49 protein-coding genes and 1 pseudogene (2 of these 50 only partly in view) are annotated in these 57,252 nt (G+C 65.4%); 30 read left to right on the plus strand and 20 right to left on the minus strand.

Translation table 11 applies throughout. The annotated features are described in order from the left end of the window. Positions 1-77, plus strand: partial view of a hypothetical protein gene (locus M1D93_RS05300; RefSeq protein ID WP_461174109.1) — the final stretch only. It extends 514 nt beyond the left edge of the window; the window shows 77 of its 591 coding nt (coding positions 515-591); the start codon falls outside the window, past its left edge; the stop codon is at positions 75-77. A 159-nt stretch (positions 78-236) separates the two neighbouring features. Here M1D93_RS05300 and M1D93_RS05305 read toward each other — a convergent pair whose 3' ends face one another. Further along, a complete protein-coding gene (locus M1D93_RS05305; protein WP_461174110.1) occupies positions 237-908 on the minus strand; it encodes a transglycosylase family protein in 672 nt (223 codons plus the stop codon). A 216-nt stretch (positions 909-1,124) separates the two neighbouring features. Beyond that, complete coding sequence (locus M1D93_RS05310) at positions 1,125-3,671, minus strand: excinuclease ABC subunit UvrA (RefSeq protein WP_461174111.1); 2,547 nt, start codon at positions 3,669-3,671, stop codon at positions 1,125-1,127. A gap of 48 nt (positions 3,672-3,719) precedes the next feature. Here M1D93_RS05310 and M1D93_RS05315 point away from each other — a divergent pair, with 48 nt between their 5' ends. The 3 genes from M1D93_RS05315 (at position 3,720) to M1D93_RS05325 (ending at position 6,446) form a co-directional block, all read left to right on the plus strand. Then, complete coding sequence (locus tag M1D93_RS05315; protein WP_461174112.1) at positions 3,720-4,781, plus strand: adenosine deaminase; 1,062 nt, start codon at positions 3,720-3,722, stop codon at positions 4,779-4,781. A 263-nt stretch (positions 4,782-5,044) separates the two neighbouring features. Then, a complete protein-coding gene (locus tag M1D93_RS05320; RefSeq protein ID WP_461174113.1) occupies positions 5,045-5,977 on the plus strand; it encodes a pullulanase X25 domain-containing protein in 933 nt (310 codons plus the stop codon). Positions 5,978-6,131: 154 nt separating this feature from the next. Beyond that, complete coding sequence (locus M1D93_RS05325; RefSeq protein ID WP_461174114.1) at positions 6,132-6,446, plus strand: acylphosphatase; 315 nt, start codon at positions 6,132-6,134, stop codon at positions 6,444-6,446. 51 nt (positions 6,447-6,497) lie between these two features. Here M1D93_RS05325 and M1D93_RS05330 read toward each other — a convergent pair whose 3' ends face one another. The 3 genes from M1D93_RS05330 to M1D93_RS05340 all read right to left on the minus strand — a co-directional run bounded on the left by M1D93_RS05330 (position 6,498) and on the right by M1D93_RS05340 (position 13,166). Then, on the minus strand, positions 6,498-10,112 hold the full coding sequence (locus M1D93_RS05330) for a TM0106 family RecB-like putative nuclease (protein ID WP_461174115.1): 3,615 nt from the start codon (positions 10,110-10,112) through the stop codon (positions 6,498-6,500). A 100-nt stretch (positions 10,113-10,212) separates the two neighbouring features. Further along, positions 10,213-11,412, minus strand: a complete 1,200-nt coding sequence (locus tag M1D93_RS05335; RefSeq protein ID WP_461174116.1) for a TerC family protein — start codon at positions 11,410-11,412, stop codon at positions 10,213-10,215. A 53-nt stretch (positions 11,413-11,465) separates the two neighbouring features. Continuing rightward, positions 11,466-13,166, minus strand: a complete 1,701-nt coding sequence (locus M1D93_RS05340) for a RecQ family ATP-dependent DNA helicase (RefSeq protein WP_461174117.1) — start codon at positions 13,164-13,166, stop codon at positions 11,466-11,468. A gap of 256 nt (positions 13,167-13,422) precedes the next feature. Here M1D93_RS05340 and M1D93_RS05345 point away from each other — a divergent pair, with 256 nt between their 5' ends. After that, entirely contained in the window at positions 13,423-15,750 is a 2,328-nt protein-coding gene (locus tag M1D93_RS05345) for an FdhF/YdeP family oxidoreductase (RefSeq protein WP_461174118.1), read from the plus strand. Positions 15,751-15,767: 17 nt separating this feature from the next. Here the strand turns inward: M1D93_RS05345 and M1D93_RS05350 are convergent, their stop codons facing one another. Then, the gene (locus tag M1D93_RS05350) at positions 15,768-16,097 is read right to left on the minus strand and encodes a DUF6457 domain-containing protein (protein WP_461174119.1); all 330 of its coding nucleotides are present in this window, start codon (positions 16,095-16,097) and stop codon (positions 15,768-15,770) included. A 318-nt stretch (positions 16,098-16,415) separates the two neighbouring features. Here M1D93_RS05350 and fdhA point away from each other — a divergent pair, with 318 nt between their 5' ends. From fdhA to M1D93_RS05375, 5 genes are all read left to right on the plus strand, one after another. Then, the gene (fdhA, locus tag M1D93_RS05355) at positions 16,416-17,633 is read left to right on the plus strand and encodes a formaldehyde dehydrogenase, glutathione-independent (protein ID WP_461174120.1); all 1,218 of its coding nucleotides are present in this window, start codon (positions 16,416-16,418) and stop codon (positions 17,631-17,633) included. A 112-nt stretch (positions 17,634-17,745) separates the two neighbouring features. Then, positions 17,746-18,096, plus strand: a complete 351-nt coding sequence (locus tag M1D93_RS05360; RefSeq protein ID WP_461174121.1) for a GNAT family N-acetyltransferase — start codon at positions 17,746-17,748, stop codon at positions 18,094-18,096. A gap of 115 nt (positions 18,097-18,211) precedes the next feature. Beyond that, on the plus strand, positions 18,212-19,135 hold the full coding sequence (locus M1D93_RS05365; RefSeq protein ID WP_461174122.1) for a serine hydrolase: 924 nt from the start codon (positions 18,212-18,214) through the stop codon (positions 19,133-19,135). 46 nt (positions 19,136-19,181) lie between these two features. Continuing rightward, complete coding sequence (locus tag M1D93_RS05370; protein ID WP_461174123.1) at positions 19,182-20,543, plus strand: MFS transporter; 1,362 nt, start codon at positions 19,182-19,184, stop codon at positions 20,541-20,543. 55 nt (positions 20,544-20,598) lie between these two features. Next, positions 20,599-20,814, plus strand: a complete 216-nt coding sequence (locus tag M1D93_RS05375) for a hypothetical protein (protein ID WP_461174124.1) — start codon at positions 20,599-20,601, stop codon at positions 20,812-20,814. 127 nt (positions 20,815-20,941) lie between these two features. Here the strand turns inward: M1D93_RS05375 and M1D93_RS05380 are convergent, their stop codons facing one another. Continuing rightward, a complete protein-coding gene (locus M1D93_RS05380; protein ID WP_461174125.1) occupies positions 20,942-21,694 on the minus strand; it encodes an ArsR/SmtB family transcription factor in 753 nt (250 codons plus the stop codon). 44 nt (positions 21,695-21,738) lie between these two features. Beyond that, positions 21,739-22,311 (minus strand): annotated as a pseudogene (locus M1D93_RS05385) (mechanosensitive ion channel family protein); the annotation flags it as partial. A gap of 56 nt (positions 22,312-22,367) precedes the next feature. Here M1D93_RS05385 and M1D93_RS05390 point away from each other — a divergent pair. Together M1D93_RS05390 and M1D93_RS05395 are read left to right on the plus strand one after the other, a co-directional pair. Further along, the gene (locus M1D93_RS05390; RefSeq protein WP_461174126.1) at positions 22,368-23,369 is read left to right on the plus strand and encodes a phosphotransferase; all 1,002 of its coding nucleotides are present in this window, start codon (positions 22,368-22,370) and stop codon (positions 23,367-23,369) included. Positions 23,370-23,464: 95 nt separating this feature from the next. After that, a complete protein-coding gene (locus tag M1D93_RS05395; RefSeq protein WP_461174127.1) occupies positions 23,465-24,397 on the plus strand; it encodes a 2-hydroxyacid dehydrogenase in 933 nt (310 codons plus the stop codon). A gap of 84 nt (positions 24,398-24,481) precedes the next feature. Here the strand turns inward: M1D93_RS05395 and M1D93_RS05400 are convergent, their stop codons facing one another. The 3 genes from M1D93_RS05400 to M1D93_RS05410 all read right to left on the minus strand — a co-directional run bounded on the left by M1D93_RS05400 (position 24,482) and on the right by M1D93_RS05410 (position 26,780). Next, positions 24,482-25,741, minus strand: a complete 1,260-nt coding sequence (locus M1D93_RS05400; protein WP_461174128.1) for an MFS transporter — start codon at positions 25,739-25,741, stop codon at positions 24,482-24,484. Continuing rightward, positions 25,738-26,199 carry a MarR family winged helix-turn-helix transcriptional regulator gene (locus tag M1D93_RS05405; protein ID WP_461174129.1) on the minus strand — a complete coding sequence of 154 codons (462 nt, stop codon included), beginning with the start codon at positions 26,197-26,199 and terminating at the stop codon, positions 25,738-25,740. The genes M1D93_RS05400 and M1D93_RS05405 overlap by 4 nt, the downstream gene beginning before the upstream one ends. A gap of 185 nt (positions 26,200-26,384) precedes the next feature. Then, entirely contained in the window at positions 26,385-26,780 is a 396-nt protein-coding gene (locus tag M1D93_RS05410) for a DUF1801 domain-containing protein (RefSeq protein ID WP_461174130.1), read from the minus strand. Between the two features lie 120 nt (positions 26,781-26,900). Here M1D93_RS05410 and M1D93_RS05415 point away from each other — a divergent pair, with 120 nt between their 5' ends. From M1D93_RS05415 to M1D93_RS05430, 4 genes are all read left to right on the plus strand, one after another. Continuing rightward, the gene (locus M1D93_RS05415) at positions 26,901-27,107 is read left to right on the plus strand and encodes a hypothetical protein (RefSeq protein ID WP_461174131.1); all 207 of its coding nucleotides are present in this window, start codon (positions 26,901-26,903) and stop codon (positions 27,105-27,107) included. 96 nt (positions 27,108-27,203) lie between these two features. Next, positions 27,204-27,575, plus strand: a complete 372-nt coding sequence (locus M1D93_RS05420; protein ID WP_461174132.1) for a VOC family protein — start codon at positions 27,204-27,206, stop codon at positions 27,573-27,575. A gap of 60 nt (positions 27,576-27,635) precedes the next feature. Continuing rightward, positions 27,636-28,139, plus strand: coding sequence for a mycothiol transferase (locus M1D93_RS05425; RefSeq protein ID WP_461174133.1), 504 nt, complete (start codon positions 27,636-27,638; stop codon positions 28,137-28,139). Positions 28,140-28,367: 228 nt separating this feature from the next. Further along, a complete protein-coding gene (locus M1D93_RS05430; protein WP_461174134.1) occupies positions 28,368-28,748 on the plus strand; it encodes a VOC family protein in 381 nt (126 codons plus the stop codon). Between the two features lie 552 nt (positions 28,749-29,300). On the opposite strand, the gene M1D93_RS05435 is transcribed toward M1D93_RS05430, so the two are convergent. Beyond that, complete coding sequence (locus M1D93_RS05435; RefSeq protein ID WP_461174135.1) at positions 29,301-30,914, minus strand: CBM96 family carbohydrate-binding protein; 1,614 nt, start codon at positions 30,912-30,914, stop codon at positions 29,301-29,303. A gap of 692 nt (positions 30,915-31,606) precedes the next feature. Here M1D93_RS05435 and M1D93_RS05440 point away from each other — a divergent pair. Further along, a complete protein-coding gene (locus M1D93_RS05440) occupies positions 31,607-32,806 on the plus strand; it encodes a serine hydrolase domain-containing protein (protein WP_461174136.1) in 1,200 nt (399 codons plus the stop codon). A 33-nt stretch (positions 32,807-32,839) separates the two neighbouring features. On the opposite strand, the gene M1D93_RS05445 is transcribed toward M1D93_RS05440, so the two are convergent. Next, positions 32,840-34,078 (minus strand): MFS transporter, encoded by a 1,239-nt coding sequence (locus tag M1D93_RS05445; RefSeq protein ID WP_461174137.1) that lies wholly within the window; start codon positions 34,076-34,078, stop codon positions 32,840-32,842. A 227-nt stretch (positions 34,079-34,305) separates the two neighbouring features. Between M1D93_RS05445 and M1D93_RS05450 the strand changes: the two genes are divergently transcribed. Then, complete coding sequence (locus tag M1D93_RS05450) at positions 34,306-34,932, plus strand: SOUL family heme-binding protein (protein ID WP_461174138.1); 627 nt, start codon at positions 34,306-34,308, stop codon at positions 34,930-34,932. A gap of 60 nt (positions 34,933-34,992) precedes the next feature. Further along, positions 34,993-35,259 carry a hypothetical protein gene (locus M1D93_RS05455; RefSeq protein WP_461174139.1) on the plus strand — a complete coding sequence of 89 codons (267 nt, stop codon included), beginning with the start codon at positions 34,993-34,995 and terminating at the stop codon, positions 35,257-35,259. An 18-nt stretch (positions 35,260-35,277) separates the two neighbouring features. Here M1D93_RS05455 and M1D93_RS05460 read toward each other — a convergent pair whose 3' ends face one another. Together M1D93_RS05460 and M1D93_RS05465 are read right to left on the minus strand one after the other, a co-directional pair. Further along, entirely contained in the window at positions 35,278-36,840 is a 1,563-nt protein-coding gene (locus M1D93_RS05460; protein WP_461174140.1) for a serine hydrolase domain-containing protein, read from the minus strand. 8 nt (positions 36,841-36,848) lie between these two features. Continuing rightward, positions 36,849-39,539 (minus strand): PEP/pyruvate-binding domain-containing protein, encoded by a 2,691-nt coding sequence (locus M1D93_RS05465; RefSeq protein ID WP_461174141.1) that lies wholly within the window; start codon positions 39,537-39,539, stop codon positions 36,849-36,851. A gap of 798 nt (positions 39,540-40,337) precedes the next feature. Here M1D93_RS05465 and M1D93_RS05470 point away from each other — a divergent pair. From M1D93_RS05470 to M1D93_RS05490, 5 genes are all read left to right on the plus strand, one after another. Next, a complete protein-coding gene (locus tag M1D93_RS05470; RefSeq protein ID WP_461174142.1) occupies positions 40,338-41,711 on the plus strand; it encodes a BTAD domain-containing putative transcriptional regulator in 1,374 nt (457 codons plus the stop codon). Between the two features lie 76 nt (positions 41,712-41,787). Next, on the plus strand, positions 41,788-42,558 hold the full coding sequence (locus M1D93_RS05475; protein ID WP_461174143.1) for a type 1 glutamine amidotransferase domain-containing protein: 771 nt from the start codon (positions 41,788-41,790) through the stop codon (positions 42,556-42,558). Between the two features lie 99 nt (positions 42,559-42,657). After that, on the plus strand, positions 42,658-42,783 hold the full coding sequence (locus tag M1D93_RS05480; protein ID WP_461174144.1) for a hypothetical protein: 126 nt from the start codon (positions 42,658-42,660) through the stop codon (positions 42,781-42,783). Positions 42,784-43,105: 322 nt separating this feature from the next. Continuing rightward, positions 43,106-43,426: a GYD domain-containing protein gene (locus M1D93_RS05485; RefSeq protein WP_256246148.1), complete on the plus strand. Its 321-nt coding sequence runs from the start codon at positions 43,106-43,108 to the stop codon at positions 43,424-43,426. A gap of 369 nt (positions 43,427-43,795) precedes the next feature. Continuing rightward, positions 43,796-45,172, plus strand: coding sequence for an FAD-binding oxidoreductase (locus M1D93_RS05490; RefSeq protein WP_461174145.1), 1,377 nt, complete (start codon positions 43,796-43,798; stop codon positions 45,170-45,172). Between the two features lie 100 nt (positions 45,173-45,272). Here the strand turns inward: M1D93_RS05490 and M1D93_RS05495 are convergent, their stop codons facing one another. Continuing rightward, the gene (locus M1D93_RS05495) at positions 45,273-46,169 is read right to left on the minus strand and encodes a ketopantoate reductase family protein (protein ID WP_461174146.1); all 897 of its coding nucleotides are present in this window, start codon (positions 46,167-46,169) and stop codon (positions 45,273-45,275) included. Between the two features lie 248 nt (positions 46,170-46,417). On the opposite strand from M1D93_RS05495, the gene M1D93_RS05500 reads away from it, so the two are divergent. After that, entirely contained in the window at positions 46,418-46,543 is a 126-nt protein-coding gene (locus M1D93_RS05500) for a hypothetical protein (RefSeq protein ID WP_461174147.1), read from the plus strand. 128 nt (positions 46,544-46,671) lie between these two features. After that, a complete protein-coding gene (locus M1D93_RS05505) occupies positions 46,672-48,186 on the plus strand; it encodes an MFS transporter (RefSeq protein WP_461174148.1) in 1,515 nt (504 codons plus the stop codon). 125 nt (positions 48,187-48,311) lie between these two features. Here the strand turns inward: M1D93_RS05505 and M1D93_RS05510 are convergent, their stop codons facing one another. After that, positions 48,312-49,241 carry an NADP-dependent oxidoreductase gene (locus tag M1D93_RS05510; RefSeq protein ID WP_461174149.1) on the minus strand — a complete coding sequence of 310 codons (930 nt, stop codon included), beginning with the start codon at positions 49,239-49,241 and terminating at the stop codon, positions 48,312-48,314. 403 nt (positions 49,242-49,644) lie between these two features. Here M1D93_RS05510 and M1D93_RS05515 point away from each other — a divergent pair, with 403 nt between their 5' ends. Both M1D93_RS05515 and M1D93_RS05520 read left to right on the plus strand, forming a co-directional pair. Then, positions 49,645-50,949 (plus strand): GmrSD restriction endonuclease domain-containing protein, encoded by a 1,305-nt coding sequence (locus tag M1D93_RS05515; protein WP_461174150.1) that lies wholly within the window; start codon positions 49,645-49,647, stop codon positions 50,947-50,949. Positions 50,950-51,035: 86 nt separating this feature from the next. After that, positions 51,036-51,725, plus strand: a complete 690-nt coding sequence (locus tag M1D93_RS05520) for an excalibur calcium-binding domain-containing protein (RefSeq protein ID WP_461174151.1) — start codon at positions 51,036-51,038, stop codon at positions 51,723-51,725. Positions 51,726-51,906: 181 nt separating this feature from the next. Here the strand turns inward: M1D93_RS05520 and M1D93_RS05525 are convergent, their stop codons facing one another. Together M1D93_RS05525 and M1D93_RS05530 are read right to left on the minus strand one after the other, a co-directional pair. Beyond that, positions 51,907-53,565 carry a thiamine pyrophosphate-binding protein gene (locus M1D93_RS05525; protein ID WP_461174152.1) on the minus strand — a complete coding sequence of 553 codons (1,659 nt, stop codon included), beginning with the start codon at positions 53,563-53,565 and terminating at the stop codon, positions 51,907-51,909. A gap of 94 nt (positions 53,566-53,659) precedes the next feature. Beyond that, positions 53,660-54,190 carry an Lrp/AsnC family transcriptional regulator gene (locus M1D93_RS05530; protein ID WP_461174153.1) on the minus strand — a complete coding sequence of 177 codons (531 nt, stop codon included), beginning with the start codon at positions 54,188-54,190 and terminating at the stop codon, positions 53,660-53,662. A 93-nt stretch (positions 54,191-54,283) separates the two neighbouring features. Here M1D93_RS05530 and hisC point away from each other — a divergent pair, with 93 nt between their 5' ends. Both hisC and M1D93_RS05540 read left to right on the plus strand, forming a co-directional pair. After that, positions 54,284-55,381, plus strand: a complete 1,098-nt coding sequence (hisC, locus tag M1D93_RS05535; RefSeq protein ID WP_461174154.1) for a histidinol-phosphate transaminase — start codon at positions 54,284-54,286, stop codon at positions 55,379-55,381. A 55-nt stretch (positions 55,382-55,436) separates the two neighbouring features. Continuing rightward, entirely contained in the window at positions 55,437-56,849 is a 1,413-nt protein-coding gene (locus tag M1D93_RS05540; RefSeq protein ID WP_461174155.1) for an amino acid permease, read from the plus strand. 108 nt (positions 56,850-56,957) lie between these two features. On the opposite strand, the gene M1D93_RS05545 is transcribed toward M1D93_RS05540, so the two are convergent. Beyond that, positions 56,958-57,252, minus strand: the final stretch of a protein-coding gene (locus M1D93_RS05545; protein ID WP_461174156.1) for an FG-GAP-like repeat-containing protein. Its footprint extends 4,805 nt past the window's final position; only the last 295 of its 5,100 coding nucleotides appear in the window; its start codon lies beyond the right edge, outside the window; it ends in the stop codon at positions 56,958-56,960.

The following is a 57,252-nucleotide window of genomic DNA, read 5'->3' on the forward strand; positions in this document are numbered from 1 at the left end:
CCGTTGCCCTCCTGGACACCAGCGACGAATCAGCTTGGAAGGTCCGGATCGTCCGCGAACTGCCCGTGGCCAGCTAAGGCTTCCGGCTGGACAGCATAAAGGCTGCACAACATAAAAGTACGACGCCGGCCCGCCCCTTGTGGGGGCGTGCCGGCGTCGTACTTTGGTCAACGGAATTTGTCTATCGCCGACCGATAAGGGAGCCCGTGCGGGCTCAGGCACTAACGTGCCACTGTTCACGCAGGAAGCTGGATGACCTGTCCCGCGAACACAAGGTTGGGGTTCGAAATGGTGTCCAGGTTGGCGTCGGCGAGGCGCTGCCAACCGCCCTCAATGCCAAGCTTCTGGGCCACGATGCTCAGGGTGTCGCCCGCCTGCAGCGTGTAGGTCTCGCCGGACAAAGCGACCGCCGTAGCGTGCTTGCCAGCAGGTGCCTGGGCCACGGATGCACTCTGAAGCGGCGCGCTGTGCACCGGCGCGGCCTGGACGGGCGCAGCCTGAACGGGCGCGGCCTGGACCGGGGCGGCCTGGACAGGAACGCTCTGCGGGGCGACGCCGGTGGCGCCGCCGCTCAAGCCCAGCTTCGCGGAGCAGGAGGGCCAGGCGCCCCAGCCCTGTGATGCCTGGACGCGCTCGGCTACGGCAATCTGCTGCTCGCGGCTGGCATCCGCGGCCGAACCTGTGCCGCCGTAGGCAGCCCAGGTGGTGGGGCTGAACTGCAGGCCGCCGGCGTAGCCGTTGCCAGTGTTAATTGCCCAGTTGCCGCTGCTCTCACACTGTGCCAGCGCGTCCCAGGTGGAAGTGCTGGTGGCGTTTGCCGCCGTGGCGGAGAGAGCCAGGCCCGCCGCGGAGATGGCGGCTACGGTGACTCCGCGGCGTGCGGCAGTACGGAATTTGGTGTTTTTCATGATGGTGATGCTCCTGAAGGCCACCTGCGCTGCTTCCGTCCCCGGACATCATCGCGCCACTGCCCGACCCTGACGAATAGAGGTCAATTTCGGCGGCTGCCTGCTGGGCAGTTGTGGTGGAGGCAGCGCCGGGCATGCATTAGGCCCACAGCAGCGGGCACGCCCTTCACGCTAGGCCATCTCGCGGCCGTTATCAAATCGAGATATTTCTGGACGTTAGCTGGTGGTTTGCTGGCCGAGTGCCGCAGCGAGATACGGAGCGGTGCGGCTGACGGTGGATTGTGCGACGGCGGCGGGTGTCCCGGCTGCCATGATCTGCCCGCCTTTGTCCCCACCTGAGGGGCCAAGATCTATGACCCAGTCGGCGCCGGCTACTACCGCCATGTCGTGCTCAACAACCACCACGGAATTTCCGGCGTCCACCAGGCCGTGGAGCTGCGCCATCAGGAGTTGGACGTCAGCAGGGTGCAGGCCGGTGGTGGGTTCGTCGAGGAGGTAGAGGCTGTGGCCGCGCTGTGCCCGTTGCAGTTCCGTGGCCAGCTTGATGCGCTGCGCTTCGCCGCCGGAGAGCTCAGTGGCTGGCTGCCCCAGCCGCAGGTAGCCCAGCCCTACGTCCTGAAGGCTTTTGAGGCTCCTGGCGGCGGAGGGGACGCTGGCCAGGAATTCGGCGGCGGCGTCCACTGTGAGGGCCAGGACCTGGGCGACGTTCAGGCCGCGGTACTCCACTTCAAGCGTTTCAGGGTTGTAGCGGGATCCGCCGCACTCGGGGCACGGGCCGTAACTGCCGGGCAAAAACAGCAGTTCAACAGCAACAAACCCCTCGCCCTGGCAGGTTTCGCAGCGCCCGCCAACCACGTTGAAGGAGAATCGTCCGGCGCCGAAGCCGCGGGACCTGGCTTGTTCCGTGGCGGCGAATTCCCTGCGGACGGCGTCGAAGAGTCCTGTGTAAGTGGCCAGGTTGGAACGCGGGGTCCGTCCGATGGGCTTTTGGTCCACCGTCACCAGCCTGTCGATGCGGTGGCTGCCCGTGACGGTTGCCAGTGCCAGGGGCTCCACCGGCTCGTTCTGCTCCGGTTCGTCCTGCTCCGCCGGGGCCTTGATGCCGGCGCCGACCACTTCGCCGAGTACTTTGCTCACCAGGGTGGACTTTCCGGAGCCGGAAACACCGGTGACGGCCGTCAGGACGCCCAAAGGGAAGTCAGCGTCCAGCCCCCGCAGGTTGTGGCGGGTGATGTCCTTCAGCTCCAGCCACTTCTCCGGCTGCCTGGCCGGGCTGGTACCGGCACCGGCACGCTGTGAGGACGCACCGTCGTCGAACAGGAAAGGCCTGGTAACTGATGCCTCAATCCCGGCGAGACCGTCCACCGGTCCGCTGTAGAGCACCTCCCCGCCGCCCTCGCCGGCACGTGGGCCGACGTCCACCAGCCAGTCCGCCCGGCGGACAACGTCCATGTTGTGCTCCACCACGAACACCGAGTTGCCTGACGATTTCAGCTGCTCAAGCACCTCCAGCAGTGGCTCTGCGTCGGCCGGATGGAGCCCGGCGGACGGTTCATCCAGCACGTAGATCACACCGAACAGGCCGGAGCGCAGCTGGGTGGCGATGCGGAGCCGCTGCATCTCACCCGGCGACAGTGTAGGCGTGGCCCGTCCCAGGGCCAGATAGCCGAGCCCGAGGTCCAGCAGGACCGTGATGCGCTGCAGCAGGTCCCGGGTGATGGCCACGGCAACCTCGTTGGACTCGCCGGAAAGCTGCGTCCGGGAGGCCGTGCCGGCGTCGTGCAACTTCGACGTGGGGCGGACTATCTCCGCAAGGTCCGCCATGGGGAGGCGGTTGAGTTCCGCGATTGTCCTGCCCGCGAACGTGACGGCCAGTGCCTCCGGTGTCAGCCCGGTGCCGGAACAGCGCGGGCACGGTCCGGACTGCATAAACGCCAGCACCCGCTCCCGCATGGCCGCGCTTTGCGAATCAGCCAGCGTATGGAGCACGTAGCTCCTGGCACTCCAGAAACGCCCCTTGTACGGTTTGGCCACACGGTCGCGCTGGGGAGTCACCTCCACCACGGGCTGTTCCTCGGTGAAGAGGATCCAGTCGCGGTGTTTCTTTGGCAGCTTGCGCCAGGGGATGTCGACGTCGTACCCGAGGTGCGCAAGGATGTCCCGCAGGTTCTTCCCCTGCCACGCCCCGGGCCAGGCCGCAATGGCGCCATCGCGGATGCTCAGGGACGGGTCCGGTACCAGCGAGGATTCTGTAACGGTGTGGGCTATGCCCAGGCCCTGGCATTCCCGGCATGCGCCGGCGGCCGTATTGGGAGAGAAGGCGTCAGAGTCCAGCTGCGTGCTGCCGGCGGGGTAAGTTCCCGCGCGGGAGAAGAGCATGCGCAGGGAGTTGGAGAGGGTGGTGACCGTTCCCACCGTGGACCGGCTGCTGGGAGCGCCGCGGCGCTGTTGAAGCGCGACGGCGGGCGGCAGGCCGCTTATCAGCTCCACTTTGGGATTGTGCCCCTGCTGGATGAGACGGCGGGCGTACGGGGCGACGGACTCGAAGTAGCGGCGTTGGGCCTCTGCATAAATGGTGCCGAAAGCTAGCGATGACTTCCCGGAGCCGGATACCCCGGTGAACGCCACGATCGCATCACGCGGAACATCAACGTCCACGTTACGAAGGTTGTTCTCGCGGGCTCCGCGCACCCGGACAAAGCCGTCGGTTGCGTGGGCAGGAGGCGGATACTGCAGGTCATCAGTGTGCTTGGCGTTCTGCATTGGCTCGACTCTAGTGGCGAATCCGGTGGAGGGCATTATCCTGACCGGATGGAAAACTTTGCGGCCGATACTGCCGCGCCTGAAACCGAACCCGCTGCAGTTGAGCCCGAGGCCCCTGCCAGGCTGCTTCCGGTGGCGGAACTGCACCTGCACATTGAGGGGACACTGGAGCCGGAGTTGATCTTTGCGCTCGCGGAGCGGAATGGCATCGCGTTGCCCTACAGCGGGCTTGACGAACTCCGGGAAAAGTACGAGTTCACGGACCTGCAGTCATTCCTTGATCTGTACTACGCCAACATGGCCGTTCTGCAGACGGAGGAAGACTTTGCGGACATGACCTACGCCTACCTTGAGCGGGCCGCCGCTGCAGGCGTGCGGCATGCCGAAATCATGATGGACCCCCAGGCCCACCTCTCCCGCGGTGTCCCGTTGAAAACCTGCGTCAACGGCGTCGCATCGGTGCTGGCGACTTCCGAGGAGGACTTCGGAATCTCCACCCTGCTGATCGCCGCGTTCCTGCGGGACCTCCCTGAGGAGTCGGCGCTGGAAGTCCTGGGCGAACTGCTGGCAATGAACGCCCCCATTGCCGCGATCGGGCTGGACTCCGCGGAGGTGGGCAATCCGCCGTCGAAGTTTGAGCGGCTTTACGACAAGGCGCGCGAAGCGGGCCTGCGGCTGACCGCCCACGCGGGCGAGGAGGGGCCGGCGTCGTACATCATCGAAGCCCTGGACATCCTTGGGGTGGAGCGGATCGACCACGGCATCCGGTGCATGGAGGACCCGGACCTCGTGGAGCGGCTCGTTGACGCCCAGGTCCCGCTGACCGTGTGTCCGTTGTCGAACGTGCGGCTGCGTACCGTGGACACCCTGGCCGACCATCCGCTGCCCGCCATGCTCGCGGCGGGACTCAACGTCTCCGTGAACTCAGACGATCCGGCCTACTTCGGCGGCTACGTGGATGACAACTTTGCCCAGCTGGAAGCAGTGTTCGAACTCTCCGATTTCGACAAGGCGCGGCTGGCCGCACACTCCATCCATTCCTCCTTCGCGTCGGAGGAACGGAAGGCGGAGTTGCTGGACGAATTGAACGGCGGCGAAGGAACACACTGACGCCCGCTGTGTCTCACGCAACGTCCGCGCCCTGATACCGCTAAACTTGGTGCCGCAGGCGTATCTGGGGAGGTGCGGAGCGGCACCCATGCCAGCGCTCCGGGGGTTGTGAAGTCAGCCCTTCACCCGATACTCCAGACTCACTTGTTGGAATGTCCGCTTCACAGTCGGTCACGACACGCAGAGTTAACCATTTCAAGTCGCGCGATTTAACGGGCAGTTGGCATGATGCCTAAGACCGATCGCTTTATAAAAGGGGAATCATGGCCAAGTCCACCGCAGAAAACACCTACCTTCGACTCAAGACCGTACTGGATGTCCTGACCGAAGGCGTGTGGTCCGGCGATGCACTGAACGCGGGCCAGGTCCTCGCTGAGGCTACCGCCCGTGTGCCGTTCAACGAGCACGAGGGCGAGCTGCTCAGCGGCGGCATTCCCCGCGGCCACAAGACGCTGACATCAGCCACGGCCAAGCTGGTCAAGGCCGGCTGGCTGGTCAAGGGCCGCTCCGGCTGGACCATCACCGAGGACGGCATGCGCGCCACCGTAGCGTTCCCGGATCCGGTGTCCTTCGCTTCCGCGCTCGACGCCGGCACCCCCGTTCCTGCCGACACCCCGGTTCCCGCGGCTCCCGTGGGATTCGTGCGCCCCACCTTCGCGACGGCCGAAGCCACGGTGCCGGCTGAGGCGGCGGCCACGACGGATACCAAAAAGACCGCTAAGAAGACCCCCGCCAAGAAGGCCGCTGCAGTCGTCGGCAAGGCAGCCAAGGTACTCGAAGACGCCGTTGAGCCTGTTGTAAAGGCTGTGCGTAAGGACAAGGCTCCGGCCAAGACCACGGAAGCCGCAGCACCTGCGGCAGTTGGTTCCTTCGAGGACCCGGACGTCGAGACGCACCCGCAGCCCGAAGCGGTGGCCGTCGCCGGTGACTTCAACACCATCCTGGGTGCACCCGAGAACTGGGCTCCGCAGTACGACGAAGCGCAGATGGAGTTCGATTTCCTGGACCAGCTCTGGAAGAAGAGCGCCGAGCTGCCGGCCGGCCACTACACCTTCAAGATCGCCCTGAACCGGTCCTGGGACGAGAACTACGGCGCGTTCGGCACGTTCGACGGGCCCAACCACGAACTGCACCACGACGGCGGCACGGTCACCATTCGTTACGACCACCGCACCCGCGACATCACCATCAACTAAGCGCCACGCCCGCCCAACTAGGTCGCACTAAGTGTCGTTATGAACCGTCATCACGACACTTTGCGCGACTTGGTTGGGCGGGTTGCCCGGCTGACAGTTGGTTACTGAGCAGTTGGTTGGTTAGAACAGTCGGCTGTTTGGCAGAGGGAGCCCCATGACTGGCAGCGAAGGTATGTCCACCGATCCGCCCGACGCCGAGGACGTGCGGCTGACCGCGCGTGTTTTCGGCGTGGTGCAGGGGGTTGGGTTCCGCTTTTGGACCATGGGCAAGGCCGAGGAGCTGGGCCTCACCGGTGAGGTGAAGAACCTTGACGACGGTTCAGTTGCCGTGGTGGCCGAGGGGCCCCGGTGGAAGATCCACGAACTCCGGGCATGGCTGAATTCCGAGGCTACGCCGGGCCGGGTGGAGCGCGTGGAGGATTCGATGTCACCGGCTGAAGGCAGCTTCCACAGTTTCAGGGCCCGCTGACCGCGCCTGCAGGTTCGCCTCACTCCCGCTGGCCCTACCGCGCCGGATGCCTCACTCCCGCGGACTGAGACCGATGAAGGCGCCAAGCTCCTCCAACGCGGCGGGCCGGTGCGGCATGTAGCTGGTCAGCTCGGGGGAGCGGATGATGACTGCCCGCCACTGACCGCGCGATACCGCCACGTTGATCCGGTTCCTGTTCAGCAGAAACTCTGCCCCGCGGGGCGCCTCGCTGACGGCCGAACACGCCATCGAAACCAGCACTACCGGTGCCTCCTGGCCCTGGAACTTGTCCACCGTCCCGACGCGCACTCTCGCCAGGCCTTCCTCCTCAAGGGATTTCCGGATCAGGTGGACCTGCGCGTTGTAGGCGGCCACCACCAAGAGGTCTTCCTGGTCCAGGGGCCGGGACTGCGCATCCTCGCCCGGAGTCCACTTCAGCCCAAGATGCCGCCGTACCTGGCGCACTACCTCCGCGGCTTCCTCCTTCGATGCGGTGGTGTTGCCACTGTGGTCGACGAAGGCTGTCTCAACCCCTGGCGGCAGTCCCTCGAGCTGGCGCTGCGACGCAGCAGGAGCGGCCTGGAGTTTTCCTTCGTAGCTCAGCCTGGAGACTGCACGGCACAATTCCGGATGCATCCGCCAGCTGTCGGCCAGGAAGTAACCAAGGGTGACAGGCAGGGTGGCGTGCTCGGCGGCGAGCCAACCCAAGGCTGATTCATCCACCGGCTCCGGGTGTGCGCCCTGCGTGACTTGCGGCAACTGCTGGGGATCACCAAGCAGGAGGAGCCGCTTGGCCGCGCGGGAGACAGCCAGGGTGTTGGCGAGCGAGAACTGCCCCGCCTCGTCGATGACCAGCAGATCCAGGGAACCGGCCGGCACGTCCTTGCCTGTCATGGTCCAGGCCGTGCCGCCCACAAGGCAGCCCCCGGGAGACGTCAGTAGCTTGGCGACGTCGCCGTCGGCGGAGGATTTCCAGGGGACGTCGTGCGGTGACGCAAGCTTCTTGGCCACAACCGCCGGGTCCACGCCGCCGGTTTTGATGGCGCAGCAGAGCAGGTTTTCCACCACATTGTGCGATTGGCCCACCACGCCGATCTTCCAGCCCTCACTAATCAGCCGGCCGATGACGTGGGCACCGACGTACGTCTTTCCTGTCCCCGGCGGTCCTTGGACGGCAAGGTAGGAACGGTCGAGGTCGCGGACGGAGTCAGTGATCGCGGCGGCGTAGTCAGCGGTACCGTCCGGGCAGTGCGGAACGTCCACTGGCTGCCGGAGGGTGCGGAAACGCGGGGGCTGTTTGCGCAGGATGTCCAGTCCCGGCTGGGCAGGCACGTGCGGCACGGAAGCACCGACTGTAGCGGCGATTTCCGCGATGGCAGCTTCGATGCTGGCGGTGGCCAGGGGCTGGTCTTCCGTGAGGGCAACGGGAAGGTGCGGGTAGGCGGCCACCTTTCCGGACTCACGCTCGGCGATGGTGATGATGGTGTGTTCCGGATTGTCGGGTGCCGGTGCCAGTTCGCGGATCCTGGTTCCGAACGTAAACGCCCTGGCCCCGGTACCGGCGTCGGGATCGGCCATGCCGTCCGGCGGTGGTGCGTCGTAGAGCCGGCACCAATTGGAGTCCGCCCGAAAGTCCGAGCCCTCTGTCATGGTGCCGCGAAGCCGCAGTATCCGTGTGCGCATCCGTTCCCGTGGCTTGGCAAGGGCCCAGTCGGAGGTTACTTCCGCGGACGACACCACAAACACGTTCCGCTGATCGGACCAGTTTTCGATCGGCGCTTCCACCCTGTCAAAGTGCTGCCACCAGAACTGCTTGCGCTCCCGGCGGTGATATCCGGTAGCGGCGGCCACCATTGCTATGGCGCGTTCGTCGTCCGTCCAGGGGCGGGTGTCCGGCAGCCCGGCGAGGAACTCACGCAGCCTGGACTCCTCTGGAGTTTCTTCCGGAGCCGCCGGGCGTTCCGCAGGCGCGGCAGGGGAGCGCTGCCCCGCTTCTGCTTCCGGGGCCGCCCCGGCTGCAGGCTGCCCGGCAACCTCCAGGAGCCAATCCCGCAGCCGGAGGGTGGAAAGGCAGTCGTACTGGTTGTAGTCCGAAATCGAGGTGAGGACCTTCTCCGCCTCCGCGGTGTTCCCCGCATCCCGTGCTGCACAGTAGGCGGCGTAGGCGACGACGGAAGCCCCGGCATCCTTCACGTCCCCGGAGCGCAAATTGCTGCCCATGTACAGCGGTTCGAGCTTTTTGATGGAGTACGAGGCTTCGGAAATGCGCAAGGACTGCCGGACCGTGGCGTAAAGGTCTACGAGCAGGCCTTCCCGGAGCCAGGCGTCCACCGTGTCCTCGCCGGCCTGGTGGGCAAGGGAGAGGTTTCGCAGTGCAGTCTTTTCGTAGGCGGCGTAGTGGTAGACGTGCATGTCCGGGTAGCGTGTCCGCCGCTCCTCCACGTATTCCAGGAAGTCCAGGAAGGCGCGGCGTTCCTCGGACCGGGAGTGCGCCCAGAACGGGCGGAAAACAGGATCGCCGGGATCACCCGGAACCGGGGCCTCGATCACGCCGAACAGGTACTCGATGCCCCAGGCTCCGGTGGCCGGGTCCTGCCAGAGCGGGTCGCCCTCGAAGTCGAAAAAGATGTCGCCCTGGCTGGGAGCCGGAAGGGACCCGATGGTGTTTTCCGGCAGCACATTAAATGAAACGGTGTGCGGCTGGCCGTCCTTGGTGAAGGTCCGGGACCCGGCAGGGGTGTCCAAGCCAAGCTGCATTCGGGCCTGGGCCCGCAGCCGGACCACAGAATTTTTGGCATCCCCGGCGGGCATGGTCGCCAACTCGTCGATGGTACGGATCCCTGCAGCGTTCAGTTTCCTGCGCTGCACCACTGACATGCCGGCCACCATCAGCAGGTCCCGGTGGATCTGAACCTGCTCGGCGCAGTAGTCGCACCGGCCGCAGTGGACGATTCCCCGCTGCTGCCACTGCACGGCGGCGTCGGCGGCCCGGTGCCGGCCCGTCAACTCGCGGAAGCGCCTCCGCCGTTCCCGGAAAACCGGCAGCAAATCCGGAAGCGAGTGGCTGCTGCGGAGCCAGTCGTCGCCCACACGGGTGCCCAGGACCAGGGTGACCGTGGGGAAGGGTTCGAGTCCCATCCCGAGAAGCTGGTCCCCGTATGCCGCCAGCTGCAGCAGGGCGCCCACTTTGGCGTGCCGGGCCAGCTTGGTATCCCAGACTTCGTAACGCCCCGGGCTGCCGGTGCCGGCGGCCTCGTTGACGAGGAAGTCCGCGTACCCGAGGAATTCGCCGTCGAAGAAGGTTGCCTGGAAAACGACGTCGGCGCCGGAGCAGAGGGCAAGCTCGGTTTCGGCGTGCTTTGCCTGCAGGTCCCCGCGCAGGTTCTGTCCCCGCTCCAACGAGTAGACGCCCGCGGCCCGGCTGGCATCCCATTCCCCGTACTTGGCGATCAGGGTGGCCAGGACGGTCTGTTCGTGCTTGTCACCCAGTTCACCTGCACGGACCTGCATCTCATCAGCCTCAAAGTCGGCTTTTGGCGTACGGCCCAGCTTTTCATCCAGGATCCGGAGCGTGCGGTACTCACACTCGCTGGCAGCCACCAGGTCGCTGGCGGAAAACACCAGGTCCGGCGGCACGTCGGCTTTTGCAGCTTCGAGCAAGAACACGTGGCCTCCCCATCGAATGCCGGGCTGTGATCATTAGCCAAAGGAGGCTTCCCCAGGCTATGAACCTAACCTAGCAAGGGGCCCTGACAATACGTCCGCGTCAGCCCTTCGCGTCCGCGCGCACCTGGGCTTTGTCGTGCTCGATGTGGGCCTTCCGCAGCAGGTCCAGGAACTGGGTCTCATTGCGGATGAGCTTCTTGTACTTCTCGGGAAGGCTGCGGATCTGGTCCTCTTCCCGGCACATCTTTGCGAAGATCTTGTCCCGCTCCACCATGTCCGTCTCGTAGTTGAGGTCCAAGTACTCGTTGGCGTGGCGCTTCGCGCCGGACACAGCGTTCTTGGCCTTGCCCTTGGGGCTGAAGATGGAGGCCAGGACTGTGACTACCAGGACGCCGAGGATCACGCTCAGGGAGACCTGGGTGCTGACTTCCACCACGTTGACGTGCTGGCCGTCGTTGATGAACGGAAGCGTGTTCTCGTGAAGGGCGTGCAGGATGAGCTTCACACCAATAAACCCAAGGATTGCTGCCAGACCGTAGGAGAGGAAGATCAGCCGGTCCAGCAGGCCGTCGATGAGAAAGAAGAGTTGCCGCAGGCCCATCAGGGAAAAAGCGGTGGCCGTAAAGACGATGTACACGTTTTGGGTGAGGCCGAAGATCGCGGGAATGGAATCAAGGGCGAAAAGGATGTCGGTGCCGCCGATGGCCACCATTACCAACAGCATTGGCGTGAGGACGCGCTTGCCGTTCTCCATGGTGAACAGCTTGTCGCCGTCGTAGTGTTCCGACGCTGGAAGGAACTTCTTGGCGAGCCGGACCACCAGGCCTTCGGACTCGTCGTCGTGGGAATTGGGACGAAGCAGGTTGCCGGCGGTGACGAGCAGGATGAGCCCGAAGATGTAAAACACCCAGGCGAAGCTGTTGATCAGCGCCGCACCCAAAAAGATGAACGCGGTGCGGGCGATCAGCGAGAAGACGATGCCGAACAGCAGCACCTTCTGCTGGTCCGCACGCGGCACCTTGAAGCTGGCCATGATGATGAGGAACACAAACAGGTTGTCGATGGACAGTGCCTTCTCTGTCACGTATCCGGCGAAGTACTCCGTGCCCATGGTGGGCCCGCCGAAAACCAGCACAGCAAGCCCGAACAGCAGCGCGATACCCACATAGATGGCCGACCAGGTGGCGGATTCCTTGAGCGACGGCGTGTGGGCCTTCCGCACATGGAAAAAGAAGTCGAAGGCCAGCAGGCCGACAATTCCTGCGATGGTCAGGGTCCAGACATAAGAAGGTACTTCCACGCGGCGGGCCTTTCGTCGTCAGTGTCCTTCCAGCCTACCTAAGCCGGCAGCACCTAAGCAGGCTTCAGGAGTTCGTGCTCCACGACGGCGGTACGGGACAGCGTCTTGTACCCTTCCTGCTCGAACAGGACGGTAATAACGTCGTCCTCGTGCCGCATCACCAGCCCCGGACCCCACTCTTTATGGACCACAGACGACTGGAGCGGGAACGGGTCCCCGGCACCCGAGGTGGCCTGGTCCGCGGACCCCGGCCCGCCGTCGTGCCCTCCTGCACCCAGACCCGGCGCGTCCGCGCGGCTGGCGGCATCAGCGCAGGCGTCGCAGTTGCCGCACGGCTCCGGCAGGTCCTCGCCGAAGTAGCCCAGCAGGAACTGCCGGCGGCAGCTGTCCGTCTCGGCGTAGGCGCGCATCATGGTCAGCCGCGACTGATCCACGCGCTGCCGGGCCTCGGCCATGTCGACGGCCCGTTCCACCAGCGAAGGCAGTTTGGCTTTGGAGGTGAGGCGGATGCCGCGCTTGCCGGTGGTCACGGCCCTCGCCTCCTCCAGCTGGTTCACGATTCCAGTGACACGGCGGGCGGGGAACCCCGTGAGCTCCGCCAGGGAGGTTTTCGGAGCGGGTGCGCCTGCGGTTTTGAGGACCTTCAGCACGGCCAGCAGCGAGTCCGGATCGGGGGAGTGAGTGCCGAAGAATTTACGCAGGCCCAGGTCCTCGGCACGGTAGTGCAGTACTGCGGAAGCGGGGTCGCCGTCACGGCCGGCCCTTCCGATTTCCTGGTAGTACGCGTCCAAGGACTCCGGGATGTCGGCGTGGACCACGAACCGCACGTTGGCTTTGTCGATGCCCATGCCGAAGGCCGTTGTGGCAACCACCACGTCCAGCTGGTCGTCCAGGAACTGCTCGTGGATGCGCTCGCGGTCCCCTGCGGACCGGCCGGCGTGGTACGCCTCCGCCCGGAGCCCTTCCCTTTCGAGCTTGGCGGCGTACTTCTCTGTGTCCTTGCGGGTGGCGGCGTACAGCAGCCCCTGTCCGTCATCCCGGGCCAGCGCCGCAACCTGTTCCAGCACGGCCTTGCGCTTGCCCCTGTCCTCTTGGTGGCGGACCACATCCAGGGAGATATTGGGCCGATCGAAGCCGTGGACCAGGACCAGCGGGTCCTGCATGCCCAGCCGTTCCGCGATCTCGTCCCGCACGGGCGGCGAGGCAGTGGCGGTCAGGGCAGCCACGGGCGGGTTGCCCAGCCGTTCACGGACGTTGCCAAGGTTGAGGTAGTCCGGCCGGAAGTCGTGGCCCCAGGAGGAGACGCAGTGTGCTTCGTCCACCACGAACACGGAGATGTCCAGCTTGGCGATGCGGTCCACCGTTTCCTGCTTGGCCAGCTGCTCGGGCGCGAGGAACAGGAAAGTAGCCTCGCCCGCCTCAGCCGCCTGCCAGGCGGCCTCCACCTCGCCGTCGCTGCGGGCGGAATTGACGGCGACGGCGGCCCCTTCGCCCAGCTCGTCGGCCAGCCCGTCCAGCTGGTCCTCCTGCAGGGCAATGAGCGGGGAAACCACGACGGCGGGTCGTCCCGTTGCGTTGTGAAGGTGCCGGGCGGCCACTTGGTAGATGGCCGATTTGCCGTAGCCGGTGGGCATCACGGCCAGGACATCGCGGCCTTCAACGAGGGCACGGATTCCGTCCAGCTGGCCGTCGCGCAGGTGGGGCAGGGAAAAGGAGGACGCCGCAAGGGCGCTGAGGGCAAGATCGTCGGACATAGGGAGCGGCTCCGCACAGTGGGTCCTGCGGCCGCTTGCATCAGCCGAGGTATCAAGCCTAGCGCGGGCCGGGACCCGTCGTCGTCCTTGTCCATTTGCCATGTGGACAACCGGACACTCCTGTCGCGTCAGGTTGTGCACATACGGGGTGCCGCATCCTTGACTTCCCAGCCACCCTGAACAACTGTGGAAGGAACTGGTCCGCCCGCGTGTGCCGTGGCTTGTGGGGACCAGGAACAGCTGAGGAGTGTGCAGCGTGACGCGGAAGAACCCGAAGGTCGAAGAGGCGGACGAGTCCGAACTGGAGGTGACCGGCCACCCCAAAACCTGGGCCGCCGGAGTGCCTGGTGTCTACTACTCGATGCAGCCTGCGTTGAAACACATGGGTGTGGACAGGACGCGGAAAACCCTGCTGGCGCTGAACCAGAAGGACGGCTTTGACTGCATGAGCTGCGCGTGGCCGGATCCGGGCCACCGCAAGACGTTTGAATTCTGCGAGAACGGGGCCAAGGCTGTGACCTGGGAGGCCACCCCCGTGGTCATCGGCCGCGAATTCTGGGACGAGCACCCTGTCAGCGAGCTGCGGCACCGGTCCGAGTACTGGCTGGGCATGCAGGGCCGCCTGACCGAACCCGTGTACAAGAAGGCGGGGGAAGACCATTACCGGCCGGTCAGCTGGGATCAGGCATTCAGCATCATCGCGGACAAGCTGAAGTCCCTCCCGGACCCCAACCAGGCCGCGTTCTACACCAGCGGCAGGACGTCCAACGAGGCTGCCTTCCTCTACCAGCTGTTCATCCGCGCCTACGGCACCAACAACCTGCCGGACTGCTCCAACATGTGCCACGAGTCCTCCGGGTGGGGCATGGGGCAGACCATCATCGTGGGCAAGGCCACGGTCTCCTATAACGACTTCGCCAAGGCGGATCTGATCATCATCATGGGCCAGAACCCGGGCACCAACCATCCGCGGATGCTCACCGCCCTGGAGGAAGCCAAAGAGGCCGGAGCCCGCATTGTCGCCGTGAATCCGCTGCCGGAGGCCGGCCTGATGCGGTACAAGAACCCGCAGAAGGTGAAGGGCATTATTGGGCACGGCACGGATCTGGCGGACCAGTTCCTGCAGGTGCGGATTGGCGGTGATATGGCGCTGCTGCAGGCCGTCTCGAAGCGTGTCCTCGAGGCCGAGGCCGCGAACCCCGGGACCGTGCTGGACCATGAGTTCCTGGCGGAGCACTGCGACGGGCTGGAGGAACTCAAGGCTCACCTCTCCCGGCTGGACGAGTCCGCCGTCCTTGAGGCTACCGGGCTGCGCACCGAGGAGATCGACGAGCTTGCGGCCCGCTACCTCGCCGCGGACAAGGTGATCATCACCTGGGCCATGGGCATCACGCAGCAGAAGAAGGGCGTCGCCACCATCAAGGAGATGATCAACCTCCTGCTGCTCCGGGGCAACATCGGCAAGCCGGGTGCCGGCGCCTCGCCCATCCGCGGGCACAGCAACGTGCAGGGCGACAGGACCATGGGCATTTGGGAACAGATGCCGCCGGCCTTCCTGGACGCGCTGGGGCGGGAGTTCGATTTTGAACCGCCGCGTGACCACGGGCTGGACGCCGTCCAAACGGTCCGGGCAATGCGCGACGGCGGCATCAAGGCTTTTATCGCCCTCGGCGGCAATTTCGTGGGAGCCATTTCGGACACGCATGCAGCTGAAGCAGCGATGGAAAAGACGGAGCTGTCGGTCCAGATCTCCACCAAGCTCAACCACTCGCATGGCGTGACCGGGGCCGAGGCGCTGATACTGCCCACGCTGGGCCGGACCGAGATCGACCGGCAGGAATCCGGACCGCAGTTCGTTTCGGTGGAGGACACCGTCTGTGCGGTGCACGCCTCACACGGCACCGTTGAGCCGGTGGCGCCGGGGCTGCTGTCCGAGGTAGCAATCGTCTGCCGGCTTGCCGCGGCCACGCTGGGGGACCGGACGTCGGCCGACTGGGCCGGCTTCGAAAAGGACTACGACCTGATCCGGGATCACATTTCCCACGTTGTGGTGGGCTGCGAGGACTACAACCGGAAGGTCCGGCAGGATGGCGGGTTCGTCCTGCCCAACGGACCCCGCGACTCCCGCACGTTCAACACACCAACTGGAAAGGCCATCCTCACGGTCAACGAACTGGAGCACGTGGAACGCCCCGCGGGGACCCTCATCCTGCAGACCATGCGCTCGCACGACCAGTTCAACACCACCATTTACGGGCACAACGACAGGTACCGCGGCATTAAGAAGGGCCGCGAAGTGGTCTTCGTGAACCCCGCGGACCTCACCGAGCTGGGCCTTGAGGACGGGCAGCACGTGGACATCCACGGCGTGTATTCGGACGGTGTGGACCGGGTGCTGCGGAACTACCGGGTGGTCTCCTACCCGTCGGCCCGGGGATGCGCCGCGGCGTACTATCCGGAAGCCAACGTCCTGGTGCCGCTGGAAAGCGTGGCCGAGGGCAGCCAGACGCCCGCCTCCAAGGCCGTGATTGTCCGGCTGGAGCCCGCTCCGGTACTGGAAGAGGAGCCGACGGCGGCGGGATAGCTACTGCGCCGTGTCGACTACTGCGCTGTGTCGGCCCAACCCTTGCTGGCCGGGCCGCCGTCGTGCCCGTCCTCGCACAGCCCGAAAGCAACGCTGGCAGCCCTCGCTACCGCTGCGCTTGATGCCTCCCGCGTCCCGGCGCTGCCGGTGCCGGCTTCCAGCCCGGCGGCATAGCCCACCAGGAAGGTGGTGACCGGTGCGGCCGGGTGGATAATCGAGTCTGCCGACCTGCGGGCCAGGTCAAGGAGCAACTCGTTGTCCACGTCCAGATCCAGGATCTGGAGCGCCTGCGCGAGCCGGTTGCTCCACTGGTCCAGTACCCGTGCTTCTTCGTCACTGACTGCCATGGTTCGCTCCTGTCGTACGTATCCGGTCAACTGCTGGCTGCCTTCCGGTGCCGACACTACAAGGCTTCACAACAGAAGTCATGAGGTCCCTAAAACCCCTAATCGGAAACAGGGTAGATATCCCTCCCCGCTGGCTCTGGAACTGCCCTCCAGCCCCGCCTAGACTGGCCGAACCTCAGGCCGGGAGCGTCGGCACGGGATCACCTGGCACCAAAGAAGGCGCCAGGTTGACCAGACCGGGCCCTTGCCTGCAGGGGTACTACACCTACCCAAAATTACGGCTGCCCCACCGGGCCGGCCTCACTTCAGGAGAAAAAGATGACAGGGAACAGAGCCGTTGCCTACAAAGCGCCAGGCAAGGTTGAACTTATTGACATCGACTATCCCAGCTTCGAACTGAAAGACGGGCCCGGCGTTAACCCGGCAAACGTGGGACGGGCCGTCAACCACGGGGTGATCCTCAAGACCGTGGCCACCAATATCTGCGGCTCCGACCAGCACATGGTGCGCGGACGCACCACCGCACCGCCCAACCTGGTGCTGGGCCACGAAATCACCGGCGAAGTGGTGGAAGTGGGCCGGGACGTCGAGTTCGTCAAAGTCGGAGACCTCTGTTCGGTGCCCTTCAACATTGCCTGTGGGCGCTGCCGGAACTGCAAGGAACGCAAGACCGGCATCTGCCTGAACGTGAACCCGGACCGCCCGGGCAGCGCCTACGGATATGTGGACATGGGCGGCTGGGTGGGCGGCCAGGCCAACTATGTGCTGGTGCCGTACGCCGACTGGAACCTGCTGAAGTTCCCGGACAAGGACCGGGCGATGGAGAAAATCCTGGACCTCGCCATGCTTTCGGACATCTTTCCCACCGGGTACCACGGCGCGGTCAGCGCCGGGGTTGGGGTCGGTTCGACCGTTTATGTGGCGGGAGCGGGTCCGGTGGGCCTCGCCGCGGCGACGAGCGCACAGTTGCTGGGCGCCGCCGTCGTGATTGTTGGTGACCTTAACGAGGACCGGCTGGCGCAGGCCCGAAGCTTTGGCTGCGAAACGGTGGACCTCACCAAGGGTGGCCCGGCGGAGCAGATCGAACAGATTCTCGGGGTGCCGGAAGTGGACTGCGGCGTGGACGCTGTCGGCTTCGAGGCCCGGGGGCACGGGCATGGAAAGGACGCAGAGGAGGCGCCGGCCACGGTGCTGAACTCGCTGATGGACATCACCGCGGCGGGCGGCGCCCTGGGCATCCCAGGCCTCTACGTCACCGGTGACCCGGGTGGGATTGACGAGGCCGCCAAGAAGGGCGCGCTGAGCCTCAGCCTGGGCACCGGTTGGGCCAAGTCGCTGAGCTTCACCACGGGCCAGTGCCCGGTGATGAAGTACAACCGGCAACTGATGATGGCCATCCTGCACGACAGGGTGAGCATCGCCAAGAACGTCAACGCCAAGCCCATCACGCTGGAAGAGGCGCCGCAGGGTTATGCGGAATTCGATGCCGGTGCAGCCACGAAGTACGTCCTCAACCCGAACGGCTATCTGAACTAGGGCGTAACGGCGGACGGTGGTCCAGCCGGGAAAGTCGATGCGGAAATAAGGGCTGCCCGGCCCGGGTTAGGCTTTGCACGGGCAGCAACGTCACCGCATTGAAGGAGTTCCCTTGAGCCAGATCACCGTCCGCCACAACCCCGACCGCCAGCGCTTCGAGATCCTTGACGCCGGCAACGTGATCGGCAAGGCGGCTTACAAGGATTACGACGGCGGCGCCTCACCCCAGCGCATTTTTTACCACACCGTGATCAACGAGGAATACGGTGGCCAGGGCCTGGCGAACCAGCTCGCCACGGCTGCCCTGGACGAAACGGTGAACGCCGGGCTGGGAATTGTTCCGGTGTGCCCCTACATCAAAAAGTTCCTTACCAAGCACCCTGAATACAACGACAAGACGGTCCGGACCGCCCGGGCCCACCTGGAATTCCTGGACACAGCACTCTCGGCCCGCACCCGCTGACGGACCGGGACGTTCAGGCAGCTCCCAAACTCGTGTGCTTTAATCAGCATCCTTAGCATCGGTGTGCGCTGGGCACCCGATGTGATTTCATGATCGTCCGAGTTGCAGGAGTTCTATGTCGGCGGACCCAGCGCTGCGCCCGGCGGGGCGTCACTTCAGCGCGTCCCGGAAAGGGCAAAGACTTCTGCCGCTGGCGCTGCTGTTCGCTGCCGTTGCGATCGTCATCGGGGCCACCCTTGCTTTCGCAGCCGTCCGGTCGGGGCCGCTGGCAGGCGCAGCCGGCCCCGTCCCCGCAGCTGTCCCGGAAGCCCCCGTGGCTGTCGCGCCGGATTCCCTCGAGGAGCGCATCAACTCTGTCCTCGAGGAGAACCGCGACTACAGGATCGGGGTGGTCTTGGCGGACGTTGCCGGCGATGCCGCGCTGACTTTCGGGGACCAGGAGGCCTTCACTGCCGCCAGCACAGCGAAGATCATCACGGCGGCCGCGTATTACCGCCTGGTGGAAAACGGTGAGGCCGCGTTGGATGATCCGATCGGGGACTACGACGCGGCGTTCCAGCTCGAAGCCATGGTGAACGACAGCAACAACGACTCGTGGCTGCTGCTGATGGACGCGGTGGGCTATCCGCAGCTGACTGAATACGCGGCCTCCATCGGCGTCGCCTACGATCCGGAGGAGAATCTCCTGACGCCTGTGGAAATGGCCCTGGTCCTCAAGCGGCTTTACGCTGGGGACCTCCTGAACACGGATAACACTGCCCAGTTGCTCGGCTACATGCAGGACACCAACAACGAGGAACTGATCCCCGCCGGTTCCCAGGACGGCGTCGAGGTGTTCCACAAGTACGGGGAATTTGGCGGCGAACTTCACGATGCCGCGGTCCTGACATACCGCGGCTCCTCGTTCGTGCTGGTGATCTATACCGAAAATCCCGAGGGCAGTGAAGAGCCCGGACAGGCTGATGCCATCCGCGAACTCACCAGCCTTGTGGAAGAATCACTGTTCCCGCCCGTGCAGGCCGGCAGCCGGGCACGGTAGCCCATCAAAGTCGCGAGCAGCTGCCCGCGTGCACCAGACTGTTTCCGTGAGCAACAAACCCCGGACTGCCCTGGCCGTCGCCGGCCTCAGCCTGGGCACGGCACTGAACCCCCTCAACTCCTCGATGATCGCCGTCGCCCTGGTGGTGCTCCGCGCCGATTTCGGGCTCGACGTCGCTGCCGTCACCTGGGTGGTCACCTCCTTCTACCTCGCCTCGGCGGCCGGACAGCCGGTGATGGGCAGGCTGGCCGACAGGTTCGGACCCCGGCGGATGTTCATGCTGGGGATGGCACTGGTGGCCGTCACCTGCGCGCTTGCGCCGCTCGCACCGAACTTCGCCCTGCTCTGTGTGGCCCGGGCGGTGATGGCGCTGGGCACTGCCACCGCTTATCCCAGCGCAGTGGTGATGGTGGGAGCCGTTGCGCACCGGGCCAAAGTGGATTCCGCTCGGCCGCTGGGCCGGCTTCAGATGGCCAACACCTCGGCCGCGGCCGTGGGGCCGGTGGTGGGCGGCCTCCTGGTGGGCTTTGTGGGCTGGGAAGCGCTGTTCCTGATCAACGTACCGCTCGCGCTGGCGGCGCTGCTGATCGTCCGCCAGGCGGCGCCGCCGGATGAAGCCCGGGAACAGGGCACTGCTGCCGAGCTCCTTAGGGACTCGGACCTTCCCGGAATCCTCGGATTCGTCGCCGCCCTGCTGCTGGTGATGATGGCGGCGCTCAACGTGGCGCCCGGTTACCGCTGGTGGATGCTGGCCGCCGGAACTGCTGTCGGCGCGCTGTTCGCCTGGCGTGAGCTGCGTTTCAACCGGCCCTTCCTGGACCTGCGGCTGCTGGGACGCAACCGGCCGCTGATGCTGGTGTACCTGGGCTTCGCGGTGTTCAGCAGCGTCTACTACTTTGTGTTCTTCGGCCTACCCCAGCTGCTGCAGGAAGCGGGCGGCTACGATCCCGGCTTCGTAGGCCTGCTGATGCTGCCGCTGGCCACCATGTCCGTCGTCGCTACGCCGTGGGCAGTCAAGGCCATGGGAAGGTTCGGCGTGCGGCGGGTGCTGATTGCCGGCGTCGTGCTTTTGACCGCGGTGGCCGCGCTCATGTGGCTGCTGACCGGCACCCTCGTGATCCCGTTGGTAGTGGTGCTGACAGCCCTGATGGGCGTCCCCTACGGGACGGTGAGCATTGCCACGAACCAAGGCATGTTTGTCTCCACCCGCCCCCAGGAACGTGGTGTCGCAGCAGGCATCTACCAAACCTGCCGGTATGTTGGTGCCATCACCGCCACCGTGATGATCGGCGTTTTCGCGGCCGGCGGTGTGGACCAGGAAAGCTGGGCACGCATGGTGCTCGCCATGCTGGTCCTTTGCCTGGTGACGTTCGGTGTGTGCCTGCTGTGGCGGCAGCGGGCGGAGTAGGACCGGGCTCCGAAGGCCCGTGCGGACGAATATGCGCGAGGTTTATCGTGGAGCTATGGACAATCCAAAGGTGCAGCTGTACCTGGATATTGCAGCGAAGGGGCTGTGCATTCTCGGCGCCGCGCTGATGATCTTCGGCCGGGGCGGATGGTTCTACGTGGGCGTCGCCACCGTGGTCCTGGGTGTGCTGTTCATCGGGGGTTCGCTGGTGGCCACACGCAACCTGCGGCGCAGGGGATGGGACGGCACCAACCGGCCACCGGCCGGATAGCGCGCCCACCCCTCAAGCCCGCGCCGCAAGCCCGCGCCGCAGAGCAACACGCTCTGTTTTTCGACGGCGGGACGGGGCGCCCAGCCGTCTCCCGCCGTCGTCGGTTCCTCAGCTGGGCAGCACCGGTTTAGGTGTACATCAGCGAGCCGGGCGTGGTGAGTTTCTCTCCGGTTTCCAGCCAGGTCTTCAGGCCGGACAGGATCATGGGCCAGCCGCCGTAGAGCTGGTCGTTGGCGCCCTCACGGAGGTCGCTGTGGGTGACCGTAAGGCGGCAGGAATCGCCCACCGGCTCGATGTCCCAGGTGACCTTGGAGGTTCCCTCGGCCTTGACGTCCTCACCCCAGAGGGCGCGCATGGTCTGGACCAGCCGGCGGGGCGGGTCCACCTCCAGGTTCTCTCCCTCGCCCAGCGGTGCGCCTGCTTTGACGTTGTTCATGGTGAAGCTGCCGCCCGGAGTCCAGTCCGATTCGATGGTGTTTCCGAACTGGTACTTGCTGCGGATCTCGCTGTCCGTGATGGCTTCCCAGAGCCGTTCCGGCGTGGTCTTGATGTAGATTTCGAAGATTTTTTCCATGGGACTTTCCAATCTGGATTTGAGGTCGCTGAGGCCAGCGGCCCATGGTTCTGCGTATTTACTCACCCAGCGGTCGTGGACGAGCCGGATGGGGACGGGGTTCAGGAAATGCAGCTTTTCACGCCCCCGACGGCGGATCACCACCAGCCCGGCTTCCTCCAGGATCCTGAGGTGCTTGGCAATCCCGAACCGGGTCATGTCGAACCGGCCCCCGAGAGCGCCGAGGCTTTGGCCGTCCTCGCGGAAGAGCTCGTCGAGCAGCTCCCGCCGCGTGGGGTCGGAGAGTGCCTTAAACACCTCATCCATAAAATCAATGATAGGTGACCATATGGTCACCTATCAAGGGCTTTTCAGTTTCTGGCTGCGAGGGTCTGGTCCCGGTCCTGGAAGACGTCCTCGCCCGGGCCGGTGAAGGCTCGCGAGCGCTGGATCGCCTCGATTGATCCGGTGAACAGCTGCGACTCCTGCGGGTCAGCCGGCGCGTGCCAGCCCTCGCGGCTCGAGGCTCCCAGCCCCCGCAGTGGCTGCTGGCGGCGGGAGGAGGTGCCGCCGTCGGACGCTGCCTCGGTCCAGCGCTGCCGGGGAAGTGCTTCCGGATGGCCCTGCTGCAGGAAGGTGACCATGGCCTCGCGGATGAGGCAGCGCAGGTCGAACAGCGCGGCGCTGTCCGCGGCGCTGACCAGGATCCGGACCCGGACAAATCCGCCGGTGGCATCGGTGATCTGGAGGATGCCCACGCGCTCATCCCACAGGTCCGTGCCGGCGAGGACGCTCCGCAGCTCGGTGCGCATGTCTTCCACGGGGGCGCGCCAGTCGAGGTCGAACTCCACGGTGCCCATCACTTCGGACTGGCGGCGGGTCCAGTTCTCGAAGGGCGTGGTGGTGAAGTAGGTGGAGGGCAGGATGAGGCGGCGGTCATCCCAGAAGGAGGGGTCGAAATTGACGGGGCTCCGGCGTGGTGCGTGCCAGGATGGTCCACATGCTGCCGTTGAGTCAGATCGCCGCGTTGCGGACCACCGTCGACGACGAGTGGCGGTCACCGGTGGCAGATGCGGCCGGCTGGCCTTGGGACATTCCCGCCGGCAGCTTGCGGTACTGGCGCTCCTCGGCCGCGCATGTGTTTGTTATTCCGCCCGGCCGCGACGTCCGTGGGGTGCTGTACGCGCGCTTCGCTCCGGCCGCGTCCACGGCAGGAGTGCGCTTGCAGCGGGGAGCGCAGCTTCATGCCCGGCTCGGCGATGCCGGCGCACCCGTTGCAGAATTGGTGCGGTCACGCGCGGGCCGGGCGGTGGAGCTGATCCCTACGCCGCTTGGGGAGATGGCTGGGTGCGTCGTGCGAAGGGTGGACGGCGAGGAGTTGGACGTGGAAGGGCTCGACGCCGCCGCTGCCGCCGCCTGGGGAGCCGCCTTGGCCGGTTTCCATCAGGCCGCGGGGCGGGTGAAACCTGAGGGCAGTCGGGAACAGGTGGACGTGTTTTCCCGCCTCGTTGCACAACCAGACCGGGACCTGCGGAACGCGGCGCAGGCCCTGAAGATGGTGCTTGAAAGCCGGGAGCCGGGGCCGCTCGTAATGGGGCATGGGGACTTTGAGCTCGACAACCTGAGATGGTCGCGAGGGGAGGCGACCTGCTTTGACCTCGACGAATGTGGTGTTATGCCCGCCGCCGCCGACGTAGCATCGGCGGTCCGGGACCTCCTCGGTAAAAGTCCGGGCACGCCCGAGCACCCCGGACTCCTTGAAGCGTTCCTGGCGGGCTATGAACAAAAATCCGGGCTGGCGATGGGTATGGGGGAGGTGCTGCTGCACCGTGCAGCGCTGGCAGCACAGCAAATCCTCGAGGCACCCGCAGTCCTGGACCTGGACGCAGCTGTGCTTGAATCCGCCGGCAACGGCTGGCTCAAGGAGCTGAACGGCAGCCTTGCGGCCCACTACGCAGATCAGCGGGACATCGTCCTGGCAACGGCCCGGACGCTGGCCTGAAGTGGGCTGGCGGGATGAGTCATCTAACTGCTCCTCCGCCGGACAGCCACTAGGATCACCTTTATGGATTCCTCACTCAAGCTCGTGGTGGCGGCATGAGCCCGCGGCTGCGGGTGTGCCTGCCCGACCAAAAGCTGCTGGATGCGCTGGAGCCAATGGACGGCGTCGACTTCGTTCTCTGGGACCTGACCGGCCCTGCTCCGGAAGGCCGGTTCGACCTGCTGGTCCCGGCGTATATGGGCAAGTCGACGGCGTTGGCCGCCCTGGAGGGCGTCGACGTTGGGCTGGTGCAGAGCCAGTCGATTGGGTACGACGGCGTCGCGGACGTTCTGCCCAAGGGTTGCGTTTTCGCCAACGCGGCGAGCGTCCATGAGACGTCGACGGCGGAGCTGGCCCTCGGGATGATGATCGCCAGCCAGCGCGGCATAACCGACTACGTGCGGAACCAGGCGAGCGGGACGTGGGACAACAGCCAGCGGCCCAGCCTGGCGGACCGGCGTGTGCTGCTGGTCGGATACGGGGGAGTGGGCAAGGCGATCGAGGCGCGGCTCCTGCCGTTCGAAACTTCGGTGACCCGGATGGCCAGCCGCGAACGCGAGGACTCCGCCGGGAAGATTTTCGGGATTGACGCGCTGTATGAGCAACTGCCGCTGCACGAGATTGTGGTGGTCAGCGTCCCCCTCAGCGAGCAGACGCAGCAGCTGGTGGACGCGAAGTTCCTTGCCGCGATGCCCGACGGCGCACTGCTGGTGAACGTGGCCCGTGGTCCGGTGGCTGACACGGATGCCTTGCTGGCGGAGACGTCGTCCGGCCGCCTGCGTGCCGCTTTGGACGTCACGGACCCTGAACCGCTGCCAGCCGACCATCCGCTGTGGAATACCCCCGGGGTGCTTATTACTCCGCACGTGGGCGGGGCCAGTTCGGCGATGTTCCCGCGGATGGTCCGGCTGATCAGGCAGCAGATTGGTCTGATGCTCGAAGGCAAGGAACCGGTGAACGTGGTGCTGGGCGCCTCGTCGGAAGGCTAGGCGGGGCAGAGAAGAGCTGACGACGGCGCTGCCTCCTTGCGCGGAGGCGCGTCTCGGGCGCGTGGCGCTACCAGGCGGGCCGGTTTAGACAGCCGGCTCGCGCCGCCTGCGGAACACGATCCGCAAATTGTCGCGGAAACTTAGCCGCTTCCGCCGGCTGACCACGATCACGGCGAACAGGGCGGTTACCAAAACGACGGCACCTCCGGCAGCCACGGACCAGCGTGCCCCGAACTCCGACCCGATCCAGCCCATGAGCGGCGCCCCCACGGCGGTTCCGCCCTGCAGGACCGCCAGGTACAGGGCCAGGACGCGCCCCCGGAACTGGGGCTCCACCGAGAGCTGGATGCTGGTGTTGCAGCTGTTCAGGAAGGTGATGGACGCCAGGCCAACGGGTATCAGTACAGCGGCATACAGCCAGAACGACGGCGACACGCTGCCAAGGAGCGTGAAGAACCCGAGCCCGAGCGCGCCGCCCAGCAGGTACCGCAGCCGCGGGCCGGCCCGGCGGGCCGCCAGCAGCGCTCCGGCCAGGGTGCCCACCGCCATGATGGAGCCGAGGAGCCCGAATTCGCTGGGGCCGACGCCGAACTCGGTGGTGGTCATCAGGGCGTTGATGATGGGAAAGTTCATGCCGAAAGCGCCGAGGATGCCCACCAGGACCATAATCAACACGAGGTCCGGCCTCTGGCGGACGTAGCGGATTCCTTCGGCCACCTGGTGCTTGCCGCGCCCTGCCTGGGCGGCCGGGGCAAGCTCCGAGGTGCGGATCAGGAACAGCGAGATGATGACGGCGGCGTAGCTGGCAGCGTTGAGCAGGAAGACAGGGCCGGTACCCGCCCAGGCGATCAGCACGCCGGCCACGGCGGGGCCGGTGAGCCGGGCGGTGTTGAACGATGCAGAGTTCAGTGCCACTGCGTTGGAGATGTTGTCCTGCCCCACAAGTTCGGAGACAAAGGACTGGCGGGCGGGGGCGTCGATGGCGCTGGCGATGCCGAGGCAGAGGGCGGCCAGGTAGGCGTGCCACAGTTGGGCGGTGCCGGTGACCACCAGCAGGCCCAGTGCCAGTCCGGTCATGCCCATGGCCACCTGCGTCCACAGCAGGATTACCCGTTTGCGGTAGCGGTCCGCCAGCACCCCGCCGTAGGGGCCAAGCAGCAGCATGGGAAGGAACTGCAGGGCGGTGGTGATGCCGACGGCGGCGCCGTCATGGTTGGTGAGGACGGTCAGGACCAGCCAGTCCTGGGCCACCCGCTGCATCCAGGTGCCCACGTTGGACACCAGCGCACCGCCGGCCCAGATCCGGTAGTTGCGGTTTTCCAGCGCCCGGAACATGGCACTCATTTGCCGCTCATTTCCTGCATGATGTGTGCGGCGCGGCTCAGGACCAGCCGGTCCTCTTCGCTCAATCCGGCCACGCGCTGGGCCAGCCATGCTGTCCGCTGGTTCCGTGCCTCCGCCAGGACGGCCCGGCCGGCGTCGGTGATGTCCACGTGGACCTGCCGCCCGTCGTCGGGATTAGCGGCCCTGGACACAAACCCTTGGTCGGCGAGGGCGTTGACGATCCGGGTCATGGACGGGGCCTGCACATGCTCCCGCTCGGCGAGGGTGCGGAGGGTCTGCGCCCCGTTGCCGTTCAATTGGGCCAGCACTGTGTATTGGCCCGGGGTGATGACGTCGCCCGTTGCCTCAACGCGGAGCCGGCGGGATGTGCGCATCACGGCCGTGCGGAGGTCTATGGCCAGGCTGTCGGGGCTGGCGGGGCCTGTAGTTTCGCTATTCTCAGTGTTGGTGGTGGTCACGCTCGCGTTGCGCCTCCTGAAGATGCTTAGCAATGCTAATTAGTCCTGCTAATAAGTATGCTGTCATGCCGAAAGAAGGGCAAGGCTTAGGAGATTGACTTCCGTCACCACACAGCACGAAGGGCGCTTTCCTTACGGACGAATAGCTTGCAGGCCATTTGGATAAGGCTGAAGCATGGATTTTGCTACTGCCCGGCCTTGATCTTCCGCCAGCCGCCTGCCCGGTTGTTGGCGATGATCGCACGGAACATCTCCACGAGGGCTTCCTCTTTGACGGTCCCGCCCTCGTAATACGAAATCATCCGGCCGGTCTTGTTGCCGTGGCCCGCGGTGATGATGTTGTGCGGGTCCGGGGTGATACCGCCGTCGTACAGGAACACGTTCACGTGGTCCTTCGCCGCGAGCAGCGCGCAGATGTTGCCCTGCAGGACGAAGTACGGCTGGACCGTGCGTTTGATGGTTTCCTCGACGGCGGGATCAGCGGCGTGCACCAGATCCCGCACCTGCCGGCAAATGTCCTGCTGCCAGGGCGGAAGCGCGGCGATGTACTGATCAACGCGGGGGTCCTTCTCGTAGCTCATCAGCGAACTCCTTCTTCAAGCCTTATGGTTCCTCGATCCGGCCGCGAGGGGAAGGGGCGATCCATGCTTCACAGGACGTCTTGGCCTGTTCCCGCACCATGGTGTGTGAGACCATCCGGTATGGGTGAAAACAACAAACCGGACGAGGCCGCTGTGCCTGTAACCGGGGTAAACGACCATGCGTGGGAGCGGGAGCACCGCCATCCCACCGCTGAACAGGCCCGGTCCATCGGCTACCGCCGAAGGGACGCAGAGGCTAAGTTGGACCAGCATCTGCGGGAGGCCCGCGACAAGTCCGACGAGGAAACCGGCGGCCAGCAGCCGTAGCCGGAGGCTGTGGCGGCAAGCCGGGTCGATCACCCGGGGCAGTCCTTCCAAGCGTCTGCCTTTCACCTGCCGGCTGGGGGCTGAAAGGGGTTCCAGATGCTCACGAACAGCAGGGCGTACAGCGGTCTCGCCGTCCGGGATCTTGGCGCGGCGCGGCAGTTCTACGCTGACACCCTCGGCCTGAAAACCACGGAGGAATACGGCCTGATGTGGCTGCACCTCGCCGGCGGCAGGGACACCCTCGTGTACGAACAGACCGATGCCGTCCCCGCGAGTTTCACTATCCTCAACTTTGAAGTAGACGACATCGAGGCGGTGGTCTCCGCTTTGGCCGCGCGGGGCGTGCGCTTCGAGCGGTATGACGGACTGTCCCAGGACGAAAAGGGCATTTTTCGTGATGAGGGCCCCTACATCGCCTGGTTCAAGGATCCCTCGGGAAATGTGCTGTCCGTCCTGCAGGAGAAGTAGTCTCGACAGCATCACCGCGAATCTGCCGTCCACGCCGGCCCGAACCTAAGAGGGGAGCCAATGAAATCCAACGAACTGCTGCTGGACTCCTTCAGCAGGATCAGGGAAACGGTCGAGGCCACGCTGGAACGGCTCGGCGACGACGCCCTGGTCAGGCGGCCGGGTGGCACGGGGAACTCGATCGCGTGGCTGATCTGGCACCTGGCCCGGGTGGAAGATGTGCAGGTGGCGGACGCAGGGGGACTGGAACAGGTGTGGACGGCGCAGGGCTTCGCGGGCCGCTTCGATCTGCCGCTCTCCCGGAACGACACCGGCTACGGCCATTCGAGCCACCAAGTGGACGCCGTACAGGCGCCGCCGGAGCTGCTCCTTGACTACTACGACGCTGTGCACCGGCAAACAGTGGAGTTTGTGCAGACCCTCGGCGATGAGGATTTGGACCGTGTCATCGACACCCGCTGGGACCCGCCGGTCACCCTCGGCGTCCGCCTAATTAGCACCATCGCGGACTGCCTGCAGCATGTGGGGCAGGCCGCGTACGCCAAGGGCTTGAAGCGGGCATAGGAAAGATTGAATTACCTATTTCCGTCCAGGGAATTCAGTTCCATAATGGCCACGTAGGCGTCGGGGACCCCTGCGGCGATGATTGCTGGGGGGCGCAGCAGGATCCCAGGTGGCTGGCCCGGTCATGGCGGAACGGGCGGCCACGCGGCCTCGGAGCAGGGATACTCCGGGACCGTGAGAGGGGGAGAGCGGCCCCGCCAACGCGAACAATGCACAAAGGAATTCATCATGCTCAAGGACTCAGCAATTATGGCTGTCCTTCCCGCAAAGGATATCAACCGGGCGAAAGAGTTTTATCGGGACAAGCTGGGTTTGGAGAGTTCGGAGGCCATGGAGGAGTACAGCCTGCTGTACCGCTGCGGCAATGGAACGAGCTTCCTCATCTATCAGACAGACAACGCAGGGACGGCAAAGCACACCCAGATGGGCTGGGAATCGGACAACATCGAACGCGACATGGAGGAACTGCGGGGCCGCGGCGTCGTGTTTGAGGATTACGACCAGCCCGGCTTGAAGACGGAGAACGGCCTTGCCACGGACGACTGGGGAAAGGCCGCCTGGTTCCTGGACAGTGAGGGGAACATCCTCAACCTCGCCCAGCGCACCTAGCACCGGGTCAAAGGCATCAAGGCGCCTGACTGAAGGAACGTACGACGCCGGCGCTCGCCAGCGTGCGCACGCTTCACTTTCCGTACGGCTACCAGCTGGAGCTGCCTGCGAATAGGGGCGCATGACCAAGCCGTGGGTACCTTCCCTTGAAGGTATCCACGGCTTGTTAGATAGGGCGGCAGGCCAACCATCCCTAGTGCGAAGACAACTCTCGCATCAGTCCGAGCTGTGCCAAGAACTCCACTTGATCAAAGTAGAACTGGTGAGAGGTGATCTCCCCGTCCTCGACCCTTGCACATCCGCCCCTGATCACTGTCAACGAAGCGGGCTGCCCGTTCAGAACGGCAGCGCGGTCAGCACAATTAGGGCAGGCGTCCACCTCAGCACGACAGCAGGAAATACTTCTAACGATGCCTGGATGCGCACTACGGCCCTGATCCCGACAAAGCTCGAGGACCTGGGTCCGGTGCAATACCGGACCCAGGCCCTCGCGGCTCTGATCTTATGTGGCCAGTCCACCTCTTGGGGACCGGTTCACATTGTCACGCTCCCCTAGGGGGTGGTCAGGGTGAGGATGAGTTTGGGCCTGTCGGCGGTGTTAGTGGCCTCGCTGGAAGCGAAGTCCAACCCGTCGCCGCTGGAGGAGTCCATCGCCAGCGACAGGCTCTGGCCCAGTTCCGCCTGCAATGCGCTCTTGTCGAGGGTGACGCTGTAGGTAGCGGCGCTGGTTGCACCAGTCAAGGTCCCTATCGGGGTTGCTCCGGGTAGCGGGCGAGTGGTGAAGCGAATAGCGTTCTCGTTCCAGAGGTCGTCCGGGACCAGCTTGACTCTCTGGTTTCCCGTCGAGCCATTGGTTGCCTGGAGCTGCAGCTTTGCCTCCGTAATGGTCCTACCCGCGAGAGTCCCAAGGTCGAACTTCAGATAGCTGACCTCGGCGGGGCTGCCGTCGACCCCCAGCGCCGTGGCCGAGCCGTTGTCGGTCGTGGCGGCACGGCCGGAGACATAGCTGTCCTCAAGTGCGTCAACAGTGACCGTCTGGGTCGTACCGCCACCAGGTGGTGGAGGTGTGCCCGTGCCAAGATCCAGGCGGGCGTGCCAGTACCGGGCGTTGGTCCGCGAGGCGGTCAGCACCACCAGACCGGTCTGACCGTTGACGTTTTGTTTCGTTGATGTGGGGTCGTTGATGTCCTTGTCGGTACTACTGCTGATGATGGCCGTACCGGGGCCGGGCGCGAAGGAAACGTTGTCCAGCGGCGACTTCTTGTAATAGAGGGTGCCGCCCGCCTCCGGCGCGACCGCGAACATGTAGAGCTGACGGTGCTCCTCGTCGATCATGACCATGGGCCGGGTGTGGGCGTCCTCGACAGTGCCGTACTGCGTGCTGGTCCATAGGCCATTAGCATCGCGCACCAGGAGGGACACAAACGTTAGACCGGCGCCCTGCTTGGCTGTCTTGATCGCTGCGTAGAGGCGGCCGCTGCCGTCGCTTGTCAATTGCCTGAGGTTTAGATGGTCGTTCGCGCATCCCCCGCTGCAGTTGTTTCCTCCCCCGTAGGCAACTTCCGTCTGCCACGACTGCTCTGGCTGGCCGTCCTGGTGGGTGGCCAGGTAAAACCTCTTATGCCCAACCCGCTGATTGCTCCACATGATTGCGATCTTGTCGCCCTGGAACGACGCGACTGCGGAGATATCGTCGTGGTGCACCGCCGAATTGGGTGTCGGTAGGACGAATGGTGTCCCCCACGCTGTGTCGCTCGTCGTCGAGTGGTTGACGTAGACACGGTTGGTGAGGTCGCTCGAGACGACAGTGTAGGTGACCCATAGCTTACCGAGGGAGTCTTTGGCCACTGTAATCGATTCCGTGCTCCCCCTGTGCAGGGTGACAGGGAATCCGGCGTCCCGTGAGTAGGTCTTCGTGGTCGCGTCGTAGCTGAAGCGGTGAAGCGCTGCAGACCCGGCGGTCACCGCGGCCTCGGTTGGAGGCGTGGTCCACTCCGAGAGCACAGTGGTGCCCGACACGACGTAGAGCTTGCCGGTTGTTGCGTCCCAGAGCGCGTCGCCGCGCGCAGTACGCCTTGCGTCAACAACCGTTGCCGTCTCCTGCCACGCCTGCGTTGCGCCGTCGAGCTTATGGATCTTCGTCGCATTTGCGGAAGCACTCCACATCAGCCCCCACCAGGTCCCATCCTGGTACCAGAGCTTGCTCTGGGCCTTGTCTGCAGTCGGGGTTTCAACGCCGGCGCCTGCATATGATGGCCCAGGCGTTCCGACATCAGCGGCCTGGGCGGCGACAGGGATCGCGACAACCCCGGCCGCGGCGAGTAGCAGAGCAATTAAAAGGCGTAGCAGACGCATAACGGTGCCCTCGGATCTATGTCAGTGGAAGTCCTTGCGGTATCAGCGAGCGTATGGTTCGCCCCAAGGAAGTGTCACGAGTAGCTTGTACTTCCTTTTCTCCGCACGGTTTATCCGCTCTCCGTAAGTAGCGGGATTATCTTGCCGTCCATCAGTTAGGGATAGGGCTACCGCTCAATTCAAATTCCTAGGCACAGGGGGTTTTGCGCATTCCACGGATATAGGTATAGGGGTTCTGTTACGCGTCTTTGTTACTGTGGCTAATTCTGGGGTCTAAGCTTTGCGTAACTCTAGCCGGATATCTAGATCCCCACTGGAAAAAGCGTAAATAGCTGCGTCCGTAACCTCGTAAGCATCATCCTGGGGCACGCTCCGCCCGTTCACCTTGGGGCTTCGCCCGAGTCTTGACACCCTTTCGAGCGCTGAGGAACATCGGAGGTGCCGGTGCAACTGGCGGTCTCCCGGGAGTCCAGCTGTGGTACGGCGTCTCGAAGGGATTTGAGATGCAGGCAGGACGTCTGGCCCCGTTTCGCAGTGCGGCCGCGGCCGCCGCGGCGCTGGTGTTGTTCGGCGTTGAAGGCTGCACCAGTGCGGCCGACCCGCCGGAGCAGCCGATCGCAACAGTGACATCGGCACCTGCGACCGTCACTCCCTCTGCTCCAGCAACTGCCCCGCCCTTCGTAGCCGTGCTCAAGAAGTACAGTGAGGACGTGCGCGCTGGGGGAGCCACCGCCGTCGTGATCCAGATGAAGTCCCGGCTGGGCGAGTGGTCATCGGCGGAGGGAGTCCGGAACCTGGAAACCAACGAGCCCGTGCAGCTGAACGATCAAACGCACGTTGGCGACATCACCATGACCATGGTGGCGGTGTCCGTCATGAAGCTGGTGGAGGAAGGGAAGATCCAGCTGCACGACCCCATTCAGCAGCACCTGCCGGACTTCGCGCGCATCATCAAGCCGCCGGGACCCATCACCATCCGCAGCCTGCTCAGCCACCGCTCCGGCATGCCGGACTACCGGGAAAGCCTCCTCAAGGTTGGCGATCCCGGGGATGACAAGCGCAGTCACAAGGAACGTCTGGCCGTCGCCGCAGCCGATCCGTGGACCGGGGGATCGGGCAGCCTCTTCAGCTACTCCAACACCAACTACTCCGCCCTGGCCTTGCTCCTGGAGAAACTGCGCGGCCAGGACATCGGAGCGGTTATTCGTGCGGACACCATAAAGCCATTGGGGCTGCAGGGCACCTTCATGACGGGCGGCGAGCCGGGTCCGCAGAACCTGGTGCACGGGTACTCGTTGGCGGAAAGCGGGGAGCTGGTGGATAACGCCCTGGCTCCATTTCACAGCGGTTCCCCGGACACCGGAATGATCTCCACTGTTCCCGAACTCAACACCTTCTTCGCCGCGCTCCAGAAAGGGACGTTGGTGACACCTCAAAGCGTGGGGGAAATGCATCATCCCAAGTACGAGCAGTTCGGGCTCGGGGTTGTCCGCCGCTACGACTCCTGTTCCAACAACGACTACTTCGGCCATGTCGGAGTGGTGCGTGGCTACGCTGCGCTTGCGCTGATCAGCGCCGACGGATCGCGCCAGGTGGCCATGGCAGTGGCCCGCGCACCCAAGCCGGGCCTGGTCGGCTTCGATGACCCGCAGTCACACAGGATGGCAGAATCCGCGGTGAACGCGCTGAATCAGGCGTGCTGAGCGCGGCTGGAGTGACGCGGAACTATTTCGCCGTTAGTGCGTGTTCTCGCGCTCGCCCACCGGGCGGGGCCGCTTCCACGTCGACTCCCTGGGGCCCGGAGGATATGCCGCCTTCCGGCCGGCATAGGTGATGACCAGGGCAGCGATAACCGGGAGTGCGGCCGCGGCGGGAACCAGCAGCGGACCCGCCACCACCAGGGCGGCCGAGCCGTAGAGGGCACCGATGGTGATGCCCAGCTGGATGGTCAGGACCGTGAGCCCGTTGGCAGCGTCCTTGTTCTCGCGGCCGGCGCGAAGGATGGCGGACTGGTTGTAGATGCCGATGGCACCCAGCCCGGCGCCCCAAACAGTCATCAAAGCCAGGGCGAGGGGAAGGCTGCCACCCACGAAAGGCAACGCCAGCATCGAAACGGCGATTGCCGCCGTCGTGATCAGCAACGAACGGCGCGGGTGCGAATCCACGGTGAGCCCGGCGATCCAGATACCCAGCAGGCCGGAGACGCCGAGGACGGTCAGGGAGAGGCTGATGGCGTAGTCGGGCAGGCCGGCCTCACGGATGTACGGGGCGATGTAGGTGAAGAGTGCGAAGTGGGCCAGCACCAGCAGCGGCCAGGCGATGGCCACGGGCTTCACGCCGGGCTGGGCGATGGCCGCGCGCATTGACGGGCGGACCTCGCCGGCGCTGCGCCGCACGGACGGGAGGAACAAAAAGCCCAGAACCGCCAGGAGCACGCCGAATCCGGCGAGGGCCAGGAACGCCGCACGCCAGCCGAGCACTGTGCCCAGGGCGGTGCCGATCGGAGCACCAATGGCCAGGCCCAGGCTGTTGCCGCTGAAGACGATGGCCAGGGCCTTGCCCACCTTGTCGGCCGGGACCACACGCGCGACGTAGGGGGCCATCGTGGTCCAGAGCAGCCCGTGCGCCAGCCCGCCCACCAGCCGCGCCACCATCGCGAACGTGAAATCGGGCGCGAGCCCTACCAAGGCATTGCTGAGCGCGAACGTCAGGACCAGTGCCACCAGCAGTGGTCGCTTCGGTACGTTGGCCAGCAGCCGCGCCGCGGGCACCACGGTGACCACAATGACGGCGGCATACGCCGCGGCGAGGTAGCCCGCCACCGGCTCGGACACATTCAGGCCGGTACTGATCTGGGGGAGCAGGCCGGACGGAAGCAGTTCAGTGGTGATGGCGGTGAAGGCGATGGTGGCCAGGACCATCATGGCGGCCAGCGGGAAACGCTGGGGCGCCGGCGCGGAAATCGCGGAGGACATTAAGGGATGTTCCATTCAAGGGGGAGGGGAGTGGAACCGGGCGCTGCTGGCCGAACAATTCCTCCAATAAGTTTACCGGGTGAACCGGACGCTTCCGTGCAGGGCTTGTCACAACGAAGCAGCCAAAGCCAACTACGTTTTTCCTGGACGGCTGCGCGCCCTTGGCGTGCGTTTCGCTTGCCGGACCCTGTCCACTCCCACCGGAGGGGCGTAGGGTCTGAAGCACTATGACCGAACAGCAACCCCACGAGCTGGTCCACCGCTATCCACACTTCGAGCTGCGCCGCTACCCCGCGCATGTTGTTGCCGAAATACAGGTTGATGCGTCCTTCGATCGTGCCGGAAATGCGGCCTTCCGGCACCTGTTCAACTACATCAGCGGCAGCAACGTGTCCCGTCAGAAGCTGGCCATGACGGCCCCCGTCATCCAGGCCGCAGGGTCATCGCAGAAGCTGGCGATGACCGCGCCGGTGCTCCAGAGCGGGCCGTTGCCGGGAAGTGATGGAACCTCCGGGTTCGTGGTGGCCTTTGTGCTCCCTGCGGGCCTGACGGCGGAGACAGCCCCGGTCCCGACCGACCCCCGGGTGAAGATCCGGGAGGTCCCGGGCTCCCTTGCCGCGGCGCTTCGCTTCCGGGGCAGCGGTTCGCAGGCAGCTTTTGAACGGCGTACCAGTGCACTCCGCGCCGGGCTGACCGTCGCCGGGCTGGAGCCCGTGGGGGCACCGCGGTTCGCCCGCTTTGATCCGCCGTTCAAGCCGTGGTTCCTCCGCCGCAATGAGGTGGTGCAGGACGTGAAGGAACCAAGGTCTGCGCCGGGCACGCCGGACGGATCCGGCCAGGTGCGGGGGCACTAGGAGAGGAACCCGGGCAATCTACGCCAGACTGGAGTCTGGCCCCTACGAAAGCAGATTCCCTTGATTACCCTCCAGCAGGACGCAGATGGCTTTATCCTTATGAACCGGCACTACCCCAACGGTGTCCGCATCAGGATCTCTTTCACCGACGGCAGCACCGGTGAGTTCTCCGGCCAAACCCTCAACAACGCCTACGATGCAGCGCTCGCGGAATTCCGAGCGAAAAACGGCCTCGATGCGAAGGGTTATTCCAGGACGACTGCGGGCCGGACGAACTCCGGCAACAAGATCGATTATGTTCCCGTGCATCCCGGTATGGGGGAGTAGCCGGCCCACCAGGGGCGCTCACGGTCTTCGCCGCAACATCAGGATGAGCAGCCACACCGTCCGCGGGATGGACCAGACGGTAGCCAGCCCGAGCACCGGCACCAGCGAGACGCCGACGTCGGGAAACTGACGGATGATGACCAGCAGGTCGGTGTCGAACTTAGCGGGTGCGTAGATGAGGCACAGCCACAGGGCGAAGGCGTCGAGCGCCAGGGCGGCCGCGGCGCAGGCCACGGGAGCCCAGCGCTTGCCCGCTGTGAACCGTCCGTGGAGCAGGACCGAAAGAGCCAGCCACATACTCAGCAGCTCCACCAGCAGCAGGGCAAGTGAGACCGCCCAGCTGAACTGCTGCAGCCAGTCCTCGAAAACGACGGCGGGGACAGGGGAGTGCCCGTGGAGGATCCGCAGGATGTTGGTATCGATAGCTTTGAGCCGGGACGGGGCGGCGGTGTCGTTGCCGTTGATTACCAGGGCGACGCCGAGGCCGGACTCCGGAACCATGGCCAGGTAGGTGTGGCTGTTGCCCCATTCCCCCTGGTGCTCCAGCAGCAGCGGCAACCCCTCTGCCGGCGCTGGCTGGGCTGCGGGATCAACGGACTCGTCGAGCGGCCGGGTGTACCAGCCCATGGCGTAGCCCTTCGTCTGGTCCACCGAAGTCCGCGGCTCGAACATCGCCGCAACGCTTTCCGGCTTCAGGATCCGGGCATCGCCATGCCGGCCCCCGTTCAGCAGTGCGGTCAGTTCGTTGCCCAGGTCCTCCGCCGAGGCGTACATGGTGCTGGACGGCATTCCGGCAGCGGGTGCCGGGACGTCGGTCCGCAGCCAGAACGAGCTGAACCAGCGCGAATACCCAGCCGCCGCGCCGTCCTCCCGGGCAGCAGCCGCCGTCGGATGGCTGTGCAGCATCTCCAGCGGCCCGAAAACGTGCTCCTTCAGGTAGTCCCCGAAGGGCTGGTTGGCGACGGTCTGCACCAGGAGGCCCAGGATGTTGAAGTTGGCGCTGGCATAGTGGAAAGCCCGTCCTGGCTCGCCGGCAAGAGGTGAATCAGCCAGGGCGCGGACCGCTTCTTCGAGGGCTTCCGGCTCCTGGGTGAGGGATGCTTCGAAGGCCGTGTCCTTGGCGGACATGCCGCTGGTCTGGTGGAGCAGGTGCCGGACCGTGATGGCCGATGACCGCGGGTCATCCAGCGTGAACCACGGCAGGTAGGTTTGCACCGGCTCATCCAGCCGCAGCCGCCCGGCCTCCACCTGCTGCATCACGGCGATGGCCGTCAGGGACTTGCTGGTGGACGCGAGCAACACCGGCGTCTGCGCCGTCATCGGCCGCCCCGAGGGGTCCGTGCGGCCGAAAGCAGCGGAGTGCACCTGCCGGCCATCCCGGACGACGGCGACTGCGGCACCGGGAATCCCGAGGGTGCCGAGCTGCTCCCGCAGGAAGGAGTCCACCGCCGCGTAGGTCTGCTCAGGTTGGGCGGGTTCCGCGGCCGTTTCGGCGGCGGCTGGCGTCAAGGCAACGGCGCCGACGAGGGCCCCAGCCAGCAAGCACGACAGCAAGCGCGATGACCACGGCATTGTCAGCATGCTGCACCCTATTTGCCCTTGCTGTCCCGGTCCGGCGTGGCTTCGGCAGGAGCCTGCCCCTCGATGGTGACCGTGCCGGCGTCGCCATCCACCAGGATCTGCTGCCCGGTGGCAAGCCGCTGCGTGGCCACTCCGGTGCCGAGGACGGCAGGGATGCCGTACTCGCGGGCCACGATGGAGCTGTGGCTTAGCGGCCCGCCGACGTCGGTCACCACGGCGGAGGCCATCGCGAACAGCGAAGTCCATGCCGGCGTGGTGATGCGGGCCACCAGCACGTCTCCGGGCGCCATGGTGCCGAAGTCCTGCGGGCCGGTGAGGACGCGGGCAGGGGCGCTGACCCGGCCCGCACTGGCTCCCACGCCTTTGATGATGTCGCCGCGCTGGTGTTGCGAGCCGGCCGGCATCATGGACCCGAAGGCCCGCTCCATCCAGCGGCTCTCCGGAAGCATCTGCGGTGCGGCGGCTTTCACCTGGCCCCGCCACAGCATCCTGCGTTCCTCGACGGCGGCGGCGCGGACGGGCCGCTCAGCTCCGCTGATGACGACGGCGGCGCGGGCACCGGGAGCGGCGAGACCAAACTCCACCGCGCTTCGAAGTTCCTGGTAGTGCAGCCAGAACACGTCCTCCGCCGCAGCGATGACGCCGGAGCCGACCAGCCGCTGCCCGAGTTCGAGCAGCAACCACCGCAGCAGCGGCCAGGCCAGTCCGACGTCGGCCAGCGCGTCTTCGCGGATGGGTGCGGTGTCCTGGGCCCACCGGAGCAGCCGGAGGAAGGCGGCCCGGCGCCGCGGCCCGAGCCGGGCGGCCATCTGTTTCGTGAGCGACTCCCGGCGCCCGGTCAGGAGCCGCTGCCGCTCATGCGGGTCGGTGCCCTGCCCGCGCAGGTAGAACCTCACCGTCTCCAGCAGGGCGGAGGGGTCGTCGGCGGCCACCGGGCTGGCGAAATCAAGGTTGTAGACCGCGTGCCCGTAGAGGTCCAGGTGCTCCTGGAAGGCGAAACGCCATTCCTGCCACAGGACGGCATCCACACCGGCAGGCGGGGAGCCGGTGCGCTGGGACTCGGCGAGCGCCGCCGTCGGCCGTTCCAGCAAAACCGATGTCAGCCCGGGGTCGCTGCGGGCCCAGCCAGCCAGATCGTAGAGGGACTTTTCCGCCCGGATGGGTGCGCTGTCGTAGCCCAGGAGGAGGGTCTGGGCCGGGGGATCGCCGTCGCGCCGGACCAGCTTGTCGTAGAACGCGCGGAAGGAGAGCTCGCTGGTGGCGGCGAGTGGGATGATCGACTGCACCGCTGTGTAGTACACAGTGCCGGCGTCCAGGAGCGCCTGCACGCCCTCGAGCAGTTCCTCGCCGGTGAGCTCCGCCGGAGGCCTCGCCGACCAATCCTTGATGACCCGTTCGTACCGGGGGTGGGAGAACTCGCGCCAGCCGGCCACGCCCATGTGCGCCTTGCCGCGGGCCAGCGCGCCCACCGCGGTCAGCGCCTTGCCCATCATCCGCCACATGCCGGAGTTGCGGTAATAGTAGTAGGCGTAGCCATTGATGGTGGGCAGGCCGACGTCGCCGTCGCGGATGACGTTCTTGCCCAGGGCCTCGGCCAGCAGGGACGTCAGCGACCTCGCCACGGAGCCGTCAATCATGTCGGCGAACAGCGGTGAGAGCGGGTCGGGCAGCTGTTCCACGATGCTTGCACGGAAGTAGAGGCCGTTCGGCCGGGGCAGCGGCCAGGCCTGCGGGGTGTCGGCCGCCGGTTCGGGCAGCGCGGTGATGGGCCGGGATTGCAGGATGAAGAATTTGCCGCCGGCCCGCGCCCACTCGATGTCCTGGGGCGCCCCGAAATGGTCCGTGATCCGCTTCCCGTAACCGGCCAGCTCGGCGGCTGCCCGGTCATCGAGCACGGGTTCATGACGGCGGGCTGCCGCCACCGGCTGCTCCCGGGTGCCCTTCCCTGCGTAGACGGTCATAACATCTTTGTCGGCTGTCCGCCGCGACACGACGGAACCGGTCCCGGCGTCGACCATCACGTCGTCGGTGGTGACCGTCCCGCTGACCACCGCTTCGCCCAGGCCCCACGCGGCACTGATGACCGTCTGGTCATTCCTGCCGTTGGCCGGGTTGGCGGTGAACATGACACCCGCGGCCTCGGCCTCCACCATCTGCTGGATGACGACGGCGAGGCGCACCTCCTCCGGTCCCACACCTTCGCGGGCGCGGTAGGCCATCGCGCGCGCCGTCCACAGGGAAGCCCAGCAGTCGATCACGGCCGCGGACAGCTCCACCATGCCGCGGACGTTCAGGGACGTTTCCTGTTGTCCGGCGAAGCTGGCGGAGGCGAGGTCCTCGGCGGTGGCGGAGGACCGAACCGCCACCGCCGTCTCCCTGTTGCCGAGATGCCCGTAGGCTGCGCCGAGCTCGGCTGCGATCTCGGCGGGCACGGTGCCGGTCCGGAACATCGCGGTGATCCGCCCGGAGGCATCCTCATAAGCTTGCGGGGTGGCGTCCGGGGGCAGCGCGGCCAGTTCCTGGATGCCCGCCGTGAGGTTGTTGGCATCAATAAACTGCGAATAGGCAGCGGTGGTCAGGACGAACCCGGGCGGGACCGGCAGCCCGGCGCGGATGACGCCGCCGAGTCCAACGGCCTTGCCGCCGGCTACGGCAACGTCGCCTGGTCCCACATCGCTTAGGTCCTGGATATAGGTCATGACCGCGCATCCTTGCTGCCCGCGACGGGCGCCTGGGGGTGAACCTGGTCCACAACATAGTGGCACTGCGTGGGCAAGGAGGCTACAGGTTCGGACTTCACGGCCGACGGCGGGGTTTACAAACGTTTACCAATGACTTCCAATGGGGCGAGGAATATCTGAATGATTTCCATTGGGGAGCGATGACTGGGACATCAGCGGTGAAACTGGATCACCTGGTTTGTTGCCGGGACCTTGCGTGGAGCCGAGCCCTTTGCGGCCACATCGAGAAAGAGCCGATGCTGCATGACTCGGATATCGCGTGCACGGGGTGCATCGAGGCCGCTGAAGGCATGGGTGTGCTTCCCGGGGACCGGCAGTGCCCAATCGACAACCATCCGTGTCCGGATGAGGCGGAAATGCAGCGGATGATTGATAAGCGAATCTCCGGCACCTGACCGGTGCTCGAAGGGCGTAGTGGTTCCGTAACTTCCAGGCGGTTTTTGTCTCATAGACCTCAAAAGGAGCGAAGCGGCTGCTGCCCGCCGGGAGGAGTTCCCGCGGCACTACCTAGGGTTTTTCCAACCTTCGGCATGGATCATGATCCAGGATCTCACCAGCACAAATGGTTTTCGGGCAGCTCGCTTTCCCCGCTTTCTTGTTGAGTGTCCGCTCAACTGTTTCTGCGTAGCTGCGCCCTGAAGCAAGTACTCGACGGAAAGTCGACATCAAGAAGCGAGTACTGAGCACTGTGGTCCGTGTGCCTACCCGCCACTTCAATGGGAACCACGCACCACTGAACAACCTGGGGGTACCACCGTGATTACCTTGGAAATGCCGAACAACACCGGCCGGGCTGGCCTTGTTCCCGGAGTGCCGCCGCAGACGCCGGCGCTTCACATTTCGGTTCTCGGCCCGTTGACGATCCGCCGCGGCGATGCGGTGCTGGGCGCCAATGACCTTGGCGGGCCCAAGCCCCGCCAGGTCCTCGTAATTCTCCTGATGAATTTCGGCTCGGCAGTGTCGAAGGCCCGGCTGATGGATCTGCTGTGGGGCGGCAACCACCCGGCCGCTGCACTGCCCACGCTTGAAAGCTATGTCAGCGTCCTTCGGCGCCACCTGCAGCCCGGCATCGGGCGAACAGGTCCCCTGCGGACGGTCAATGGCGGCTACGCCATCGACCGGTCATTGGTCCAACTGGACCTGGACCGCTTCGAAACACTGACCAAACAGGCCTCCAGGGCGGAGTCCCGCGAAGCCCTTGCACTGCTGGCAGAGGCACTAAACCTTGCTTCCGCTCCACTGCTTGGCGATGAGCTGCTGCCGGCGTGGGCAGAGGAAGAGCGCGCCGCGCACGCAGCGCGCGTGGGCCTGACACGCGTTGCGGCTGCGGAAATTGCACTCGCCGTGGGAGAAACAGCCAAGGCCATTGCCTGGGGCGGGGCGGCGGCCAAGGAGGATCCGCTCAACGAACGGGCTTGGACGGCGTTGGTCCTTGGGCTTGAGCAGAATGGCGAGAACACGGAAGCCTTGCGGGCTTACGACCGCTGCCGCAGGGTCATGGATGAGGAACTGGGCTGCACCCCCGCTCCCGCGCTAAGGGAGGCACAGGCAAGACTCCTGAAAAGCACTGCATCGTCGGGGCCTGCGGAGTTCGCGGGCCCTCGTCCCGTAGTCACGGATAGCCGTCCCGTTGCCGCAGCGGCCACGGAGAGCCGTCCCGTTGCCGCGGTGCCCACAAAGCCAACGGAACGCTTGCGAATCCTGATCGTTGATGACCACACCACGTTTTCCGATCTGTTGGCCGGGGCGCTGGACCGTGAGCCGGACCTGCAAAGCGTAGGAGCAGCGAAGTCCGTTGCCTCTTCGGTGACGATGTTCAGGGACCTTGCGCCCGACGTCGTGATCATGGATCTGCACCTCCCCGACGGATCCGGACTCGAAGCTGCCGGGTGCATCCTCTCGGAGGCGCCGGAAACCAGGATCATCATGCTGACGGGAAACCCGTCCCAGGAAGCTCTACGTGAGGCCGCCCGCACGGGAATCTGCGGATTCCTCCCGAAAGACGGCGCCCTGGGAGCCATGTTGGACACTCTGAGGCACGCCCGCACCGGCAGCATGATTGTGACTCCGTCACTGCTGGCCGGATGGGGCAGTGCCACAGATTCCGTGCCAATACCTTCAGCGGCCTGACCCGACAGCCATCCAAGACGCGGAGGGCCCGACTAAGGCTGCGCGTAGGGTGGGAGTTGGACGAAAGGAGCACTTCATGAAGAAAATCCTCATGGTACTGACCAGCGTTTCCGAGATCGGCGATACGGGAGAGAAGACCGGCTACAACGTGGCCGAGGCTGCCCATCCCTGGAAGGTGTTCAAGGATTCCGGGCATTTCGTTGACTTTGCGTCCATCCAGGGTGGCCAGCCTCCGCGCGACGAGGTGGACCCAAAAGATCCCATCCAGGTCGCCTTCACGGAGGATGAGACCACGCGTGCCGGTCTGTACAACACTGCCCGGGTGGACGTTGTGGATCCGGACCAGTACGACGCCGTCTACCTCGTGGGCGGGCACGGCACCATGTGGGACTTTCCGGACAGCGAAGGCCTGCAGAATCTGGTGGCGAGCGTCTACAACAATGGTGGCCTGGTCGGCGCGGTCTGCCACGGACCGGCGGGACTGCTGAACGTGGAACTGGCGAACGGGCTTCGCCTCGTTGAGGGCCGGAGGGTGGCTGCCTTCACCAACGACGAGGAGGTCGCCGCAGGGAAGGACAAGGTCATCCCGTTCTTCCTGGCAGACCGGCTCGAGGAGCAGGGCGCAACCCACGTCTCCGCCGATGTCTTTGAGGAGAAGGTTGTGGTTGACGACCGGCTGGTGACCGGCCAGAATCCTGCGTCGGCTGCCGGCGTGGCCAAGGAGATGGAGAAGCTCTTCGCAGCGGTCATCCACCAGGAAAAGGCCGAGGAGCAGCACGACGCGGAGGCCCTGCGCGCCGAGAAGGACGCCATCAAAGCTGCTGCCGCCGGGGAAGAGGAGCGGTAACCCCGACAGGCGCATGAAACTGACGGTCACCCGGATGACAAGGGTGGCCGTCAGTTTGCCTACGGGCGGCGACAAGCGGGTGCAGTTTAGGCTTGGCCTATGTCTACTGATGATGAGAAGGATCCTCCGGTGCCCGCTGACGTTGAGGGAAAGATCCCGAAAAAGGTTCACGACAAGCCAGGCACGAATGATCGTGAGGCAGTGGCCGACGAACCCAACGACTAGCAATTCCATGCCGGACGTACGACGGCGGCGCTGGCGGTGATGCCCGCCCTTACCGCTTCCGCCGATGCTGGCTTAGACCTTCCGCGAGATGGGTTTCCCCCGCATATTGACTGGCTGTTGCCGGAGGCATAGTTTCTGCGTTAGCGGGGTCAGACACCCCGTTTCCACGGAATGAGGGGCCGGATCTGGGCCGCTCCTGCACCGCGCGATGGAGCCAGGTGAGAAGGATTCTGTGCGGCCTGCAGCCGCGGTGACGACGGCGCTGATTGCGTGAAGCGTGATGTGCGCCGGATGGAATGGAAATCCAGGGAAAGGAAAGGCCATGCCGAAGTATCTGTTTGAAGCGACTTACGTGGGCAAAGGAATCCAGGGGCTTATGCAGGAGGGTGGTACCAAGCGCCGTGACGCCCTGGCGGAGGCGCTGAAATCCGTCGGAGGAACGCTCGAGAGTTTCTACTACGCTTTTGGCTACTACGACGTCCTTGGTGTTTTTGAGGCGCCGGACGATGCAAGTGCTGCAGCACTGTCGCTGCTGATCAATTCGTCGGGCAACGTCAACGTCCGCCTGAAGCCGCTCCTGACGGTCGAAGACCTCGACGAAGCCGCCAAGAAGACGCCGTCCTACCGGGCGCCGGGGCAGTAGGGGAGTTTGGCACTTGGGCCAGCGGGCCGCCGTCGTAAATTGACGACGGCGGCCCGCTGGCTGGCGGGCGTGCCTTTCCGACCGCTTCTTGACCTTGAAAAGGGGCAGGCGTACCTTACGGTTAGTCGGTCTGCCCAAGGGTGTCCAAAGCTTCGCCCGGCAGCGTCGCCGGCAGGAACATACTCGAGAATCACGCCGGTGCTACATGCAGCACCGTCGCATCCGGTCTCCGCCGCTGGAACAGGCCGTCCGGCCAGTTCCCGGGTTCTTCCCGGCCCGCAGCGGCTGCATTATCAAGGTCCCGCACGGCCGGGGGGAAGGCTGCGCGTAGTCCCCGATCGGCCATGCTCGGGGCGAACGGAAGTCACCATGGACAACAATGGATTTCAGGCCCTGCAGGAGAATGTCCGGGGCCACGTCATCACCCCCGACCACCCCAACTACGACGCGTCACGGTCCGTCTATAACGGCATGATCGACAAACGTCCCGCCGCCATACTGCGGGTTTCGCAGGTCGCGGACGTCATCGCAGGAGTAAATTTCGCCCGCGACAAAGGTATGGACCTCGCGCTTCGGGGTGGGGATCACAGTGCGCCAGGGTTTGGGACCTGCGATGGTGGGCTCGTGCTGGACTTCGCCGACCGCACGGGCGTCCGGGTCGATCCTGCTGCCCGGACCGCCCGAGCTGAGGCAGGCACCACCTGGGCCGACTTCAACCACGCAACAAACGCGTTCGGGCTGGCAACAACAGGCGGCATTATCGGATCCACGGGTGTGGCCGGACTGACGCTTGGCGGCGGCATTGGCTACCTCGCACGTAAGCACGGACTGTCCTGCGACAACCTCATATCCGCGGATGTTGTGACCGCGGACGGGAAGTTCCTCACGGCCAGCGCCACCGAGAACGACGATCTCTTCTGGGCGTTACGCGGCGGCACAGGAAACTTCGGCGCGGTAACTTCCCTGGAATTCACCCTGCATCCGGTCGACGTGGTCTACGGCGGTGTGGTGATCTACCTGCTCGAGCAGGTTGAGGCTGTTGGGCAGCTGTACCGTGACTATATCGCCACAGCTCCCGAAGACATGGGAATCTTCCTCGGATTCCACCAAGGCCCACCAGTTCCCTTCCTGCCGGAGGAGCACCACGGTAAACCCGTGGTGGTTGTGGTGGGCTGCTGGACCGGTCCCCACGATGAAGGCGAGCGGCAATGGCAGCAGTTCCTGGATGTTGCCCCAGTCGCCGGGTCGTTTGTCGGCCCGATCCCGTACCCGATGCTCAACACGTTGTTCGACCCGCTGCTCCCGAAAGGCCTTCAGGCATATTGGAAGGCGGAGTTCCTTCCGGAGCTTAGCGACGATGTTATCGGAGTTGCCCGGACATTCGGAGCCGGGGTGCCCAGTCCCCAGACCGCCAATCATTACTACCCCATCAACGGTGCGGCCCAACGCGTGGGGCAGGATGAGACTGCCTTCCCTTATCGGGATGCCAACTTCTCGGTAGCCATCGCCGGAATGTGGGAGTCCCCGGAGGACAACGTGGCCAACACGAGGTGGGTCAGGGACTACCACCAGGCCCTGCGTCCCTACGGAGCCGGCGGGGGCTACGTTAACTTCCTTGATGCCGACGACCAGTCCAGCATCCAGGACAACTACGGCGGCAACTACGCCAGGTTGGCCAGGATCAAGGCGAAGTACGATGCCGGCAACCTGTTCCACATCAACCACAACATCAAACCTGCGGCCTGAAACAGGAAAGATCCTTCCCTGACCTAATATCCGGTACCGCGGTGGCAGGCACTTTAGGCCGGTCCTGCCGCCTTTTCGGGTGCGTGCGGGATCGCAAAACTCAGCGCGGGAGGCCGGCTCTGATCTGGATGAGGGTGAGGTCCAGCAGCGGCGTCGGGACGTTGAGGTCGCGGGCCCTGCGGGCAAGGTCGCCGAGGATGTGCTCGGATTCCGATGGGAGCCCGACGCTGAGGTCCCGGTAGAGGGAGGAAGTGAACGCGGAGCCCGGCTCGGTGAGTATGCCGACCGCCTGTGCATGAGCGGCGTCGGAAACGGGATGTCCTGCCGCCGCTGCCACCGCTTCGGTTTCACTGATGGCCTCCAGGATTCTGGGCTGCCCGCCGGCGTCGAGGATTCGGCCTACCGGCGCCCGGAACAGGCAGTTGATGATTCCGGCGGCAGCGATGAAGGCCCATTTGTCCCACAGTGCGCCTACTACGTCGTCCACTACCGAGAAGTCGACGCCGGGCACGTCCAGAGCTTCGGAAACCTCCTGAGGGACCGGATTTCCGTTCAGCCCTCCAACCATGAGGGAAGTGAGGGGCACCTGCTGGCGGACCACATCGCCGTCGAGGGTGGCAACGATCCGCGCGAGGCCGCCGAGCACCTGGCCCGGGTACTTCTGCTCCAGCCAGTCCACATGAGCCATGCCGTTGAGGATGGGAATAATGCTGGTTCCGGGCCCGACGAAGGCGCCGATCTCACCGAGCACTCCCTCGAACGCGGTGGCTTTGACCGTGACGAGGATCAGGTCGAAGGCCTTTGACCCGTCCGGGGCGGTGATGGTTTTCACCGGATGCGTCCGGTCAGCGGTGGGGGAGATGAAGCGCAACCCGTCACGGCGAAGGATCTCCTGCTTGCGCGGCCGCACCAGGTACGTGACATCCCGTCCCGCTTCCTGCAGGAGGGTTCCGAACACCCCGCCTGTTGCTCCGGCTCCGACGACGAGTATCCGCATGGGTGCATCCCTTTCGGGTGGTTTTCAATGTTGTTGACCGGGTCCAGGAGCCACAGCACCACCTGGTGGGCCGTATCCCTTGTTCCAAGGCTAGGCCGTTTCAACGGAACATCGAGTACCGATGTTTAGACGGTTGGCAGTAACCCGCGCACTAAGACTGGCGGCCACCCCGGCTAAGGGGTGGCCGTCCGTTGTTTGTACATACGGTGACGTACAGGGTGCAGCCCAGGGTTGGCCTATGTCTACCTATGTCTACTGACTATGAGAAGGACCCGCCCGTGCCCGCTGACGTTGAGGGAATGATCCCGAAAAAGGTTCACGACGAGCCAAGCGCAGATGATCCTGAGGCGCGGGCCGAGGAATCCAACGGCTAAACCGCAACCGTTGTTGCCTTGGTCCGGCAGTGGGAAGATGAACGGAAATGCTGGGCTGCTGCCGGTCAAGGGGTAAGAAGAACGACGACGCGTGCCCGGCTTGGTGAGCGAGGCGCGGTGAGCGAGCCATGACAGAGCACAACGGGCAGCAGCGGCGGCTGCAGGTATCCGACGTCAACGTCGTGAACCGCCGCACGCTGCGGAAGGCACTCGGCGGCACCATCGTGGGTAACACGATGGAGTGGTACGACGTGGGCGTGTTCGGCTACCTCATCACCACCATGGGGCCGGTGTTCCTGCCCGAGGCGGACAGGGCGGTGCAGAACCTGTTCCTGCTGGGGACCTTCGGCGCCACGTTCATCGCCCGGCCGCTGGGCGGGATCTTCTTCGGCTGGCTGGGGGACAAGATCGGCCGCCAGAAGGTGCTGGCCATGACGCTGATGCTCATGGCCGTGGCGACGTTCGCCGTCGGCTTGCTTCCCGGGTACGCGGTGCTGGGCATGTGGGCGGCGGTGCTGCTGGTTGTCCTCAAGCTGGTGCAGGGCTTTTCCACCGGCGGCGAATACTCGGGGGCCACCACGTTCGTGTGCGAGCATTCACCGGACCGCCGCCGGGGCTTCTACGTCAGTTTCCTGGACATGGGCAGCTACCTCGGGTTCGCAGCGGGCGGGCTGGTGGTGTCCGCCCTGCAGTTGACGCTGGGGCAGGAGCAGATGGAGGCCTGGGGCTGGCGGATCCCGTTCCTGGTGGCCGGTCCGCTGGGCGCTGTGGCCGTTTACTTCCGGATGAAGATCGAGGAGTCGGCCGCCTTCAAAGCCACGATGGAGGCTGAAGCCGTGGCGGCCAAGCATCCCGAGACCGGGGAGGAGCTCCGCCCCGTGGGCCCGGTCGGAATCCTGAAGGCACACTGGCGGCCCATCGTGCTGGCCATGATCCTGGCAGCGGCCGCCAACACCGTGGCTTATGCCCTCACGTCCTACATGCCCACGTACCTGACCAGCAACAAGGGGTATAGCGAGGTGGAGGGGACGCTGCTGACCATCCCGGTGCTGGTGGCTATGGCGCTGTGCATCCCGTTTACCGGGCTGCTTTCGGACCGGATCGGCCGCCGCCGCGTGCTGTGGATCGGGGCCTTCAGTACGGTGGTGTTCGCGGTTCCGGCGTTCCTGGCCATAGCGGTGGGCAGCGTCCCCATGACCTTGCTGGGCCTGGCCCTGATCGCCTTCCCGGTGGCGTTTTCGGTGCCGAACCTGGCGTCGGCGCTGCCGGCGCTGTTTCCCACCGAGCACCGCTATTCCGCCATGGGCATCGCGTACAACCTGGCGGTGGCAATCTTCGGCGGAACGGCACCGTTTATCATCGCGGCCCTGATCGAGCTGACCGGCGACGACATGGCGATTGGGTACTATCTCATTACTGTGGCCGCCATTGCCGCCGTAGCCATCCGGTTCCTGCCCGAATCGGCCGGGCGGCACCTGCCCGGGTCCATGCCCAGCGTCGAGTCTGTTGAGGCTGCGCAGAAGCTGGTGGCGACGCAGGACAACAACCCGTTGCTGGATGTGGAGACGCTTCCGTTCGAGAGCAGTTTCGAGATCGCACGGGCGGAGCACAAGGGGCGGCCGGGGAAGCCGACGGTGATGTAAAGCGGGAAGGTACGACGGCGGCACTCGGCTGGGTGCCGAACCATTCGGCGTCATGGGTGGCAAGAGCTCCGCACAGCGAAGGCTCCGCCCCCTTGGGGACGGAGCCTTTGTCAACCAGCTGCCTGTTAGGAGTTCTGGTCCACGGCTACAACGATCTTGCCGCGGGTATGGCCCTCCATGTTGCTGCGGAAGGCATCCGTGGCCTTCTCCAGTGGGAAGACTCCGGCAACTTCCACGCGGATCTTCCGGCTGTCCACCAGGTCGGCGAGTTTCTGCAGGTCGGCGCCCACCGGGTTGACCCACATCCAGTCTCCGCCGTGCTGTTCGACGTCACTGTCGGCGATCGAGGCGTGCCGGCTTCCCTCGGCCAGCACGGCCAGCGTTGCCTCGAGGTTTCCTCCCACGAAGTCGGCAACGACGTCCACGCCGTTAGGGCGCAGTTCACGGACGCGTTCTGCGAGCCCGTCTCCGTAGGCAACCGGCTCCGCACCCAGGGAACGGAGGAACTCGTGGTTCTTCTCGGAGGCGGTGGCAATGACGGTGGCGCCCATGGCAACTGCGATCTGGATGCCAAGCGATCCCACGCCCCCGGCGCCACCGTGGATGAGGACAGTTTCACCGGCTTTCAGGCCCAGCCGGTTGAGGACCTGGTAGGCGGTCAGGCCGGCGAGCGGCAGGCCCGCTGACTCGTTCCACCCGAGCGAGGCAGGCTTCCGCGCCAGGAGCCGCTCCGGCAGCGCGATGTACTCCGCGAAGCTCCCACCGTGGACGTAGTCCTTGCGGGCGTAGGAAATGACCTCGTCGCCTGGCTTGAACTGCTTGGCATCGATCCCCACCGACTCCACAACCCCGGCCACGTCCCAGCCGGGGATGGCGGGAAACTGCAGGTCCATGACGGCATCCAGACCACCGGCCATGATCTTCCAGTCCACCGGGCTCACTGCTGCTGCCTTGACCTTGACCAGGACCATGCCTGGCCCGACCTTTGGCATCGGCTGATCGCCATATTCGAGGACGTCCGGGTTTCCGTATGTGCTGTAGGTGATTGCCTTCATGCCTTCCACAACCGCCTGGCTGGACCTCGGTATTCCGGGTCAGGCCACCAAGTGGCGCATCGCACGGGCAGATAGTTCCGGTGACGGCTAGCTGGTTCGGGTGCGAGGAGGATCTGCACGGTCTCGATCCGTTTGCCCGGATTGTTAAGCGCGGAAGCTCGAGTACGACAAACATGCTCAAGGTTCCATCAAGAGGAGCTGAGCATTGCCGCAGGATCGTGGAAATTGGGATTTCTGCACATGGCAACGAAATAGGCTTGACGAAATACATTCGCGGGACTAGCAGCGAATTAGGGGCCCTAGGTGGCTCGCTTTATGGGGGAAAGAATTGTCGAACTACCGCACCCTTCTGGGTTCATCAGCGCCTGCGCCCAAACCGCCGCGCAAATTACGCACCTCCACTGTGATCGTCGGAACTGTCACCGGCCTTTTCATGCTTCTGGGAGCGTTGAGCAGCGGGATAGGACTCGCGCTAGTCTTCCTCGCCATTGCCGGTGCGCTGACGGGATTCTACGTTTTGGCAACGGGTCGCCGCTCCTGGGCCATGTTGCCGGCAAGGCGCAAAGCGGGTGCCGTCGCACTCGCCACCTCCTTCGCCCTCTTCATTGCCGGTGGGCTCGCCCTGCCGCGGGTGGCCACCGCAGACTTGGAAACTGCCGCGTCGGACACCACCGTCTCAACGGTGACAGTGACTGCCAGCCCCACCGTTACCGCCAGCGCCACGCCGTCGGCCACTCCCACAGTAAACGAGACCGGCGCGCCACTGGACCCGGAGACGGCGGCCGTGGTGGCACAAGGCACCTCGGTCTCGGCACCAAACCAGCAGCCTTCTTACGCCACGAAGGCGCTGGACCTGCTGGCAACCCTTCCCATCAAGGGCAGGGCTCCTAAAACGGGGTATGACCGGGCGCTGTTCGGACAGGCATGGGCGGACGTGGACCGCAACGGCTGCGACACGCGCAACGACATGCTCAACCGCGACCTTACGGCCATTACTTACGTCAACAGCGTGCCGTGCAAGGTGAAGTCGGGAACGTTGGCAGACCCGTACACGGGTATGAGCATCAGCTTCCTGCGTGGGCAGGCCACGAGTACCGCGGTCCAGATCGATCATGTAGTCGCACTTAGCGATGCCTGGCAGAAGGGCGCGCAGCAGCTGACTACGGAGCAGCGGACGGCGTTTGCCAACGACCCGCTGAACCTTCAGGCGACGGACGGTCCCACAAACATGAAGAAGGGCGACGGCGACGCCGCCACCTGGCTGCCGCCGAACAAGGGCTTTAGGTGCGAGTACGTCGCCCGACAGATTTCAGTGAAGGCGACGTACATGCTGTGGGTAACTCAAGCCGAGCACGACGCCATGGCGCGGATTCTGGGCGACTGCTCCGGGCAGCTGGCGCCTACGAACGCGCAGGCTCCCCAACCTGTTGTGGCTGAACCCGCCCCCGCGCCCGTTGCTCCTGTTCCCGCCGCCCCGGTGCCCGCTCCGGTTGCTCCGGCACCCGCACCCGCACCCGCTCCAGTAGCACCCGCCCCTGCCCCTGTGGCACCCGTTCCTGCCCCCGCTGTGCCCGCGCCGGCAGCGGCGGCCGCCTACTATGCCAACTGCGCCGCCGCCAGGGCCGCCGGCGCCGCGCCGCTTTTCGCCGGGCACGCCGGCTACCGGCCTGCGCTGGACCGCGACTCGGACGGCGTTGCCTGCGAATAACGCCCTAGCTTTTCGGGGTTCCGCATTCCACTTACACACCAACAACCAACATTCCTATGGGGGAAACGATGACGAAGACTGGAAATTTGAAGAAATCACTGGCGCTGGCCGTGCTGGCCGGCCTGATGCTGACAGGATGTGGCGGCAAGCAGGCGGACGTCGAGCCCGCGGCCGCTGCTACAGCTGTCGAGACTGTTGAACAAACGGTGACGGTTCCCGGTGTGGTGGGCCTGACCCTGGATAAGGCAACAGATCAGCTGGAGGCGCTCGGGTTCGAAGTCGAAGCTGCGGACGCCGTCGAGGGCAAATCGATTGTTGTGAAGAAGAACTGGCAGGTTATCTCCCAGGACCCTACGGAAGGCAAGAGCGCGGATAAGGGCTCCGTGGTAAAGCTCGGCGTCAAGTCCCTTGACGTTCTTGCGGCTGAGAAAGCTGCCGCCGAAAAGGTAGTGGCCGAGAACGCCGCAGCAGAAGCAGCGGCTGTGGCGAAGGCCGCCGCTGAGAAGGCTGCAGCGGACCAAGCTGCAGCCGCACAGGCTGCGGCAGAGCAGGCCGCTCGGGATGCGGCAGCACGTCCAGCCCCGCAGGTACCCGCCGCGCCCGCGCCTGTTGTGCCTGCGCCCGTAGTACCGGCACCGGCACCGGCTCCCGCCGCCGCTCCGTTCGCCAACTGCACTGCAGCCCGAGCGGCAGGTGCAGCACCGGTTTACGCCGGAACGCCCGGCTACGGCAAGCACCTGGACAGGGACGGCGACGGTATCGGCTGCGATAAGTAAGCAAGCCACAACAGGAGTGCCTTGGATACCCTCGAAAGTATCCACGGCACTCCTGTTTTAACGGCCCGTGCACGCTCGTATTTGGTGACGTATGGCCTTTCCTGGCTGTCACCATTCCCCGGGGCGACGACTACCAAGTCCACCGCTCAGTCCGAAGAACCGACTTTTAGGCACCGGTTAGCTACCCCGCCACCGCCGCCTTCGCAGCCTCCTTGGCGTTCATCCACTCGGTCAGCCACGGCGCCCGGACGGTGGAGGTGATCCGGCAGTCGGCCACGAAGGTTCCTTTGGCACCGGCGTCGATCCACTCCGTAAGCGCGGACAGGTCCGCCAGCGATCGGATGACTGCCGACTCTGCACCGAGTGCCCGGGCGACACCGCTGAAGTCCACCTCCGGGATCAGCATCGGCTTTTCGGTCAGGCCCTGTGAGCCGTACTGGTGGATTTCGGCTCCGTAGGCGGCGTCGTTGTAGATCACCACGACGGCGCTGCTCGCCGTACCGATGAGCGATTCGAGGTCGGACAGGCCCATCAGGAAACCACCGTCACCGGACGCCAGCACCAGGGTGCGGCCGTCCTCCACTGCGCGGGCTGCCCCGACGGCGCTCGCAAGTCCCAGGCCAATGGACTGGAAGGCGGTCCCCACCATCACCAGGTCCTGCGGCCGCGGGATGTTCCAGTACATGGGTGCCCAGCCGATGAAGTGCCCGCCGTCCTGAACCACCGTGCGGCGCTCCGGCAGCACACCATTCAGCGCGGTGGCGAGGGCGCGCGGATCCAGCCTGCCGTCCTCGGTCACACCGGAACCGGGGCTGTGGGCCGGTCCTTCGGCCAGGCGTTTGCGGGCTTCCGCGCGCCACGCTTCCGCGGCAGCCCTGTCTTCCAGAAGACGAAGGAGACGCTCCGCGGCGGTCTTCGCGTCCGCGCTGACGAACAGGTCCACCCGGGAGTTGGTCGGCTGCAGGGCCGTGTCGATCTGGATGACCGTGCTGTCCGGGCCGAGCAGGTGCCCGAACCGCATGGTGAAGGGGCTCAGGCTCGCCCCGGCCACCAGGACCACGTCGGCCTCGCTCATGAGGCCCGCCGCGGTGTCGGTGCCGAAACCGCCGGCCACGCCCAGGTACCCCTCGCCGTTGAGGAGGTTGAGCGCGAGGGCGGTTCCGGCGGTCAGTGCGCCGAGCCGGTCGGCGAGTTTGCGGAGTTCCGGGCCGGCGCCGGCGAGGTGCGCACCCCGGCCGGCGAGGATCAGCGGCCGCTTCGCCCCGGCGAGCAGGCTGGCTGCCTGCCCAAGCCCGCTGTCGACGTCGTCAATCACCTTCGCTGCTGGCAGCTCGGGAACCTCCTCGTCCGCAGCCTCCAATGCAGCGAGATCGTAGGGAATGGCAATCACGACGGCGGTGCGCTTCGTGAGTGCGTACTCCACCGCCTGCCGCGTGATGGAGCCCGCGGCGTCGCGCGTGACGGTGAAGGTGGCCGCGCCAAGGCCGGCGGCGATGGCTGTCTGGTCCACGTCCTGCGGCCGGGCGCCACTGCTAGGCGCATCCCCGGTGACGAGCACGACGGGGATCTGCGCCTGGACCGCCTCGGCGAGGGCGGTGAGGGCGTTGGTGTAGCCCGGGCCGTCCGTGGTGGTGCCCGCCGCGAGGCGTCCGGACGCCCGGTAGTAGGCGTCGGCGGCGGCGATGGCCGCGCCTTCGTGCCGGACGGGGGAGAAGCGGAGGCCAAGCTTCTCCGCCGCGTCTAGGAAGTAGACGTTTCCGTTGCCCATAACGCCGAAGACATCGCTGATATAGCTGCTAAGAACCTGCGCCACGCGGCCGGAGACAGTGAGAGTGGTCATGCAGGAAGCTTGCGAGCCTGCGGTCAAATAAGCAATACCGCGGCGTTGAAGTGGGATTTTTGGCAGTTGGAAGCAGGAGGAACTGAAAATACGCCTACTTGTGGCGCGCGTCACCTGTTGTTTCGTCCGCGGTGCCCAATTCCTGCCGGGACAGCCGGGCCAGGAGGCCGTCGTAGCGCGGCGGCATGAGTTCCACGACCGAAATGGCGGTGCTGGTCCGCTGGATCCCGTCGATGGCCAGGATCTGGTTGGTGATGCGGTAGAGGTCGGCCGTGCTCCGGGCCACCACCTTGGCCATCAGGTCCGCGTCGCCGGTGGTGGCATGCACCTCGATCACCTCCGGGATGGCCGCGAGCCCGTCTTCCACCGCACCCGCCCGCGTCTGGCTGATGGCCAGTGAGAGGAAGGCCATCAGGTCATAGCCGAGCGCGGCGGGGTCCAGCCTGCGGCTGAAGGAGCGGAGGGCGCCGCTGCGCTCGAGCCGTGCCAGCCGGGCATGGACGGTGTTGCGTGCGACGCCGAGTGTCCGGGAGAGTGCCAGGGCGCTGGCTTCGGGGTCCTTGTCGAGGGCCAGGATGATCCTGCCGTCGAGGGAATCCAGGGTACGAGAGTTAGCGATGGTCATATTTTCACCACACACAGTAGAAGTTGAGCAGAAGTCCCAATGCCATGAGCGTATCTTGCAATGTGCTCCCGATCACAATCATGATCGGTCCTCATGACCCTCACTCAGTTCCGGACTTCACCGGATACCGCGCGCCCCACCCTTCGTGACGCGGTGACCGGACTTCCGTCCTACGTCCCGGGCAGGCGCAGCGCCGGCACGGACATCGCAGCCCTCGCCAGCAACGAAAGCCATTACGAGCCGCTGCCCGCTGCCGCTGCTGCGGTGGCGGCAGCGGCAGCTACCATGAACCGCTATCCTGACGCGGCCGCCGTCGAACTCCGCGAACGGATCGCTTGGCACCTGGGCGTCACGGCGGGGGAAGTGGCGGTGGGACCCGGCAGCGTGGGTGTCCTCCAGCAGATCATCACCGGACTGTGCGACGCCGGGGATGAAGTGATCTTCGCGTGGCGCTCCTTCGAGGCCTACCCCATCCTGGTGGAGCTGGCGGGCGCCCGGCCGGTCCGCATCCCGCTGGACGATGCCGAGGGGCATGACCTCGATGCCATGGCCGCGGCTGTCACTGGGCGTACGAAGGTCATCCTGCTCTGCACCCCCAACAATCCCACCGGTGTCCCGATCAGTCACGAACGCATCGAGGCCTTCCTGCGCGCGGTCCGCTCGGACATCCTCGTGGTGATCGACGAGGCCTACGTGGAGTACGCCGAAGCGGGCAGCGGGCCCGATTCTTTGGAGCTCTACCGCGAGTACCCGAACGTCTGCATCCTGCGGACCTTCTCGAAGGCCTACGGACTCGCCGGCCTGCGGGTGGGGTACGCCGTGGCGGCTCCGGCCATTGCTGAGGGGCTGCGCCGGACCGCCCTGCCCTTCTCGGTGAGCGCGCTGGCCCAGAAGGCAGCCATCGCTTCGCTGGACACGGGGGAGGAGATGGAGGCGCGGGTCGCCGCAGTGAAGCAGGAGCGTACACGGATGGCCGCGCACCTGGCAGCCCAGGGCTGGAAGCTGCAGCCGAGCCAGGGCAATTTCCTGTGGATCCGTGCAGATGACGAGCTCCGGGCGAGACTCGTCGAGGCGTTCGACGGCGCGGGCATCCTGGTCCGGGCCTACCAGGGCGACGGCGTGCGGATCACCATTGCCGACGGCGCCTCCAACGACCGGGTGCTCCGGCTCCTGGCAGCACACGCAGCCTGAAATCAACTGACCCCTCAACCCCAACCCGTTCCACCTACTAACTAGAGGAATCCCCATGGAACAACAGACAAAGACGTCTGCCCGCGCCCTCGGCGCGGCCCTCAAACCCCGCCAGCTCACGATGATGGGCCTCGGAAGCGCCATCGGTGCTGGCCTCTTCATCGGCTCCGGGGCCGGCATCCAGGCGGCCGGGCCGGCGGTGCTGATCTCCTACCTCGTGGCGGGCACCCTCATTATTCTGGTGATGTGGGCCCTCGGTGAGATGGCCGCCGCCAATCCGGACAGCGGTGCCTTCTCCGTCTACACCGCCAAGGCTTACGGGCCGGTGGCCGGAGCCACCGTGGGCTGGCTCTGGTGGATCCAGCTCGTGGTGGTCATCGCAGCGGAAGCGCTCGGTGCGGCCGGCCTGCTGGCAACCATCTTCCCGGCGCTGCCGGTGTGGCTGATGGCTTTCCTGTTCATCGTGGTGCTCACCGCTGTGAACCTGACCAGCGTGAAGAACTTCGGCGAGTTCGAGTTTTGGTTCGCCCTGCTCAAGGTGGCAGCGATCGTGGCGTTCCTGGCTGTGGGTGCTGCCCTGCTCTTCGGCTGGCTGCCGGGCGTCCAGTCGCCGGGCCTGTCCAACTTCATGGGCGATGGCTTCGCGCCCAGTGGTTTCGCCGGCATTGCGACGGCGCTGTTTGTGGTGGCGTTCGCGTTTGGCGGCACGGAGATTGTGTCCGTGGCCGCAGCTGAGACCGCTGAGCCGGCCCGCAGCGTGAAGAAGGCAGTCCGCACGGTGCTGTGGCGCATCCTGGTGTTCTACATCGGCGCCATCTTCATTATCGCGGCCGTGGTTCCCGTCGGCTCGGCGGGGCTGAAGAGCCCGTTCGCCGCCGTGCTGGAGGCCGCCGGGATGCCCGGTGCAGCCACCGCCATCACCCTGGTGGCCGTCGCAGCTCTGCTCTCCGCGCTGAACGCCAACCTTTACGGCGCCTCCCGGATGGCGTACTCCCTGGCCGAGCGGGGTGAAGCTCCGCGGCTGCTTGCATCCGTGTCCAAGGCGCGGGTTCCGGTGGTCGCGGTCCTGGCCAGCGTTGCCTTCGGTGTTGTCACGGTGGTGCTGGAGCTGGCATTCCCCGAGATGGTCCTTGGCGTCCTGCTGAACATCGTGGGTTCCACCTGCCTGCTGGTGTGGACGTCCGCGCTCCTGGCCCAGCTCTCGCTCCGCCTCCGCGCCGACCGCGAGGGAACGGCCCTTCCGCTGCGGATGCCCGGATTCCCGTGGCTCACGTGCTTTGGCCTGCTCATCCTCGCGGCGATCTTTACGGTGGGCTTCATCGGCGAGGAGTCCCGTCCCCAGCTCCTGAGCACATTCGCACTCGTGGCGCTGCTTGCGGTTGCGAACTGGCTGAACCACCGGAACAGGGATGCTCGGCCGGGTGTCGAATCGTCGGACGGCGACAAGCAGCCGGTGCTGATCGACTGAACCAGTCGGCTGCAAGCCACTTCATGGATTCGGGTATGCAGAGGGCGCGTCCGGCTTTTGGCCGGGCGCGCCCTTTTGCTTGCGGGCATGGTTCCTTGGCTTGGCGCCTCAGAGGATCGCGGTCATGGGTGTCCACCCAGGACCGAGGTCGATCCGCTTGTACCAGTCGCCGCTGCCGTTGTTCGGATAGAGCCAGAGCTCGCCGCTGGTGTCGCGGGCTATAACATCGGGCCTGCCGTCACCATTCATGTCACCGGGTGCAATGATCGCGGTCATGGTGTTCCAGCCCGCGCCCAGATCCACGCGTTTGAGCCATTCGTTCTGCCCGTTTCCGGGGTAGAGCCACAGGCGGCCGCTGGTGTCGCGAGCGATGAGGTCGACGCTGCCATCGGAGTTGAAGTCC

Source organism: Arthrobacter sp. Z1-9, assembly GCF_054792695.1.

Excerpts from the sequence above, each read along its gene's own strand:
- M1D93_RS05305 (WP_461174110.1), bottom strand. The coding sequence starts at position 908 with ATGAAAAACACCAAATTCCGTACTGCCGCACGCCGCGGAGTCACCGTA.
- M1D93_RS05310 (WP_461174111.1), bottom strand. The coding sequence starts at position 3,671 with ATGCAGAACGCCAAGCACACTGATGACCTGCAGTATCCGCCTCCTGCC.
- M1D93_RS05315 (WP_461174112.1), top strand. The coding sequence starts at position 3,720 with ATGGAAAACTTTGCGGCCGATACTGCCGCGCCTGAAACCGAACCCGCT.
- M1D93_RS05320 (WP_461174113.1), top strand. The coding sequence starts at position 5,045 with ATGGCCAAGTCCACCGCAGAAAACACCTACCTTCGACTCAAGACCGTA.
- M1D93_RS05325 (WP_461174114.1), top strand. The coding sequence starts at position 6,132 with ATGACTGGCAGCGAAGGTATGTCCACCGATCCGCCCGACGCCGAGGAC.
- M1D93_RS05340 (WP_461174117.1), bottom strand. The coding sequence starts at position 13,166 with ATGTCCGACGATCTTGCCCTCAGCGCCCTTGCGGCGTCCTCCTTTTCC.
- M1D93_RS05350 (WP_461174119.1), bottom strand. The coding sequence starts at position 16,097 with ATGGCAGTCAGTGACGAAGAAGCACGGGTACTGGACCAGTGGAGCAAC.
- fdhA (WP_461174120.1), top strand. The coding sequence starts at position 16,416 with ATGACAGGGAACAGAGCCGTTGCCTACAAAGCGCCAGGCAAGGTTGAA.
- M1D93_RS05365 (WP_461174122.1), top strand. The coding sequence starts at position 18,212 with ATGTCGGCGGACCCAGCGCTGCGCCCGGCGGGGCGTCACTTCAGCGCG.
- M1D93_RS05375 (WP_461174124.1), top strand. The coding sequence starts at position 20,599 with ATGGACAATCCAAAGGTGCAGCTGTACCTGGATATTGCAGCGAAGGGG.
- M1D93_RS05380 (WP_461174125.1), bottom strand. The coding sequence starts at position 21,694 with ATGGATGAGGTGTTTAAGGCACTCTCCGACCCCACGCGGCGGGAGCTG.
- M1D93_RS05390 (WP_461174126.1), top strand. The coding sequence starts at position 22,368 with ATGCTGCCGTTGAGTCAGATCGCCGCGTTGCGGACCACCGTCGACGAC.
- M1D93_RS05395 (WP_461174127.1), top strand. The coding sequence starts at position 23,465 with ATGAGCCCGCGGCTGCGGGTGTGCCTGCCCGACCAAAAGCTGCTGGAT.
- M1D93_RS05400 (WP_461174128.1), bottom strand. The coding sequence starts at position 25,741 with ATGAGTGCCATGTTCCGGGCGCTGGAAAACCGCAACTACCGGATCTGG.
- M1D93_RS05410 (WP_461174130.1), bottom strand. The coding sequence starts at position 26,780 with ATGAGCTACGAGAAGGACCCCCGCGTTGATCAGTACATCGCCGCGCTT.
- M1D93_RS05415 (WP_461174131.1), top strand. The coding sequence starts at position 26,901 with ATGGGTGAAAACAACAAACCGGACGAGGCCGCTGTGCCTGTAACCGGG.
- M1D93_RS05420 (WP_461174132.1), top strand. The coding sequence starts at position 27,204 with ATGCTCACGAACAGCAGGGCGTACAGCGGTCTCGCCGTCCGGGATCTT.
- M1D93_RS05425 (WP_461174133.1), top strand. The coding sequence starts at position 27,636 with ATGAAATCCAACGAACTGCTGCTGGACTCCTTCAGCAGGATCAGGGAA.
- M1D93_RS05430 (WP_461174134.1), top strand. The coding sequence starts at position 28,368 with ATGCTCAAGGACTCAGCAATTATGGCTGTCCTTCCCGCAAAGGATATC.
- M1D93_RS05435 (WP_461174135.1), bottom strand. The coding sequence starts at position 30,914 with ATGTGGAGTGCTTCCGCAAATGCGACGAAGATCCATAAGCTCGACGGC.
- M1D93_RS05440 (WP_461174136.1), top strand. The coding sequence starts at position 31,607 with ATGCAGGCAGGACGTCTGGCCCCGTTTCGCAGTGCGGCCGCGGCCGCC.
- M1D93_RS05445 (WP_461174137.1), bottom strand. The coding sequence starts at position 34,078 with ATGTCCTCCGCGATTTCCGCGCCGGCGCCCCAGCGTTTCCCGCTGGCC.
- M1D93_RS05450 (WP_461174138.1), top strand. The coding sequence starts at position 34,306 with ATGACCGAACAGCAACCCCACGAGCTGGTCCACCGCTATCCACACTTC.
- M1D93_RS05460 (WP_461174140.1), bottom strand. The coding sequence starts at position 36,840 with ATGCTGACAATGCCGTGGTCATCGCGCTTGCTGTCGTGCTTGCTGGCT.
- M1D93_RS05465 (WP_461174141.1), bottom strand. The coding sequence starts at position 39,539 with ATGACCTATATCCAGGACCTAAGCGATGTGGGACCAGGCGACGTTGCC.
- M1D93_RS05475 (WP_461174143.1), top strand. The coding sequence starts at position 41,788 with ATGAAGAAAATCCTCATGGTACTGACCAGCGTTTCCGAGATCGGCGAT.
- M1D93_RS05480 (WP_461174144.1), top strand. The coding sequence starts at position 42,658 with ATGTCTACTGATGATGAGAAGGATCCTCCGGTGCCCGCTGACGTTGAG.
- M1D93_RS05485 (WP_256246148.1), top strand. The coding sequence starts at position 43,106 with ATGCCGAAGTATCTGTTTGAAGCGACTTACGTGGGCAAAGGAATCCAG.
- M1D93_RS05490 (WP_461174145.1), top strand. The coding sequence starts at position 43,796 with ATGGACAACAATGGATTTCAGGCCCTGCAGGAGAATGTCCGGGGCCAC.
- M1D93_RS05495 (WP_461174146.1), bottom strand. The coding sequence starts at position 46,169 with ATGCGGATACTCGTCGTCGGAGCCGGAGCAACAGGCGGGGTGTTCGGA.
- M1D93_RS05500 (WP_461174147.1), top strand. The coding sequence starts at position 46,418 with ATGTCTACTGACTATGAGAAGGACCCGCCCGTGCCCGCTGACGTTGAG.
- M1D93_RS05505 (WP_461174148.1), top strand. The coding sequence starts at position 46,672 with ATGACAGAGCACAACGGGCAGCAGCGGCGGCTGCAGGTATCCGACGTC.
- M1D93_RS05510 (WP_461174149.1), bottom strand. The coding sequence starts at position 49,241 with ATGAAGGCAATCACCTACAGCACATACGGAAACCCGGACGTCCTCGAA.
- M1D93_RS05525 (WP_461174152.1), bottom strand. The coding sequence starts at position 53,565 with ATGACCACTCTCACTGTCTCCGGCCGCGTGGCGCAGGTTCTTAGCAGC.
- M1D93_RS05530 (WP_461174153.1), bottom strand. The coding sequence starts at position 54,190 with ATGACCATCGCTAACTCTCGTACCCTGGATTCCCTCGACGGCAGGATC.
- hisC (WP_461174154.1), top strand. The coding sequence starts at position 54,284 with ATGACCCTCACTCAGTTCCGGACTTCACCGGATACCGCGCGCCCCACC.
- M1D93_RS05540 (WP_461174155.1), top strand. The coding sequence starts at position 55,437 with ATGGAACAACAGACAAAGACGTCTGCCCGCGCCCTCGGCGCGGCCCTC.